Raw genomic sequence first — 41,236 nt, forward strand, 5'->3', positions numbered from 1 at the left:
TACAAACTGTGTGCTTACTTGCGCGCAGTGACCACCGTCGGTGCCATGGCGAGGGCGCGCTTGGCTTCGATGAAGGTCTTGCTCCAGTAGCTGTCGCCCAGGCTGTCGATGCGCACGCCACCGCTGCGGCGGCTGCTGGAATGGATGAACTGATTGTCGCCCAGGTAGATACCGGCATGGCTGACACGACCGCGACGACCGCTGGTGCTGAAGAACAGCAAGTCACCGGGTTCCAGTTGATTGCGCGCCACCAGCGGGGCGTTCACGTTGATCATTTCGCGCGTCGAGCGTGGCAGGCTCATGCCGGCCTCTTCGCGGAACAGATAACCGATGAAACCGCTGCAATCGAAGCCGGCTTCAGAGGTGCCGCCAAAGCGATAGCGGGTACCGATCAACGACATGCCACGTTCCAGGATGCTGTCGGCCAGCACAGGAAGCTGATAAGGCTTGTTGCTGGCGAAGTCTGCCAGCTCTTTGTCGGAGGCCATTTCTTCCTGGAACGAAACGGAGGAAGACTGGGCGGTGACGGAGTTGTGTACCTGTGGTTGTTGTACGGGCTGGGACACTGGGGAGTGGGCAGCGCAACCGAACAACAGGGTGACGAGTGCGAGAGGCACGAGGGGTGCGAAGCGATTTAGCATGGGCACGACCGTGGCTGAGGTAGTAAAGATGGCGAGACTATGCCCTCTATCAACCTCATTTGCAAATTCAATCGATGCAAATGTGACTTCCCGGTTTTACGTTGACATCTAAGCGCTTAAGCCCATTTTGAATGTCACGTGGCCTGCAACCCAGCAGGGCCGCGGGTTTCGCCGCGCCGGGGCCCGGCCAAGAGCCACTACTGATAACGGTTCTACCAGCCCAGGGTTTCTTTCAAAAAAGGAATAGTGAGCTTGCGCTGGGCCTGGAGCGAGGCCTGGTCGAGGCGTTCGAGCAATTCGAACAGCGCGCTCATGCTGCGGGTGCCACGGGTGAGGATGAAATGCCCGACTTCATCGGTCAGGTGCAGGCCGCGGCGAGAAGCTCGCAGTTGCAGGGCGCGGAGCTTGTCTTCGTCGGAGAGCGGACGCATCTGGAAAATCAGCGCCAGGGTGAGACGGGACTTGAGATCCGCCAGCTTCACCGGCAGTTCCCGTGGCGACGTCGAGGCGGCGATCAGCAAGCGCCGACCGCTGTCGCGCAGGCGATTGAACAGATGAAACAGCGCCTCTTCCCAGTCAGCCTTGCCGGCGACGGCCTGGAGATCGTCCAGGCAGACCAGTTCGTACTGTTCAAGGTTGTCGAGGATTTCCACGCCACGATCCAGCAACTCGGCCAGCGGCAGGTACACGGCGGGCTCGCCCAACTGCTCGAACCGCAGGCACGCTGCCTGCAACAGGTGCGTGCGCCCTACCCCGTCCTTGCCCCACAGATAGATCAGACTCTCGGTCCAGCCGGCGTCGGCTTCGCAAAGCCGCTCGACATAGCCGAGTGCAGCGGCATTGGCGCCTGGGTAGTAGTTGATAAAGGTGGCGTCATCACGCAGACGCACACCTAGGGGCAGCTGAATCGGTTTCATGCTGACTGAACGGTTGCGGGGAACCGTTAGTGGCCTCTGTGTAAAGTTGGCAAAGTCTATACCCGTGGCGCGGACCGCACAATGCACCGGACCACGAGCAAAATCAAAGGTTTGCAGCAGCAAGGCCAGGGAGCGACGGTTTTCCTGGCATTCGCCCTACAGCTCCGGGTCTTCGGCGCCACTGTACATGTCCGAATCCTTGTACACATCGTGCACATGCCGCACCAGCACCATGATCACGGCCGCCACCGGCAGCGCCAACAGGATCCCGGTGAAACCGAACAACTCGCCACCCGCCAGGATCGCGAAGATCACCGCCACCGGGTGCAGGCCAATACGATCGCCCACCAGCAAGGGCGTCAGCACCATCCCCTCCAGGGCCTGGCCGACCATGAACACCGCCACGATACCCAGCATCGGGTACAGGTCGCCACCGAACTGGAACAACCCGGCGATCAACGCCGCGCCAATGCCAATCACAAAGCCCATGTAGGGCACGATGGCCGCCAGCCCGGCGATCATGCCGATCAACAGGCCCAGTTCCAGGCCGACCAGCATCAGCCCGGCCGCATAGATGAAGCCCAGCGCGACCATCACCAGCAACTGTCCGCGCACGAATGCGCCGAGCACTTCGTGGCATTCGCTGGTGAGGGTCATGATGCGTTCTTCGCGATGGCGTGGCAGCAGGCTGCGGATCTTCGCCATCATCAGGTCCCAGTCCCGCAGCAGGTAGAACGCCACCACGGGAATCAGTACCAGGTTCGCCAGCCAGCCGATCAGCGCCAGGCTCGAGGCCGTGGCCTGGCTCAGCACCACGCCGACGATGTCGGTGGTCTGGCCCATGTGTTCGCTGATGGCCGCCTTGACCTTGTCGAACTTCCAGAAACCGTCCGACAACCCCAGCTTCGACTGTACCCACGGCACCGCGCTGTGCTGCAACCAGTCGAGCATCTGCGGCGCCAGTTCGTACAGGCGCACCAGCTGCTTGGCGAGCATCGGGATCAGCACCAGCAACAGGGCGCTGACGATCAAGGTGAACAGCGCAAACACCGTCACTACGCCCCAGGTCCGCGACAGGCCGAGTTTTTCCAGGCGATCCACCACCGGATCGAACAGATAGGCCAACAGCAGCGCCACCAGGAACGGCGTCAGGATCGGGTGCAGCAAATAGATAAACGCGAACAGCAGGGCGACCCCACCCAACCAGAACCAACGCCGCGTATCGCCCATGAACCACTCCTAGCTATATAAAGAAAGAACTACCAGCGAAAGCGCAGATTGGCGGTCGGCGCCGGCGCGGGTGCTGCAACCGGAACCGCGCCCTCGGCGACCGGTGGCGTCTGGGGCGCCGGTGCGACAGCCTCCCCGGCCGGAACTTCCTGCAATTTCGCCAGGGCCAATTGCGCCTTCAGTTGCTCGGCGCTGCCGTTGACCCGATAAAGCCCCCGGTCACCGTCAACCCGCTGTAACTGCCCGGCAAACGGTTCGAGCAAGCGCCCAATCGCTGCGTAACGCTCGAGGTTCATGCCCTGCACTTCCAGCAGCTGCTCGCTGGCCAGGCCCGGTTTGGCGACGAAGCGTGGCGCCAGGCGCTGGCTCACCGCCAGCATGACCGCATCGGCCAGGGCCGCCGGATCGGCGCCCTGGGCATTGCCCTGTTCGCGCTGATTACCCAGCCACAGGCGCCAGGTGCCGTGCCATTGCCCCCCCTCCTCCTTGGCGTGGACCGCCAGCAACGCATCCGCCGCGTAGCGCTCCGACGCATCGTGCAATGGCGCCGGGTCGCTGCCTTCGAGGTTCGGCGCGGTGGCAACGATCTGTTCGCTCAGGTCCGCCAGCGGCAAGCGCAGCGCCAGGCCCCGATGCTGGGCGGCGCGACGCAACGGCGTGGCGCTGGCCTGGCCATCGCCGACCAGGCTGGAGCCCTCGACCGAGTCATTCAGCCACCAGCCGAGGATCGACGGCCGGTTTGCGCTCCACAGCGACAACCCTGCCGAGCGCAACGCACGCTCGGTACTTGCCGGGTCGAAGTCGACCTTCAGGCTTTCTGGAGGGCCGGCGTCATAGCCGTATTGCAGGATGATCTGCTGCGGGTCCTTGCGGACTGCGGCCAGGCCGGGATTCTGCGCGGCCTTGGGGTCGCCGGTCAGGCGCAGCACCAGCGTATCGAGGGCGCGTAATGTCGCCTGGTTGCGCTCCTCCGGCGTCTGGTTGCTGACCGGTTCGAGCACTTGATAGAGGCCATTGACGGTTTCGGCATGGCTCGCCAGGCTGATCAGCGACAGGCAGCCCACGGACAAGAATTTGAACAAACGCATGGAAGATTCCCGGACATAACGGCTGGAACAGGCCGTGTGGAGAAGATTGAGCATGGCTGTGACCACGGCACCGGGCAAAACATTCACCCACCCGATGGAAGTTTCGCACTGTCATCACCATAGCCGGTTACCGCTACACCTTATACAGCCGCACCGCGCAGTACCAATATAAGAAATATCGGTTTTTTTCCGTGGATATGTCCCTGCCCGTCGGCGCGAGGATGGCCGCTGCCCCTCAAGCCTGATAAAATCGCGCGCCTTCGCAGACCGGCAATCGCCGGGCACCCGGAATAATCCGTACCACGGTTATTCAATGCCCCCGGCGTCGGTCGTTACCCAGAAATCCCCCCTAAAGGCCTGGATCATGAGCAAGCAACCCTCCCTGAGCTACAAGGACGCCGGTGTAGACATCGACGCCGGTGAAGCATTGGTCGAACGCATCAAGAGCGTCGCCAAGCGCACTGCGCGCCCGGAAGTCATGGGCGGCCTGGGCGGTTTCGGCGCCCTCTGCGAGATCCCGGCCGGCTACAAGCAACCGGTGCTGGTCTCGGGCACCGACGGCGTCGGCACCAAGCTGCGCCTGGCCTTGAACCTGAACAAGCATGACAGCATCGGCATCGACCTGGTCGCCATGTGCGTGAACGACCTGGTGGTGTGCGGCGCCGAGCCGCTGTTCTTCCTCGACTACTACGCCACCGGCAAGTTGAACGTCGATACCGCAGCCCAGGTCGTGACCGGCATCGGTGCCGGTTGCGAGCTGGCTGGCTGCTCCCTGGTCGGCGGCGAAACCGCTGAAATGCCCGGCATGTACGAAGGCGAAGACTACGACCTGGCCGGCTTCTGCGTCGGCGTCGTCGAGAAAGCCGAGATCATCGACGGCTCGAAAGTCGCCGCTGGCGATGCCCTGCTCGCCCTGCCGTCCTCCGGCCCGCACTCCAACGGCTACTCGCTGATCCGCAAGATCATCGAAGTCTCGGGCGCCGACATCGAGAACATCCAGCTCGACGGCAAGCCGCTGACCGACCTGCTGATGGCCCCGACCCGCATCTACGTCAAGCCGCTGCTCAAGCTGATCAAGGACACCGGCGCCGTCAAGGCCATGGCCCACATCACCGGTGGCGGCCTGCTGGACAACATCCCGCGCGTGCTGCCAAAAGGCGCCCAGGCCGTGGTCGACGTGGCGAGCTGGACCCGCCCGGCGGTGTTCGACTGGCTGCAGGAAAAAGGCAACGTCGACGAAACCGAAATGCACCGCGTGCTGAACTGCGGCGTGGGCATGGTGATCTGTGTGGCCCAGGAGCATGTCGAAACTGCCCTGAATGTGCTGCGTGAAGCCGGCGAACAGCCTTGGGTGATCGGTCAGATCGCCACCGCCGCCGAAGGCGCTGCCCAGGTCGAGCTGAAAAACCTTAAGGCGCACTGATGTCCGCAACCTGTGATGTCGTGGTGCTGCTGTCCGGCACCGGCAGTAACTTGCAGGCCCTGATCGACAGCACGCGGACCGGCGACAGCCCGGTCCGTATCCGCGCGGTGATTTCCAACCGCGCCGATGCCTACGGCCTGCAACGTGCCCGGGACGCGGGTATCGATACCCGCGTCCTCGATCACAAGGCCTTCGAAGGCCGCGAAGCCTTCGACGCCGCGCTGATCGAACAGATCGACACCTTCAACCCGCAACTGGTGGTGCTGGCCGGCTTCATGCGCATCCTCAGCGCCGGTTTCGTGCGTCACTACCAGGGCCGCCTGTTCAATATCCACCCGTCGCTGCTGCCCAAATACAAAGGGTTACACACTCACCAGCGCGCGCTGGAGGCCGGAGACACGGAGCATGGCTGCTCCGTGCACTTTGTCACCGAGGAACTCGATGGCGGACCACTGGTCGTACAGGCAGTAATACCGGTAGAGTTGCACGACACGCCGCAAAGCCTGGCGCAACGGGTTCACGCCCGGGAGCACCAGATCTACCCGATGGCCGTGCGTTGGTTTGCCGAAGGACGGCTCACCCTCGACGATCGCGGAGCCTCACTGGACGGCAACCTGTTGCCTGCCAGCGGCCATTTGATTCGACACTAGGAGATTTTATGCGTCGCGCCCTGCTCTTCGCTTGCGCTCTGCTTGCCCTGCCCCTGGCTCAGGCTTCGGACCTTCAACCGTTCTCCGCCAGCTACACCGCCGACTGGAAACAGCTGCCCATGAGCGGCACCGCCGAGCGCAGCCTGACCAAGGAAGCCAACGGCACCTGGAAGCTGAGCTTCAAGGCGTCGATGATGATCGCCAGCCTGACCGAAGAAAGCACCCTGACCCTGGACAAGGACACCCTGCTGCCCCAGTCCTACCACTTCGAACGCGGCGGTCTGGGCAAGGCCAAGAAGGCCGACCTGGACTTCGACTGGAACACCAAGATGGTCACCGGCACCGATCGCGGCGACGCGGTCAAGCTGCCGCTCAACCGCGGCATGGTCGACAAATCCACCTATCAACTGGCCCTGCAACACGACGTGGCGGCCGGCAAGAAAAGCATGAGCTATCAGGTCGTCGATGATGGCGAAGTCGATACCTATGACTTCCGCGTACTGGGCGCAGAGAAGGTCGACACCAAGGCTGGTCAGATCGACGCGATCAAGGTCGAGCGCGTGCGCGATCCGACGCAAAGCAAACGCATCACCGTGCTCTGGTTCGCCAAGGACTGGGACTACCTGCTGGTGCGCCTGCAACAGGTCGAGACCGACGGCAAGGAGTACAACATCATGCTCCAGGACGGTACGGTCAATGGCAAGGCTGTGAAAGGCAGCTGATCAACCCTGATAACACGAAGCCCCGCAGATGCGGGGCTTTTTATATGCAACAGCTCCAACACCCATTTTCGGACGGGCATACTCCCAATAACGGATAATTAGGGCAGCCCAGAGGGCCGAGTACGAACGCAACTTAATTTTCCTTTGATTGGTTCGCTGGTATCGGTTTTTTTCTCTAGCAGTACCACCCCCCTTACTACAACCGATCCTACTGCAGCGCTTGCAAATTCATGCAAATCAATCCATCGAGTCGTAGTTGGATGAACAATAGTTTTAATTCTGAAATACCACCGATCCGTACTCGTATCGCACTTCTCCGAATCGAATCGTATCTCCGTGGCCGAAGGCACATTATCAAGCTGGATATAAGTCATCTGATCATTTTTACATCCATGATATTGCATATTATAGTAAGTATGTACGTCAGTAGGAAGGCTACAGGCATCGCCCCCACCTTCTGGCTTTTCGGAAAATCTAATAACCCCCTTCGGCATATCTTCTTGCATCGAAGAGGGGGTATCGGCACAGCCCGATATAACCATAAATCCAATAAACAGTATCCTTGAAAGATTCATATTATTACCCTCTGATTGCCACCCCGCCATTATTGTCCATACCTGTTTAATCCAGAGAAACATACAAGCTCTATCAGCCGTCGCCTAAACACGTCCCCGTCGCTCCGCACTGATAGAAGTAAACAAGATTTTTGAGAACCAGGTAACTGTCAAAGTTGACAGGTATGCATGATTTTGGAGACTGCGACTCATCACGGCTACCCTGTCCCGCCAGCTTGAGCCTGCCTGCATCGTTGGAAATTGTCATCGGCTGTGACCTCTTCGCGAGCAGGCTCGCTCCACAAAGGGGTGGTCCAGGCCTCGTGTCAGCAACATGAAACCTTCTTCATAAACCCAACCTGCGACCAAACGCCGCGCCCTGCCTGGCTTGCAGCATTGTTGCGATTTTCATGAAAGCTTCTTAACGAAGCGGAGCATTTACTTAGCAGGCTATCCAAATCTATAACAAAGGCCTGCACACGCCTTGCTGCAGATGACAGAAACTGGAGTTTGCAAGATGACTGTGAAAGTGAATGAACGCGACGATGACCACATGTCCCACGAAGCCATCGCGGCCGGTATCCAGATCTGGGACGTTCGGCAACAGGATCTGTTGGTGGGGATGTTCCATTCCGAGACGGAGGCCAACCGCTACAAGGCGGAGCTGGAGCGCGAAGAGCAGCAGCGCGCCCATGAGATGACAGAATCCTGAACGGCTGAAAACGACTTGTGGGAGCGGGCTTGCTCGCAAAGGCGGTATGTCAGGAACATTAATGTCGACTGACCCACCGCATTCGCGAGCAAGCCCGCTCCCACAGGGTTTAGTGGCTCCCAAGGGTTGGGTATTAGCTCACTGGCATTGCGCCAGGCTTACCACATCAAATCATCCGGAATCTGATACGCCGCGTACGGATCGTCGGCATCCACTTCTTCGGTCTGGGTGTTGAGCTGGACGATGCGCTTGGGGTCGCGCTCCTGGATCTTCAGGGCCGCCTCGCGGGGGATCACTTCGTAGCCGCCGGCGTGGTGGACGATCGCCAGCGAGCCGCTGCTCAGCTTGTTGCGCATCAGGGTATTGACCGAGATGCGCTTGACCTTCTTGTCGTCGACGAAGTTGTAGTAGTCCTCGGTGGTCAGCTTCGGCAGGCGCGAGACTTCAATCAATTGCTTGATCTGCGCGGCCCGGGCCTTCTGCTCGACCTTCTCCTGCTGCTGACGATTGAGTTCCTGGTCGCGCTTGACCTTCTCGGCCATGGCTTCCTGGGCGGCACGCTGCTGGGAGTCATCCAGTTCAACCTGGCCTTTGTGGGCCAGGCGCTGCTGCTTCTGTTTCTCTTTGCCGACCTGCTTGGCCTGCTTTTGGTTGACCAGCCCTGCTTTGAGCAACTGGTCGCGAAGGGAAAGGCTCATGGTGCTTACTCACTTAGGCAACGGCCTCAGCCACAGCTGGGCAAATTCTTTTCCTGACGTTTGGCTTCGCCCCACAAGGCGTCCAACTCTTCGAGGGTGCAATCTTCCATGGGACGGTGGGTGTCGCGCAATGCCTGTTCGATAAATCGCAAGCGTCGCTCGAACTTGGCGTTGGCGCCGCGCAATGCGGTTTCCGGATCGATTTTGAGATGGCGAGCCAGATTGACGACCGAAAACAACAGATCGCCGATTTCATCGGCCACCGCCACCTGATCGTTTTCCGACATGGCTTCGAGCACTTCGCCCAGCTCTTCCCGAACCTTGTCGAGCACCGGCAAGGCGTCCGGCCAGTCGAAACCGACCTGAGCGGCACGCTTTTGCAACTTGGCCGAGCGCGACAAGGCGGGCAGGGCTGCGGGTACATCGTCGAGCAACGACAGTTGCTCCGGCGCCGAGGCTTTCTCGGCCCGTTCCTCGGCCTTGATTTCTTCCCAGCGCTGTTTGACCTGCTCTTCGCTCAGACGCGGCGTGTCCATGGGCGCATACAGGTCACCGCTGGGGAACACGTGGGGGTGGCGACGGATCAGCTTGCGGGTGATGCTGTCGACCACGCCGGCGAATTCGAAGCGGTTTTCTTCCCGGGCCAGTTGGCTGTAATACACCACCTGGAACAACAGGTCACCCAACTCGCCCTGCACATGATCGAAATCGCCGCGCTCGATCGCATCGGCCACTTCGTAGGCTTCTTCCAGGGTATGGGGGACGATGGTCTGCCAGGTTTGCTTGATGTCCCACGGGCAACCGTACTGCGGGTCGCGCAGGCGGTTCATCAGGTGGAGCAGGTCTTCAAGGCTGTACATCGGACAATCTCATGACGTGAATCCCTGTGGGAGCGAGCCTGCTCGCGATAGCGACAGTGGCCTCAACCTCTTTAAAACTGACCTACCGCTATCGCGAGCAGGCTCGCTCCCACATTGGACTGTGTTTAACAGTGCCCGCTTACCCCGGCGTCCGGTTACGCCGGGTCTCGATGATGTTCGGCAACTGGGAAATCCGTCCCAGCAACCGGCCCAGCGCATCCAGGCCCGGAATCTCGATGGTCAGGGACATCAGCGCAGTGTTGTCTTCCTTGTTCGAGCGGGTGTTGACCGCCAGCACGTTGATCCGCTCGTTCAACAACACCTGGGACACATCACGCAGCAGCCCGGAGCGGTCGTAGGCGCGGATGACGATGTCCACCGGGTAGGTGAGCACCGGCACCGGGCCCCAACTGACCTGGATGATCCGCTCCGGTTCACGGCCGCCCAGTTGCAGCACCGAGGCACAGTCCTGGCGGTGAATGCTGACGCCGCGGCCCTGGGTGATGTAGCCGACGATCGCATCCCCCGGCAATGGCTGGCAGCAGCCGGCCATCTGGGTCATCAGGTTGCCCACGCCCTGAATCTGGATATCGCCGCGCTTGCCGGGCTTGTAGCCAGTGGCCTTGCGCGGGATCAGCTCCAGTTGCTCGTTGCCGCGCTCCGGCTCCACCAGTTGCTGGGCCAGGTTGACCAGTTGCGCCAGGCGCAGGTCGCCGGCACCGAGGGCGGCGAACATGTCTTCGGCGGTTTTCATGTTGGCCTTTTCGGCCAGCTTGTCGAAATCCACCTGCGGCAAGCCCAGGCGACTGAGTTCGCGCTCGATCAGGGTCTTGCCGGCGGCGACGTTCTGGTCGCGGGCCTGCAACTTGAACCAATGGACGATTTTCGCCCGCGCCCGCGAAGTGGTGATGTAGCCCAGGTTCGGGTTCAGCCAGTCGCGGCTCGGCGTGCCGTGCTTGCTGGTGATGATCTCGACCTGCTCACCGGTCTGCAGGCTGTAGTTGAGCGGCACGATCCGCCCGTTGATCTTGGCGCCACGGCAGTTGTGGCCGATCTCGGTGTGGACCCGATAGGCGAAGTCCAGCGGCGTCGCGCCCTTGGGCAGGTCGATGGCGTGGCCGTCGGGGGTGAAGATGTAGACCCGGTCCGGCTCGATGTCCACCCGCAGCTGTTCCGCCAGGCCACCGATGTCGCCCAGCTCCTCGTGCCATTCGAGGACCTGGCGCAGCCAGGAGATTTTCTCTTCGTAGTGATTGGACCCCGACTTGACGTCGGTGCCCTTGTATTTCCAGTGGGCGCAGACGCCCAGCTCGGCTTCCTCGTGCATGGCGTGGGTGCGGATCTGCACTTCCAGCACCTTGCCTTCGGGGCCGATCACCGCGGTGTGCAGCGAGCGATAGCCGTTTTCCTTGGGGTTGGCGATGTAGTCGTCGAACTCCTTCGGAATGTGCCGCCACAGGGTGTGGACGATGCCCAGCGCGGTGTAGCAGTCGCGCATTTCCGGGACCAGCACGCGAACGGCGCGAACGTCGTAGATCTGGCTGAACTCCAGGCCCTTGCGCTGCATTTTGCGCCAGATCGAATAGATGTGCTTGGCCCGGCCACTGATGTCGGCTTCCACGCCGGTGGCCTGCAACTCTTCGCGCAACTGGGTCATCACGTCGGTAATGAAGCGCTCGCGATCCAGGCGCCGCTCATGCAACAGCTTGGCGATCTGCTTGTATTGGTCCGGCTCCAGGTAGCGGAAAGACAGGTCTTCCAGCTCCCACTTGATATGACCGATGCCGAGGCGGTGGGCCAGGGGCGCGTAGATGTCGAACACCTCGCGGGCGACACGGTTGCGCTTTTCGTCATCGGCGGCCTTGACGGCGCGGATCGCGCACGTGCGTTCGGCCAGCTTGATCAGCGCGACGCGCACGTCGTCGACCATTGCCACGAGCATCTTGCGCAGGTTTTCCACCTGGCCCTGGGTGCCGAGGACCATCGACTGGCGCGGGCTGAGGCTGGCGCTGATGGCGGCCATGCGCAGCACGCCGTCGATCAGCTTGGCGACCACGGTGCCAAAGCGCTGGCTGACCGCCGGGAGCTGGATCTGGCCTTCGCGCACGCCACGGTAAAGCACCGCTGCCACCAGTGAATCCTGGTCGAGCTTGAGGTCGACGAGGATCTCCGCGATCTCCAGGCCCGTCTGGAAACTCGAGGTGCCTTCGGACCAGAGGTTCTTCGCCGCGTTATGTTGCTGCTCCGCCTCACGGGCGAACTCGCAGGCTTCCTTCAAGGCTTCACGATCCAGCACCATGTCGATGCTGACCGCGTGATCGAGCCAAGCCTCGAGATTGATACTGCCGTCGGTGTTGATCGGCTGGTGTGCTCTCACCTGTACCATCGTTGCTTACCTTCCCTACGACGCAGATTCAATGCGTCAATATCGCTGACCTTCATTGCCCGTGTGTCCGCCCAAGGCCTTGGCGGGTTGGCACGAACGGGTCAGTCGGACAAGCCATCCTGGCTCGCTTCAAATAACGCCATGGCCTCGACATGTGCCGTCTGAGGAAACATATCGAGAATCCCGGCACGTTTTAACCGGTAGCCCTGCTTGATCAATTCGACCGTGTCCCGGGCCAAAGTTGCCGGGTTGCACGATACATACACCAACCGTCTGGCGCCCAGGGACGCCAGCGTGCGCACCACCTCGAAAGCACCGTCACGGGGTGGGTCCAAGAGTACCGCAGAAAAGCCTTCGCCGATCCATTCGGCACCCGCCAGGGGCTGGGATAAATCGGCCTGAAAAAAGGCAGTGTTATTCAAATTGTTGCTGACAGCGTTGGCCGCCGCGCGGTCCACCATGGTCTGCACGCCTTCCACGGCCACCACCTCGCGCACCTTCCTTGCCAGCGGCAAGGCAAAGTTGCCCAGGCCGCAGAACAGATCCAGTACCCGCTCCTCGGGTCGAGGCGCCAGCCATTGCAAGGCCTGGGCAATCATCGCCTCGTTGACCCCGGCGTTCACTTGGATGAAATCCCCCGGTCGGTAAGCCAGCTCCAGGTCCCAGGTGTCCAGGCGATACCCCAGGGCCAGGCCCGGTTCGACCGGTTGTGGCTCGCCTTCGCCGTGCAGCCACAGCTGGGCTCCATGGGATGCGCAGAAATCCTTGAGGACCGTCAGGTCGACTTCCGACAGCGGCGCCATATGCCGCAGCAACAGCGCCAGGGACGAGCCGGCGAACAACTCCACATGCCCCAGCGCCTGGGGTTTGCCCAGGCGTCGGAGCATGTCCGGCAAACCGCTCATGATCGGCTGCAAGGGCTGTACCAGCACCGGACAATCACCGATGGCCACAATGTCCTGGCTGCCGACGGCGCGGAAACCGACCTCGAGTTTTTTCGCCTTCTGGTCCCAGCGCACCGCCACGCGGGCACGGCGCCGGTAGCCGAGTTCGGGGCCACTCAATGGCGCCGCCCATTCCTGCGGCTGCACGCCGGCCACCCGCGACAACTGCTCGGCGAGCATGCGCTGTTTCAGGGCAAGTTGTTCGCCATGGGGCAAATGCTGGACGCTGCAACCGCCACACCGGCCGGCATGGATGCACGGCGCCGGACGCCGCAATTCGCTGGGCAGGAACACGCGCTCGGTACGGGCCTCGACCACTTTGCCGTGGGCACCCAGCACCCGCGCTTCGACCTCTTCACCCGCCAGGGCACCGATGACAAACCAAGTGCGCCCCTCGACAAAGGCGATGCCCCGGCCGTCATTGGCCAGGCGCTCGATGGTCAGGCGCTGCTTTTTACCGGTGGGCACTTGCGGGGCCCGGCTTCCGCCGCTGGGCTGGAAGCGCAGGCCTCGTTCTTGCCTGGCCATCAGTTGGGCGCGTCGAAAATGCCGGTCGACAGGTAGCGGTCGCCGCGGTCGCAGATGATCGCGACGATCACTGCATTTTCAACCTCCTTCGACAGGCGCAGCATTCCCGCCACGGCACCGCCTGAAGACACGCCGCAAAAAATGCCCTCCTCGCGCGCCAGGCGCCGGGTCACGTCCTCGGCTTCGGCCTGGGCCATGTCGATGATGCGGTCGACGCGATCGGCCTGGTAGATCTTCGGCAGGTATTCTTCAGGCCAGCGACGAATACCGGGGATGGCCGCGCCTTCCATCGGTTGCAGGCCGATGATCTGCACGTTCGGGTTCTGTTCCTTCAGGTAGCGCGAGGTGCCCATGATGGTACCGGTGGTGCCCATCGAACTGACGAAATGGGTGATGGTGCCGCCGGTCTGGCGCCATATCTCGGGCCCGGTGGTGGTGTAGTGGGCCTCGGGATTGTCGCCGTTGGCGAACTGATCGAGCACCTTGCCACGCCCCTCGGCCTGCATGCGCTCGGCCAGGTCACGGGCGCCTTCCATGCCTTGCTCCTGGGTCACCAGGATCAACTCGGCGCCGTAGGCGGTCATGGCTGCCTTGCGTTCGGCGCTGGAGTTGTCGGGCATGATCAGGATCATCTTGTAGCCCTTGATCGCCGCCGCCATCGCCAGGGCGATACCGGTGTTGCCGGAGGTCGCCTCGATCAGCGTATCACCCGGCTGGATCTGCCCGCGCAACTCGGCACGGGTGATCATCGACAACGCCGGCCGGTCCTTGACCGAACCCGCCGGGTTATTCCCTTCGAGCTTGAGCAAAAGCGTGTTGCTGGTGGCGCCGGGCAAGCGCTGCAAACGAACCAGCGGCGTGTTACCGATGCAATCGGCGATGGTGGAGTACTGCAAAGTCATGGCGTATTCGCAATCCGGGCTGCGGGGGCGCCTATCATACCGGCAAACCCGGCGAGGCCATATCACGCAAAGTGAGGTGGTTATGGCTTATGGGAATAAGCGCGCAAGCTGCAAGCTGCAAGCGACAATTTCATATTCCCCCTGTGCAAGGCTCATTGGCGGTTAGACGCAGGTTAAGGCGCAGGCCCTTCCCTGCATTCTCCGCCCACATCCGCCCGCCCTGGCGCCGCACCGCATTGCACGCGATGCTCAAGCCCAGTCCGAAACCACCATCACCCGGGCGGGAGCCGTCGAGGCGGATGAAGGGATCGAAGATACGCTGCAAATCCTGCTCGGCCACCCCGCCGCCTTCGTCCTCCAGCCACAGGTGCCAGAACGGCCCCTCGCGCCGGCCCTCCAGCCGCACGACGCCGCCGGGCGGTGAATGGCGGATGGCATTGCGCAGGACATTTTCCAGCGCCTGGGCCAGGGTGTTGAGATTGCCCTGGACCCAGCAGTCGGCGCCCACCGCGCAATGCAGCTGGGCAGCCGGCCAACCGCTTTCATAGCAGGCATTTTCGGTGAGCATTTCCCACAGCGCCTGGACCTGGATCGCCTCGCCTGGCAGCGGCGCGCGTTCGGTGTCGAGCCAGGCCAGTTGCAAGGTGTCGTCCACCAGTCGCTGCATGCCCCCCACTTCTCGAGCGACGCGTTCGCGCAGTCGAGTCAGGTCCTGCTCGCTTTCACTCGCCACCTGCAAGCGACTGAGCGGCGTGCGCAGTTCATGGGACAGGTCGCGCAGCAGTTGTTGTTGCAAGGCGACCGTGGTTTGCAGACACTCGGACATGTGATCGAAGGCGCGACCCAACTCACCGAGTTCATCGGTCCGGTTGGTGGTGCGGCTGGACAGGCGCACGTTCAATTGATCGGCGCGCCAGGCGTTGGCCTGTTCGCGCAACTGATTGAGTGGCACCACCAGCAAGCGATACAGGCCCACACACAACAGCAGCGTGAAGAGTCCGGGAATCACGCCGTTGGTGATCACCCGCCAGAACACCCGGTACCGCCCCGGCAGGAAGCGCTCGGGCAGTTCGATCACCAGGCTGCCGGCAGACGGATCCTCGGGAAATGGCACCCGCAGCCATGGTCGGCCTTTCTTGTGGATGGGCCAATCGAGGCCGCGCAGGAAGGTCAGGCGCTGGATCTCGTGGTCGGTCAACGGACGTTCGCCCAGGGATTGCAGGTCACCGCCAATCACGCCGACCCAACTCGCTTCACGCTGCTGCATGCCTTGTAACCAATGCTCGACGCCCGCCTGCTGTCCGGCATACCAGGCTTGCTCGGCTTCGGCGGCATAACGGCTGAGCGTGCCCCGGGCTTCGTCCGAGAGGAACTGGTTGCGCACTTCCATGTAGCGCCCCCAGGACCAACTCAACCCGATCATCAGCAGACAGAACGCCACCAGCAGGCACGCGAGTTTCCAGAACAGCGAATGCCGGCCCGGCAGGTCAGAGCGTTTCATCGTCGGCACTCAACACATAACCCTTGCCCCACACCGTGCGTACCTGCCGCGCGCTGTAGTCGATGGCCTTGAGCTTGCGGCGGATCTGGCTGACGTGCATGTCCAGGCTGCGGTCGTGGGGGGCATAACCGCGTTGCAGCACCTGCTGATAAAGGAAGGCCTTGCTCAGCACTTCATTACCGCTGCGCTGCAAGACGTCCAGCAGGCGGTATTCGCTGCGGGTCAGGCCAGCCCATTGGCCGCCAACATGGACATCGCCGCGTTCCTCATCGAAGGTCAGGTCCTTGGCCTGGCACCCGACCGCCACCGGTGCCGGCCGTCGGTCCAGGGCCACCCGGCGCAGAATGGCCTCGATGCGCACGTGCAGCTCCGCCATGCTGAACGGCTTGGGCAAATAGTCGTCTGCACCCAGGCGAAAGCCACTGATGCGGTCCGCCTCGGCGCCCAGGGCTGACATCAGCAGCACAGGGGTCGAATGGCTCTGACGCAAACGGGTCAACACCGCGAGGCCGTCCAGGCCCGGCAGCAGGATGTCCATCAGCACCACGTCGAAAGCCTGCCGGCAGGCGATGTCCAGGCCCTCCTGGCCGTTCTGGCACCAAGTCACGTCGAAGCCGCTGCGGCCCAGGTGCTCATGGACATAAGCGCCCAGCACGGGATCGTCTTCGATGGAGAGGATGCGCGGGTGAGCGGTGGAAGTGGGAGTCATGAGTATCTGCAAATAATTCTCAGTTGAGCGATTATTCAAGATCGATCCGCCCGAGGCAACCGCCGCGTACCTGCATGGGTCATGTGGGTCGCCACAGCGATGCGCGAATTTACGAAGATTGCCCGCCTGCAAATCGCTACACTGCGCAGGTATTGCGTGCCGGATGCGCGCAAAGCTCAATCAGACCGCTGGATGCAGGAGACAAGTGTGCTCAAGAAACTGGGAATCAAAGGCCGCGTGCTGTTGCTGACCCTGTTGCCGACCAGCCTGATGGCGCTGGTCCTGGGCGGCTATTTCACCTGGATGCAGCAATCGGACCTGCATGCCCAGTTGCTGCAACGCGGGGAGATGATCGCCGAACAGCTGGCCCCGTTGGTCGCCCCAGCCATGAGCCGACAGGACACCGAACTGCTGGAACGCATCGCCACCCAGTCCCTCGAACAAACCGACGTGCGTGCCGTGACCTTCCTCGCGCCTGATCGCTCGCCGCTGGCCCACGCCGGCCCGACCATGCTCAACCGCGCGCCGGAAGGCAACAGCACCCAATTGCTGCAACGCACCGGCAACGATGCCACCCGCTACCTGCTGCCGGTCTTCGGCAAGCACCGCAACCTGGCCGGCGAACTGATTCCCGAGGAAGCCGACCGCTTGCTGGGCTGGGTCGAACTGGAGCTGTCCCACAGCGGCATGCTGCTGCGCGGTTATCGCAGCCTGTTCGCCAGCCTGTTGCTGATCGCCGCCGGCCTGGGCCTCACCGCGCTGCTGGCCCTGCGCATGGGCCGCACGATCAACCGCCCGCTGAGCCAGATCAAGCAGGCCGTGGCGCAACTCAAGGACGGCCACCTGGAAACCCGCCTGCCACCGTTGGGCAGCCAGGAACTGGATGAGCTGGCATCGGGCATCAATCGCATGGCCAGCACCTTGCAGAATGCCCAGGAAGAATTGCAGCACAGCATCGACCAGGCCACCGAGGACGTGCGCCAGAACCTGGAAACCATCGAGATCCAGAACATCGAGCTGGACCTGGCCCGCAAGGAAGCCCTGGAAGCGAGCCGGATCAAATCCGAATTCCTGGCGAACATGAGCCATGAGATCCGCACGCCGCTCAACGGCATCCTTGGCTTCACTCATCTCTTGCAGAAAAGCGAACTGACCCCGCGCCAGCTCGACTACCTGGGCACCATTGAAAAATCCGCCGACAGCCTGCTGGGGATCATCAACGAGATCCTCGATTTTTCGAAGATCGAAGCCGGCAAGCTGGTGCTCGACAGCATCCCGTTCAACCTGCGGGACCTGTTGCAGGACACCCTGACCATCCTCGCTCCCGCCGCCCACGCCAAACAGCTGGAACTGGTGAGCCTGGTCTACCGTGACACGCCGCTGTCGCTGGTGGGCGATCCACTGCGCCTCAAGCAGATCCTCACCAATCTGGTGAGCAACGCCATCAAGTTCACCCGCGAGGGCACCATCGTTGCCCGCGCCATGCTCGAAGACGAACACGAAGACAGCGTGCAGTTGCGCATCAGCATCCAGGACACCGGCATCGGCCTGTCCGCCCAGGACGTGCGGGCGCTGTTCCAGGCATTCAGCCAGGCCGACAACTCGCTGTCGCGGCAACCCGGCGGCACCGGCCTGGGCCTGGTGATTTCCAAGCGCCTGGTGGAGCAGATGGGCGGCGAGATCGGCGTCGACAGCACACCGGGCGAAGGCTCGGAGTTCTGGATCAGCCTGCGCCTGCCCAAGACCCGCGACGATGCCGAGGACCTGCCCGGCCCGCCGCTGCTGGGCCGGCGCGTGGCGGTGCTGGAGAACCATGAACTGGCCCGCCAGGCCTTGCAGCACCAACTCGAAGACTGTGGTCTTCAAGTGACCCCGTTCAACACCCTGGAAAGCCTGACCAACGGCGTCACCGTCGCCCACCCGACCGACCAGGCGATTGACCTGGCCGTGCTGGGCATCACCAGCAACGACATGCCGCCGGAGCGCCTCAACCAGCACATCTGGGACCTCGAACACCTGGGCTGCAAGGTGCTGGTGCTGTGCCCCACCACCGAGCAGACGCTGTATCACCTCTCGGTGCCCAACCCCCACAGCCAGTTGCAGGCCAAGCCGGCCTGCACCCGCAAGCTGCGCCGCTCGCTGTCGGACCTGGTCAACCCGCGTCCGACCCGCAGCGAGCCCAACGAACCGATCGCCAGTCGTGCGCCGAAAGTGCTCTGCGTGGACGACAACCCGGCCAACCTGCTACTGGTGCAGACGCTGCTCGAAGACATGGGCGCCAAGGTGCTGGCGGTGGACAGTGGGTATGCCGCAGTCAAGGCCGTGCAGAAGGAAACCTTCGACCTGGTGCTGATGGACGTGCAGATGCCCGGCATGGACGGCCGCCAGAGCACCGAGGCGATCCGCCAGTGGGAAAGCGAGCGGCATTGTACGCCGCTGCCGATCGTCGCCCTCACCGCCCACGCCATGGCCAACGAAAAACGCGCCCTGCTGCAAAGCGGCATGGACGACTACCTGACCAAACCCATCAGTGAACGGCAACTGGCCCAGGTGGTGCTCAAATGGACTGGCCTGGCGCTGCGCAATCAGTCGCCGGAACGCAACGGCGATGCCCAGGCCGGCGGCGAACTGCTGGTGCTCGATCACGAAGAAGGCCTGCGCCTGGCCGCGGGCAAGGCTGACCTGGCGGCAGACATGCTGGCAATGCTGCTGGCCTCCCTGGAAGCCGACCGCGAAGCGATTCGCCAGGCCAGCGAGGCCAATGATCACAACGCCCTGATCGAACGGGTCCACCGCCTGCATGGCGCCACGCGCTACTGCGGCGTGCCGCAATTGCGCGCCGCCTGCCAGCGCAGCGAAACCCTGCTCAAGCAACAGGACCCAAAAGCCGCTGCCGCCCTGGAGGACCTGGAGCGCGCCATCAACCGGCTGGCGAGCGAGGCGCGTATCAGCGCCTGACCCAGCGCAATAACCGCCGGGGCAATCGCGGCTAAGCTGAGGCCATTCCAGCATCAGGAGGCCGCCATGCGCGTGATTCTTTTCAGCAGCCAGCCCTACGACCGCGACAGTTTCAGCAACGCACCGGGTGCCGCCGGCCATGAGTGGCAGTTCCAACCGGCCCGGTTGAACCTGGACACCGTGGCCCTGGCCGCACGCCATGAAGTGGTGTGTGCGTTTATCAACGATGACCTGAGCGCCCCGGTGCTGGAGCGGCTGGCCCACGGCGGCACCCGGCTGATCGCCCTGCGCTCGGCCGGCTATAACCACGTCGACCTGCCGGCCGCCAAGCGCCTGGGGCTGGACATCGTGCGGGTGCCGGCCTACTCGCCCCACGCGGTTGCCGAGCATGCCGTGGCGCTGATCATGGCACTCAATCGTTGCCTGCACCGCGCCTACAACCGGACCCGCGACGGCAACTTCAGCCTGCAAGGGCTCACCGGCTTCGATCTGGTAGACAAGATCGTCGGCGTGATTGGCACCGGGCAGATTGGCGCGACGTTTGCGCGGATCATGGCCGGCTTCGGTTGCCGGTTGCTGGCTTACGACCCCTACCCCACCCCCCAGCTTGAAGCGCTGGGAGCCCGTTACTTGCCATTGCCGGAGCTGCTGGCGCAGGCACAGATCATCAGCCTGCACTGCCCGCTCAACGAACAGAGCCACCACTTGATCAATGCCCAAACCCTGGCGGCGATGCGACGCGGCGCCATGCTGATCAACACCGGGCGCGGCGGGCTGGTGGACACACCGGCGTTGATCGAGGCGCTGAAAAGCGGCCAGTTGGGCTACCTGGGGTTGGACGTCTACGAGGAAGAGGCCCAGTTGTTTTTCAAGGACCGCTCCGACCAGCCGCTGCAGGACGACGTGCTGGCACGGCTGCTGACTTTCCCCAACGTGATCGTCACCGCGCACCAGGCGTTCCTGACCCATGAAGCACTGGCCGCGATCGCCACCACCACCCTGGACAACATCACAGCCTGGGCGAACGGCACGCCGCAAAACCGGGTGGATGACTAAAACCAAATCCACACCGAATCCCCTGTGGGAGCGAGCCTGCTCGCGATAGCGGTCTGCCAGTCGACATTCATGCTGGCTGATGCGCCGCCATCGCGAGCAGGCTCGCTCCCACAGGGGGATAAGCGGGAGTTCGTCGCATACGGACCATGCCTACCCAGATCGCGTGCTAGCATGTCGCGCCTATTTGGAGGACCCATGGCCGAACACGATTTCCGCTACACCCTGATGAACCCCCAGCACACCTTGACCGAAGTCCGCGCCCTGGCGCCGGGCCGCTATCAGGTCACTGGCAACGGCGGGTCGATCCAGGCCAACGATGTACTGCTGGTGACCCTCAAGGGCAGCAAGGATTTGTCCATGCGCCTGACCGTGGACACCGTTCGGCACCTGCTCAAGCCCATGGGCCAATGGACCGCCATGACCACAGGGCCAGTGTTCGGCGAACTGGCGATCCACACCTGGCAGGTCAACTGCGACCGCTGCGCCAAGGAACTGAGCTTCGAATTCGCCGTCGATGCCAAGCTCGGCACCAAGGCCCAGAAGCCGGCCGCCAGCGCGCGCATCGCCGAGCTGGGTTGGACCACGGTCGGTGAAAAACACCTGTGCCCGACCTGCCAGGAAGCTGTCTGATGAAACGTATGGCCCTGTGCGCGTTGATTGGCATGAGCCTGATGGGCTGTGCCGCTGAACCTGTGCAACTGCAACACAACCGCAGCTATATCCTGGAATGGATTGGCGAACGGCCGTTGATGGACTACAGCCACCTGACCATCACCCTTGGGGATGACGGTCGCGCCTATGGCAACGGCGGCTGCAACCACTGGTTCGCCCCCTACACCCTGGAAGGCCACCGTTTGAGCTTCGGCAAGGTCGGCAGCACCCGCAAACTCTGCGCCCCCGCCGTGATGGAGCAGGAAGCGCGCTTTTTGCAGGCACTGGAAAAGATCGAGCGCTGGGACATCGCGCCCAACGAGCAGATGCGCTTCTGGCCGGCCGAGGGCAAGCCGCTGCGCTGGTGGTTGGAAGAGGGCTGAGCTCCGGCCCCCCTGATCGTTCCCACGCGGAGCGTGGGAACGATCGTCACTTCAGCGCCTGCAACGCCTCAAGCTTGGCCATCACCCCCGCCGCTGTCTGCTCCCCGAGCAACTGCTCGCGCACCTTGCCCTGGTTGTCGATGATGTAGGTCACCGGCAGCCCTTCGCTGCGCGGCAGGTCGAAGATCTCGGCGGGGTCCCGGGCCAGCACGGTGAAGCGGATGCCCATCTTGTCGCTGGCGGCCTTCAGTTCCTCGCCTTGTACCTGATCGAAATTGACCCCGAACACGCCGACGTGGCGGCCCTTGAGCTGCTCGGCCAAGGCGTTGAACTCGGGGATTTCCGTGCGGCACGGCGCGCACCATTCCGCCCAGTAGTTGAGCACCAGCCATTGCTTGTCCAGCCGCTGCGAGGCGATAGCCTGGCCGTTCTGGTCCACCCCGTAGTCGTTGCCGCAGCCGGCGAGCAACAAAATGCCCATGAATGTCAGTGCCGCCATCAATCGCCTTGCCATGTGCCAATCCTTGTCTGAAGGTGAGCTGCCGCGACCCATTGCCCCTGTCTGTGCCTGGGACCTCGCGGCACAGTAGAATAGCCGCCACCTTACGCAAGATGCGACCCGCTCATGACCGATCTGACGCTTTATCACAATCCGCGCTGCTCGAAATCCCGCGGTGCGCTGGAACTGTTGGAGGCCCGAGGCCTGGCACCCACCGTGGTCCGCTACCTCGAAACGCCGCTCGACGCCGCGCAACTCGAGCGCTTGCTGGGCAAGCTGGGCATTACCGCCCGGCAACTGCTGCGTACCGGCGAAGAAGAATACAAAAGCCTCAACCTGGCTGACGAAAGCCTGAGCCAGGCACAGTTGATCGCCGCCCTCGCTGCCCACCCGAAACTCATGGAGCGGCCAATCCTGGAAACCGCTGACAAAGCCGTGATCGGCCGTCCGCCGGAGAAGATCCTGGAGATCCTGCCGTGAGCACGCCGTATATCCTGGTGTTGTATTACAGCCGCAGCGGCTCCACCCACGAAATGGCCCGGCAGATTGCCCGCGGCATCGAGCAGGCCGGGCTGGAGGCCAGGTTGCGCACGGTGCCGGCAATTTCCACCGAGTGCGAAGCGGTGTCGCCGGACATCCCCGAGCAGGGCCCGCTGTACGCCACCCTCGATGACCTGAAAAACTGCGCCGGCCTGGCCCTGGGCAGCCCGACCCGGTTCGGCAACATGGCTGCGCCGTTGAAGTATTTTCTCGACGGCACCAGCAACCTGTGGCTGACCGGCGCCCTGGTGGGCAAGCCGGCCGGGGTGTTCACCTCCACGGCCAGCCTGCATGGCGGCCAGGAAACCACCCTGCTGTCGATGATGTTGCCGCTGTTGCACCACGGCATGTTGATCACCGGCCTGCCCTACAGCGAATCGGCGCTGATCGACACCGAGGGCGGCGGTACACCGTACGGCCCGAGCCATCACGCCGGAAGTGACGGCAAGAGTGGCTTGAACGAACACGAAGTCGCGCTGTGCCGGGCCCTGGGCTCGCGCCTGGCGAAGACTGCCCGGTTGCTGGAGAACGGCCGTGGCTAAGAAGCCGAAGATCCTGCCGTCCACCCACTGGCTGGAACCGCGCGTCCGTATCGCCCGCGTCCTCAGCCTGCTGTGCTTTTTCGGCCTGGTGGCTTTGCTCAGCGGCTACTACCTGCTGATCGCCGACCTGCATGGCGCCCGGCCCTGGGTCATCCTGCTGATCGAGCTGGTGCCGCTGCTGATCCTCGCACCCGGCATGCTCACCGGCAGCGCCCGCGGGCACTCGTGGATGTGTTTCGTGGTGAACCTGTATTTCATCAAGGGCGCGCTGGCGGCGTATGACCCGAACCGGCAACTGTTCGGCGTGCTGGAAATGCTGGCGAGCCTGGCGGTGTTCTGCTCGGCGCTGTTGTATGTGCGCTGGCGGTTTCAGTTGAATCGGCGGTTGGCGGGTGAAGGTGATATCTCCGTCGCCTGACAGACCGCCTTCGCGAGCAAGCCCGCTCCCACAAGGGGATTTGTGAACGCCACAGATCCAGTGTGGGAGCGAGCCTGCTCGCGATGAATGCGACTCGGTGTCAGTGATTCACGGTATACGCCAGCATCATCGAGATCTGGCTCATTGGCCGCCCACCACTCTCTTCATGCCAGCGGTTGAAAGCATTCTGCACCGTCGCCAGGCCCCGCAGGCTGGTGGGGACTTTGTCGACGATCTTCTGGGCAACGAGCGCTGCCACCACGTCATAGCTGGGCACGAAGGTGTCCTTGCCCATCATTCGTAAGAAGCGCGGCGCCGAAAGGCCGCCCAGTTGATGGCCGTGCTTTTTCAGGTAAGTCCACAGGCCGACGATGTCGGTCACCGGCCAATCGGCGATCAGCGCGCCGAAACTGCCCTTCTCATGGGCCACGTCCAGAATCAGTTGGGCGTTGCGCGGCACGCTCCTGAGCTTGCCCAGGTGCCGGATGATCCGCGCATCCTGCATCAGCCGCTCCAAGTGTTCGGCACTCATCAGCACGACTTTTTCCGGGTCGAACTTGAAGAACACTTCTTCGAACGCGGGCCACTTGGCGTCCACCAGGCTGTGCTTGAGACCGGCGCGAAAAACCCGCAACGCCAGGGTCGAGAGGTAGCGGTCATCGCTGATCTTGCGCAGTTGCGCCGGGGTCTTGGGCACCGGCAGGTGGGCTTCCAGTTTCGCCGCCGAACCGAAGCGGTTCAGACAATACTCGTGCAGCCACTTGTAATCGCGCATGCCCTCTCCTGGGGTCCGAATGAAAACGGCGCTCGCGAGCGCCGTCGATATGAGGTCTTGGCGTCGTCAGAGGTTCACTACATTGACGAAGCGCGAAGCGGCGCTTTCGTCGATGCGCAGGTTGGTGAAGTCGAACAGATTGCGGTCCGCCAGTTGCGATGGGATGACGTTCTGCAAGCCACGGAAAATGCTTTCGGTACGCCCTGGATTCTTGCGCTCCCACTCCTGGAGCATCTCCTTGACCACCTGGCGCTGCAGATTTTCCTGGGAGCCGCAGAGGTTGCAGGGAATGATCGGGAATTGCTTGAAATCCGAATAAGCCTGGATGTCTTTCTCAGTGCAGTAGGCCAACGGCCGGATTACCACGTTGCGCCCGTCATCGGCGCGCAGCTTGGGCGGCATGGCCTTGAGCGAACCGTTGTAGAACATGTTCAGGAAGAATGTTTCGACGATGTCGTCGCGGTGGTGCCCCAGGGCCATCTTGGTCGCACCGATCTCGTCGGCGAAGGTATACAGCGTTCCGCGGCGCAGGCGTGAGCACAGCGAGCAGGTGGTCTTGCCCTCGGGAATCAATTCCTTGACCACCGAGTAGGTGTCCTTCTCGATAATGTGATATTCCACGCCCAGCGATTCGAGGTAAGCCGGCAACACATGCTCGGGAAAACCGGGCTGCTTCTGGTCCATGTTCACGGCGACGATCTCGAACTTGATCGGGGCAACCTTCTGCAGGTGCATCAGCACGTCGAGCATCGTGTAGCTGTCCTTGCCGCCGGACAGGCAGACCATGACCTTGTCACCGTCCTCGATCATGTTGAAATCGGCGACCGCCTCACCGGCCAGGCGGCGCAGGCGCTTTTGCAGTTTGTTCTGGTTGACCGTAAGAGTGCCCATGACGCGAAATCCGTGAGGTGTGACGAAAGGCCGGCATTATTGCAAAGCGGCAAGCAGCAAGCTACAAGCGGCAAGCTCAAGCCGAACCCCTGCCGCTGTTTCTTGCGGCTGACAGCTTGCAGCTTGTAGCTATCCGCAATTACCCCTTAGCCCAACAGTGCAATTTGCTCTAAGCCCTCGGCACAACTCCTTTCTATACTGCGTCATAAGGTCGCACACACATTCAGACCTTTACTTACTTGGCCACTTGGCCCGTAGGCGCTCCGTTGGGGGGCGATGGCAATAACAAAGGAGTGACTGACTATGATCCATCATGTCGTGGGGCTCTTTACCCACCCTGATCAAGAATGGAAGGAAATCCGTGGCGATCAGGAGGAAAGCATCAGCCACATGTACCTGACCCACACGCTGATCCTGGCGGCCATTCCGGCGGTGTCGGCGTTTATCGGCACAACGCAGGTGGGCTGGGTCATCGGCAGTCGCCCCCCCGTGATGCTGACCCAGGAAAGCGCGCTGTGGATGACCGTCATGTCGTACCTGGCGATGCTTGGCGGCGTGGCAGTGATGGGGGCTTTCATCCACTGGATGGCCCGCACCTACGATGCCAACCCAAGCCTGGCCCGTTGCGTCGCGTTTGCCACCTACACCGCCACACCCCTGTTCATCGGCGGCCTGGCGGCGCTCTACCCGCACATGTGGCTGGGGATGATCGTCGGCACGGCAGCGATCTGCTACACGGTCTACCTGCTGTATGTGGGCTTGCCGACCTTCATGAACATTCCCCAGGACGAAGGCTTCCTGTTTTCCAGCTCGGTGCTGGCCGTCGGCCTGGTGGTGCTGGTCGCCATCATGGCGTTCACCGTGATTGTCTGGGGGCTGGGCGTCGGCCCGGTGTATACCAACTGAATGATTGAAGCGCTCCTGTAACACATGAACCTGCCAACACAGGCCGCCGCAAGGCGGCCTGTGTTGGCCACGGTCGAAACGACCACTGGGCGCCCAAGCGATTCGCAACGGTCGACGCTTGCGGCATACTCGGGTCTCTGGAGACCCGTAAAGCATGCTCGATCTACTCAATACCCGCGTCGAAGAGTGTTATCAACAAGCCGAAGCCTTTTTCAAACGTCCTTTCAAACGCCCGGTGGTCAGCTTCAAATTGCGCGGCCAGAAGGCCGGTGTCGCCCACCTGCATGAGAACCTGCTGCGCTTCAACCCACAGTTGTACCGGGAAAACGCCGAAGACTTTCTCAAGCAGACCGTCGCCCATGAGGTCGCGCACTTGATCGCTCATCAATTGTTCGGCGAGCGTATCCAACCCCATGGCGAAGAGTGGCAATTGATCATGCGCGGGGTGTACGAACTGCCGCCCAACCGTTGCCACACCTATGAAGTCAAACGCCGCAGCGTGACCCGCTACATCTACAAATGCCCCTGCGCGGCCAACGATTTCCCGTTCTCGGCCCAGCGCCACAGCCTGGTGCGCCAGGGGCGACGGTACTTGTGCCGCAGTTGCCGTGGGACGTTGGTGTTCAGTGGGGAGACGCGGGTGGAGTAGCCTGCTTTTGGGGTGTCTGGACTGGCCTCATCGCGAGCAGGCTCGCTCCCACACTGGATTTGTGACACTGCAAAAAACCTGTGGGAGCGAGCCTGCTCGCGATGAGGCCCTGAAGCCCCCTACAAAACCACCCCGGCAGCACGCAACTGAGCAATCCGCTCATCACTGAACCCCAGCTCCCCCAGCACCTGGTCCGTATGCGCGCCCAACCCTGCGCCGACATGTCGAGGCTCCGGCAGCCCGTCCGAAAATTTCAGTGGACAGGCGATCTGCGCCTGGCTCGAACCATCACCACGGGGCACGTGCGTGACCACTTGCCGGGCCTGCAATTGCGGATGCCGCAGCGCTTCTTCAAGGCTCAGCACCGGCTCGACGCAGGCATCGATCCCGGCGAACAGCCGGCATAGCTCAGCGAAGTCGTGTTTTTCGAACTCGGCTTGCAGCGCCTGCTTGAGCGCTTGCTGTTGCTCGGGGTCAGGGGACAATCCCCAGGTCGCCAGTTCCGGTCGCCCCAAGGCCTCGCACAGCGCCTGCATGAAGGCCGGTTCCAGGCTGCCCACCGACATCCAGCGACCCTCCCGAGTGCGGTAATAGTCGTAGAAGCTGCCGCCGTTGAGCACATGGCTTTCCCAACCCGGTTCCACCCCGCAGGCCAGGTAACCGGCGCCGGCCAGGGCGTTCAGGCTGAATGCACAGTCGGTCATGCTGACGTCCAGGTGCTGACCCTGCCCGGTCTGCTGACGGGCGATCACCGCCGCCAACAACCCGATCACCCCGTGCAGCGAACCACCCGCGATGTCTGCCGCCTGGATCCCCAAGGGCAATGGCCCGCTGTCGGCGCGGCCGGTATGGCTGGCCAGCCCCGCCAGGGCCAGGTAGTTGATGTCGTGGCCGGCGCGGTCCTTGTAGGGCCCGGTCTGGCCGTAGCCGGTGATCGACACGTAGATCAGCCGCGGATTGATCGCCTTCAACGCCTCGTACCCCAGGCCCAGTCGCTCCATCACGCCGGGACGAAACTGCTCCAGCAGGATGTCGTGGTCGGCCAGCAACTGTTCGATCACCGCCAACCCTTGCGGCTGCTTGAGGTCCAGGGCCAGGCTGCGCTTGTTGCGATTGAGGTAAGCGTGGCTGGCGGCCCCCCCCTGGTCATGGGGCGGCAATATCCGCAACAGGTCCGGACGGGTCGGCGACTCGATGCGCAGCACCTCGGCGCCCATGTCCGCCAGCAACAACGAGGCGAACGGGCCGGGCAGCAGGGTCGAGAAGTCGAGAACCTTGAGCGATGCCAGTGGGCCTTGCATGGGCGATCTCCGATGGGTAATGGCTGAAGACTAGGCAGGGACCGGCGGTGGGGCAATTACCGTACTCGTCACTTTGACTGACGATTGTGCTCAGGCCTTCATGGCGAGGGGGCACGTTTGCCTTCAGAAATCCGAGGCATGAAAAAACCCGCCGAAGCGGGTTTTTCATGGCAGCTTGAAGATTACTTCACAGTGCTCGGCGTCGAGGCTTGCGCCGCGACAGTCTGCTCGTCCTCTTCACGAACGTCGGAGATACCGCGACCACCGGAAGCCAGCTCGGTGTGCAGTTGATCTTCGTCCAGTTCCTTGACCCACTTGGCAACCACGATGGTGGCGACAGCGTTGCCCACCAGGTTGGTCAGGGCGCGGGCTTCGGACATGAAGCGGTCGATACCCAGGATCAGCGCCAGGCCGGCCACCGGCAAGGTGCCCACGGCGGACAGGGTAGCCGCCAGCACGATGAAGCCGCTACCGGTCACGCCAGCAGCCCCTTTGGACGACAGCAGCAGCACCAGCAGCAGGGTGATCTGATGGGAAATGTCCATGTGGGTGTCGGTGGCCTGGGCGATGAACACCGCAGCCATGGTCAGGTAGATCGACGTACCGTCGAGGTTGAACGAGTAGCCGGTCGGGATCACCAGGCCTACTACAGACTTCTTGGCGCCCAAACGTTCCATCTTGATCAACATGCGCGGCAGGGCCGATTCCGACGAGGAAGTACCCAGCACGATCAGCAGTTCTTCACGGATATAGCGGACCAGCTTGATCACGCTGAAGCCGTGGGCACGGCAGATGGCGCCCAGCACGACCAGCACGAACACCACGCAGGTGATGTAGAAGCAGATCATCAGTTGGCCCAACTGCACCAGCGAACCGACACCGTAGGCGCCGATGGTGAATGCCATGGCACCGAACGCACCCAGGGGGGCCAGTTTCATGATCATGTTGATGATGATGAACATCACATGGGCGAAGCGATCGATGAAGTCCAGCACCGGCTTGCCGTACGAGCCCAGGCGATGCAGGGCAAAACCGAAGAGCACCGAGAACATCAGCACTTGCAGGATGTCGCCGTTGGCGAACGCGCCGACGATGGTGTTCGGGATCACGTTGAGGATAAACGCGATGATGCTCTGGTCTTTACCGGCGGAGATGAAACCGGCGATCTTGCTGGTGTCCAGGGTGTTCACGTCGATGTGCATGCCGGCGCCCGGCTGCACGACGTTGACCACGACCAGGCCGATCAGCAGGGCGAGGGTGGAAACGATTTCGAAGTACAACAGTGCGTAGCCGCCGGTCTTGCCGACCGATTTCATGTTCTGCATGCCGGCAATACCGCTGACGACGGTGCAGAAGATGATCGGGGCGATGACCATTTTGATCAGTTTGATGAACCCGTCACCGAACGGCTTGAGGGCAACACCGGTCTGCGGGTAGAAGTGGCCGAGCAAAATACCGATGGCAATGGCTACGATCACCTGGAAATACAGGGATTTGTACAGGGGCTGACGAGTCGTCATGGCAAACTTCCTCAAGCGTCCCGTGTGACAACATCCACCTGTCGTCCACGAAACCTCAATTGCGAACCCTCCTGCACTGGAGGGATTTGTTTTGGCGGCTGCACGGGGCAGACCTACTTAACGTATTGCAAAGCACGCGCCACTTTTTCGAAAAGCCCTACATCCTGTATAGCAGAAGGGTTTGCGGATTTCACATGGGGTTAAACAGCGCGCCCAAGGTGGCGGATTTCCGCCTGCACGCCGCTTCCAGTTCCGGGATTTGGCGGATATCCGCCTTGTCCAACCGACCTCCCCTGCTACCATCGCCCGCTTAACGGACGGACTTGCCTGCCATGCGCCAACGCACAATCGCCAGCCACTACGCCCGCGCAGCCCTGGGCGGCGCGCGTCGGCAAGGGTTTGACTATTTCCCCTTGTTGCACCAGCTGGGCATCAGCCCCGAACTGCTGGATGAGCCACGGGCTCGCCTCGCGCCGGAACAGTTTGCGCGCCTGTTGCAAACGCTGTGGCAACAGCTGGGCGATGAATACCTGGGGTTCGGTCGCGCCCCGAGTAAACCCGGGACGTTTGCGATGATGTGTCACGCGGTGATCCACTGCCGCACCCTGGGCAAGGCCCTTCAACGTGGTTTGTTGTTCTATAGCCTGTTCCCCGACGCTCCGAGCCTGACACTGGAGGCCGAAGGCGAGCGGGTGCGGCTGGTGCTGGACGGCTCGACGCTGTGGGATCCGGACCATTTCCTCAGCGAAAGCCTGCTGGTGATCTGGCATCGCCTCGGCAGTTGGCTGATTGGTCAGCGGATCGGCCTGGAACAGGCGACCTTTGGCTATGCCAGGCCCGCCCACGCGGCCGAGTACGACTTGCTGTTCCCCTGCCCCCTGGTATTCGAGGCCCACGGCAGCAGCCTGTTGTTCCACAGCCGCTACCTGGAGATGCCATTGCTGCAGGACGAACGCACCCTCAAGCATTTTCTGGAACGCTCCCCCGCCGACCTGCTATCGCGCCCGGACGATGGCCACAGCCTGAGCAGCCAGCTGCGCCGCCTGCTCAGTCGCGACACGGCACGCTGGCCTGACCTGGACACCGTCGCGGCTCACTTGCACATCAGCCCCCAGACGTTGCGCCGGCATCTGCGCGAGGAAGGCACCAGCTTCCAGGAGCTCAAGGACCAACTGCGGCGGGATATCGCCATCTATCATCTGGGGCGAGCGGATTTGTCATTGCAGCAGATCGCCGAGCAGTTGGGGTTCTCGGAACCGTCGGCGTTTCATCGGGCGTTCAAGAAGTGGACGGGGGTGACGCCGGGGGCTTATCGGGCGCTGGAGAACTGAGCAGTGACATACAAGTATTTACAGACCTGGGAGGGCGGCGCTCACCGTTCTCGTGTGGGAGCGAGCTTGCTCGCGATGGCGCCAGTGGCAACACACCCTGCTCCAGTCAAACCACCGGAAAATGAATCCGAAACGCCGCCCCACCCAACGCTGAATCGTCCAGAGTCAACGTGGCGCCGTAGCTTTCGATGATGTCCTTGACCACCGCCAGGCCAATCCCCTGCCCAGGGTGCTGGCGATCCAGTCGTTCGCCCCGTTGGAGAATCCGCGCCCGCTGATCCGGTGGCACGCCGGGTCCATCGTCCTCGACGCACAGTTCCATGCCACCGAGGGCCTGGTGCACGCTGACACGTACCTCGCCCACACACAGTCGATAAGCGTTTTCCAGCAGGTTGCCGAGCATTTCCAACAGGGCGCCTTGTTCGATCGGCATCTGGCAGTGTTCCGTCAGGTCGAAACCGACATTGACCCGTTTATCCCGGTAGACCTTGTCCAGGGTGTCACACAGGCTTTGCAGCACCGGGCGCAAGCGCACCTGATGGCGCACCAGCCCGCTCCTGCGCAGGCTGGCGCGCTGCAACTGGTAGCCGATCTGCTGGCTCATGCGCTCGATCTGCGATTGCAGCACCCAGGCCTGGCCACGGTCCTCGGGGCGCCGGGCCATGTCTTCGCTGACACCCTGCAACACCGCCAGCGGGGTTTTCAGGCTGTGGGCCAGGTCATCGAGGGAATCCCGGTAGCGGCTGCGTTGCTCGCGTTCGCTGTACAGCAAGCGGTTGAGGGAGCCGGTCAGGCGCAACAGTTCCCGGGGGTGCTCGGTACTGAGGCTGTCCCGGGCGCCGCTTTCGATTTCGTCCAGCTCCTGGCTCAGGCGCCGCAGTGCCCGCAGGCCCCAGGTCAGGCCGATCCACAGCAGCGCCAGCAACACCAGCAGAGCCGCGCCAAAGCCCAGGTAGAGGTTGTCCCGCAGACCTTGCAGGGTCACCTCGTAATCACGAACCGGTTGCAGGGTGACGATGCTGAACGCTGCGTTCTGGCCGCCGAGTAGCTGGATCTCGACGTCGTAGACAAAGAACTCCTGGCCGTCGTTCTCGCGGATACGGGCGAACTGGTTGCCCTGGCCGTCGTAGCGCGGCGTGTAATTGATGTTTTCTTCGCGGGTGGCCTTCGAGCGCCAGACCAGACGCCCGTCGCGGTCATAGATGTAGCCCAGTAAACGGGCATCGGCGAGGTTGAAGCGCTCGTCGGGCAACTGCGTCGGCATCTTCAAGTGGTTGTTTTCCACCCGGGCGGCGGAAATCAGCGTGGTCACGTCCGAGGCCAGGCGTTGCTCGATGGAATCCTGCAACGCCAGGCTGAACGCACCTTGCATGGCCGGCAGCAGCGCCAGCATGAACAACGCCGCCAGGGTCATGGCGGCGAGCATCAAGCGCAGTCGCAGCGAACGAATCACTGGCAGCGCTCGTTGAACAGGTAGCCCAGGCCCCGCACGGTGTCGATCGGCTTGAAGCCGGCCGGGGCCTCCAGCTTGCGGCGCAGGCGCCCGACCAGTACTTCAATGACATTCGGATCACGCTCGTCGTCATCGGGGTAAAGCTGCTCCATCAGGCGGTCCTTGGCGACCACCTGCTGGTGATGACGCATCAGGTATTCGAGGATGCGGTATTCGTAGGCGGTCAACGCCAGCGGCTCATCGCCCAAGGACGCCTGCTTGCGATTGAGGTCCAGCAATAAAGGACCAGCGACGATGGTCGACTGGGTGAAGCCGCTGGAGCGGCGCAACAGCGCATTCAAGCGCGCCTCCAGCTCTTCGAACTGGAACGGCTTGACCACGTAGTCGTCGGCCCCGGCGGCCAGGCCTTCAACCTTGTCCTGCCAGTTGCCGCGGGCGGTCAGGATCAGGATCGGAAAGGTCTTGTCCTGAGCGCGCAGCCGGCGGATCAATTCCAGCCCGCTGATGCCCGGCAGGCCGAGATCGATGATCGCCAGGTCATGGTTGAATTCCGCGACCTGGTACAAGGCCTCTTCAGCGTTGCCCACGGCCTGCACCACGTGACCACTGTCGGTGAGGCGGGTGTGCAGGTGATGACGCAACAGCGCTTCGTCTTCGACGACCAGTAACTTCATGAAAGCCTCTCCAGGCAAAAAAGACATCAATCCGGCGCGGCGCACCGCAACGACAGGCGCCGGATCGGCCTTGTGGAACCGCTTAGAACGTGTAGTTGGCGGACAGGTAGGTCTGGGCGCTGCTGGTCAGGTCCAGGGAACCGACCTTGCCGCCGCCGTGGGGGCTCATCTCGGTGCTGGCGTTGCTGCGAAGGTAACGGTAACCCAGTTCCACCGAGGTGTTCTGCGAAATTTGCTGCAGCACGCCGCCCTGCAGGCCCACGGCATAGCCGATGTCACTGTCGCGGCTATAGCCGGGGGAATCCTGGGTCAGCTTGGTCAGGCCCGCCGTGCCGCCGCCGAACAACCTGGTGCTGCTGGTGACCGGATAGAACAGGTCGTAGCTGCCCAACAGGTTTTCCTGGCGCAGCTTGATGCCGTTGTGAGTCCCCGAGACATTGTCATAGGTGGCGTAGTAGCGACCCTGGTCGTTTTGCCTGCCGAGTCGGACGCCATAGGTAGTGTCCTTGCCGACGATGCCGTCGGCATTCGGATGGTTCAGGTTGTCGTTCAGGGCATCGGATTTCTTGACCTTGTCGCTGGTCTGGCCGAGGGTCAGGCTGGCGAAGTTGTCATCGGCGTGGGCGACGGCGCTGGCACCCAGCACCGTGAAAGCCAGCAGCAGTCTTTTCATAGCAGTCATGATCAGTTTCCTTTCAAACGTGGGTGGTGTGTGAAGTCCCGGTCACGTTAACCAGCGATCCCTGAACCCCCCTTGAACGTTCTCTGAACCTGCGCTGAATGAATCGGCTAGAGCGTCCTGTCTGGTGCAAACCCTTTTTTCAAGGAGATCCATCATGCGCAGGTTGCTTGCCGTTGTACTTCTGACCTTGAGCGGTGCAAGCCACGCCGCCATCCAGACCCAGGAGATTCCCGGCAGCGTCAAGGCCAAGCTCCTGGTCGAGCACGGAGCGCTGGACAGCATGGTCACCGAAGACAACGTCACCGCATTCAAGAGCGAGATGGACAAGGCCGGTGCCAACTATAAGTTCGCCAGCCTTGAAGGCGCCAAGCACAGTGGACGCGGTTCACGGTAGACCGAGGCGCTTTCATCGCGAGCAAGCTTTGCTGCCAAAATTTCACCGCTTGCTTGCCATCCAGGGTTTGCCCTCTACCCAGCGTCCAGCCAACCCGGCAAAATGCCGCCATGAATGCACTCCCCGCCTTGCCCGCCTGCTGCTCGCCTCTGGATGAACATTGGTGCTTGCCCGATGCGCTGCCCGATACGGTGCTGCTGAGCACCCGCTTCGACCCATTGCTGCTGGCGGCCGATGATTTCCTGAACTGCGCCATCGAGCCACCGCCGAGCATCCAGCGTTCGGTGGCCAAGCGTCAGGCGGAATTCCTCGCCGGGCGGATCTGTGCCCGGGCGGCTTTACAGCGGCTTGACGGCCGGCCCTGCGTGCCAGCCATCGGCGAAGACCGGGCCCCGGTGTGGCCGGCGCATATCAGCGGCTCGATCACCCACAGCAACGGCCGCGCCGCCGCCATCGTCGCTGGAAAAGCACACTGGCGCGGGCTGGGCATGGACCTGGAGAGCCTGCTCGAACCCGAGCGCGCCGAGCGCCTGTGCGGTGAAATCCTCACCCCGCCCGAATTGCTGCGCATGGCCGCCCTCCCCCGCGATGATCGGGCGCTGCTGGTGACCCTGACCTTTTCCGTGAAGGAAAGCCTGTTCAAGGCGCTGTACCCGATCGTCGGGCAGCGTTTCTATTTCGAGCACGCCGAAGTGCTGGAATGGGCATCCGGCGGACAGGTGCGATTGCGGTTGCTGACCGACCTCTCGGCCGAATGGCGCCATGGCAGTGAACTGCAGGCGCAGTTTGCGGTGCGGGATGGGCAGTTGTTGAGTCTGGTGGGGATCAAGACCTGAAATTCAGGGTTGCCTGGAACGGCCTCATCGCGAGCAGGCTCGCTCCCACATTTGGAATGCGTACACCTGTGGGAGCGAGCCTGCTCGCGATGAGGCCCTTGCAGGCGCCATACCTCTCAAGACCGGTCCTGATGCCTCGGCCAACTCAAGCTGAAACACGCTCCGCCCAGGCTCTTGCTCTTGCCGATCAATGCCCGGCCGTCGTGCCAGTGGATGATCCGCCGCACGATTGAGAGCCCCAGCCCATGCCCGCCCGAGGCGCGGGCGCGGCTGTCGTCCAGGCGCAGGAACGGCTTGAAGATCCGCTCCCAGGCCGCTTCCGGCACACCGGGGCCGTCGTCCTCCACGTCCACCCGGCAACGCAACTGGCCCACCTGGTAGCTGACGGTGACCTGCGAGCTGGCATGGCGCATGGCGTTGCCCACCAGGTTCTGCAAGGCCCGGTGCAGGAAACGCGGCTCGGCCTCGACCCAGGCGCCGTCGCAGTCGGCCGCCGACAGGCACAGGCCGCGCTCGACCGTGATACCGGCCCGCAGCGGGCCCAGTTCATCGATCACTTGATTGACCAGCGCATCCAGGTCCACCCGCTGGAAATTCAGCGCCGGTGAGCCCTGCTCCAGCCGCGCGTAGGTGAGCATCTCGTCCACCAGCCGATCCAGGTCCTCGATGTCGTGGTCCATGCCCGCCAGGTACTTGTCCCGGGCCTGGGGCGTGGTGGCGCTGCCGAGCATTTCCAGGCCGAAACGCAGCCGCGCCACCGGGGTGCGCAACTCATGGGACACCGCCCGCACCAGCTCACGCTGGATCGCCAGCAACTGCTGCAAGTGCTCGGCCATGCCGTTGAACGCAGCGGCCAGCCGTCCTATCGAGTCGGCGCCACGGGCCGGCACCCGGGTTTCCAGGCTGCCCTGGGCGATTTGCGTGGCGGCCGATTCGAGGCCACGCAAGCGCCGCTCCAACTGGCGCACCAACAGATAAACGATCAGGCCAATCAGGCTCAACCCCAGCGCCGCAATCAGCACCAGCCACTCCGGCGGATAGGGATTCATCTGGTACAGCGGGCCGATTTCCAGTACCCACGGCGTACCGACCATACCGGCGAACACCCGGATCGAGTCGCCGCCCTTGCCCAACGCCATCACCGTATCGCCCTCGGACACCCGGCGGCGCTGGTCGTCGTCCATGTCCGCCTGCTCGGCGGTCATGAGCCGCAAATCAAAACCGAAACCTTTTTCTTCCTTGAGCTGCGCGAGCCGCCGGGGTTGCTCGCCCACCGGGTAGCGCACCAGTTCATCGGCCAGCAGGTAGATGGTCGCCCGAGCCAATTGCTCGCTGATCTGCTGGACTTCCCCCACCAGCATCAGTTGCTCGCCATCACTGACCAGCCGATAGACCTTCGCCGCATGGGGCCCAGTCTGCTCGACCAAGGCCTGGCCGCGCAGCACGCGCGTGCGCTGCCCCAGGTCCAGATGGGTCTGGGTGAACGTTTGCAACTTCAGGGGGATGCCCAGCAGGCGCTCCCACACCAGCAGCGCCCGACGCCGTTCGGTGTCGTTCATCGGCCGCAGATTGTCGGCCATCAACGAAAACGTGCCGTGGGCCAGGCGCTCGCGGTATTGCTCGCTGCGGGTCTGGTTCAGCAGGTGCAGGGCCAGCACGCCGAGCACCGCTACCAGCACCAGCGCCGCACACATGCCGCCGTAGATACGCAGGAAGATCGAGTTCACGATGCCGGGTCTACGCAGGCTTCAGGCACGAACAGGTAGCCTTTGCTGCGCACGGTCTTGATCAGCCGCGGATGGTCCGGGTCGTCGCCGATCTTGGGGCGGATGCGCGAGATGCGCACGTCGATGGAGCGGTCCTGGCCGTCGTAACCGATGCCGCGCAGGGCGGTGAAGATTTCTTCCCGGGACAGGATGCGCCCGGCGTTCGACACCAGCAGCCAGAGCAGATCGAATTCGGCGCTGGTCAGCTCGATGCCGTTGCCCTGCAACCAGGCCTCGCGCAGCGCGTTGTCCACCACCAGCGGGCCGAATTGCAGGCGCCGCGGCTTTTGTGGGGAGGACGGCTCCGGCTCGCTGCGGCGTAGCAGGGCCTGGATACGCGCCAGCAACAGGCGCGGCCGGACCGGCTTGCAGACGTAATCGTCGGCGCCCAGGTCCAGGCCCTGGATCTGATCGGTATCGTCGGTGCGGGCGGTGAGCATCAGGATCGGCCCGTCGTACTGCGTGCGCACCTTGCGGCAGATGCTCAGGCCGTCTTCGCCGGGCAGCATCAGGTCGAGGACCACCAGGTCCGGTTGTTCGGCAATGATCCGCGCCGCCGCCACCGCGCCATCGCCCTCGATGGCGACGCGCAACCCGTTGCTTTCAAGGTACTCACGGGTCAGCTCGGCCAGACGCTGGTCATCCTCGACGATCAATACCTGCCAGGCTTCTTGTTCCACTGGGGGGCCTCTTATGGTGAATACCTGATGAAGGAGAAGCACACCGCCAGATCCACTGACAGGACACAGCCCCTGTGGGAGCGAGCCTGCTCGCGATAGCGGTGGGTCATCTGGGATGAGGGGGACTGCGCCGCCGTCTTCGCGAGCAGGCTCGCTCCCACAGGGAATCCCATTTTTCTGTCACGTTTAAGATGAATACTCACTCCCACACACCGGCCGATTGTATAAACGCCGCCCCCGAAGAAAACAAGCCGGTAAATGCGTTCGGTCAGGTGGGTTTTGTGTGGTAACGTCCGCGCCCGCAAAAACCATCGGGCTGTTTTTCAGGCGCTGAAAACGATGAAAAAACCCTCGCTCCAGCTAGGTCGCGGCCTACAGAGGAGTTCCACGTTTCGCACACAAATTACGCACAGGCTTATCCACAGGTAGTACGTTGCATTCATCCCCTAAAACGCATTATCTTGTAGCCCGCCGCGAAAAAAACCCTACATGTAGGGTTTCAGGCCAAAAACCACACACTAGTTGGACAGAGAATTCAAGCGCTTTTCTTGCTTCTGTCCAACTGAAATAGCGCTTTTCCCCAAGCCCAGACCGCCCTTGCGGATGGCGACTGTTTCGAGGTCGAAAACGACCGAAACGGTACGGGTGTTGCAGTCCAATGCTGCTACTCGGCAATCCGGTTTCGAGCCTCGGCTCGCAGCCTAGAAACTTCGGATGGAAGCGGCGCCAGGCGCCTGTTTCCTACTGTCCCGAAGTTGTTATACCCGGCGACAGCCGGTTGTAGTGCTTCAGGACGGAACGGTGGGCACCGTAATGGCGCCCAAACAAACATAGAGAATGTGGAGACACCCATGCACACCGACACAACTCGCGAGAACCCGCAGGGCACCGCGCCGCTGGCCGCCGATTCGAGCCCGGATCTGGCCGCCACCGCGCCGGGCCAACTGCGTGTGATCAAGCGTAACGGCACTGTCGTTGCCTACACCGACGACAAGATCACCGTCGCCATCACCAAGGCGTTCCTTGCAGTTGAAGGTGGCACTGCTGCCGCTTCGTCACGAATCCACGACACCGTGGCGCGCCTGACCGAACAGGTCACCGCGACCTTCAAGCGTCGCATGCCGTCGGGCGGCACCATCCACATCGAAGAAATCCAGGACCAGGTCGAACTGGCCCTGATGCGTGCCGGCGAGCAAAAAGTCGCCCGCGACTACGTGATCTACCGAGACTCCCGCGCCAAGGAACGCGCTATCCGCACCCCTGCCGACGCACCGGTCCAGGCTCACCCTTCCATCCGCGTCGCTCGCGCCGACGGCAGCCTGGCGCCGCTGGACATGGGCCGCCTGAACACCATCGTCACCGAAGCGTGCGAAGGCCTGGAAGAAGTCGACGGCGACCTGATCCAGCGCGAAACCCTGAAGAACCTCTACGACGGCGTCGCCCTCAAGGACGTCAACACCGCCCTGGTCATGACCGCGCGGACCCTGGTAGAGCGCGAGCCGAACTACTCCTTCGTGACCGCCCGCCTGCTGATGGACACCCTGCGTGCCGAAGGCCTGAGCTTCCTGGAAGTTGCCGAGAGCGCGACCCACCACGAAATGGTCGACCTGTACGCCAAGGCGTTGCCGGCCTACGTTGCCAAGGGCATCGAATTCGAATTGCTGAACCCGGTCCTGGCCACGTTCGACCTGGAAAAACTCGGCAAGGCGATCAACCACGAGCGTGACCAGCAGTTCACCTACCTGGGCCTGCAAACCCTGTACGACCGTTACTTCATCCACAAGGACGGTATCCGCTTCGAACTGCCGCAGATCTTCTTCATGCGCGTGGCCATGGGCCTGGCGATCGAAGAGAAGCACAAAGAAGACCGTGCCATCGAGTTCTACAACCTGTTGTCGTCCTTCGACTACATGGCCTCGACCCCGACCCTGTTCAACGCCGGCACCCTGCGTCCGCAGCTGTCCAGTTGCTACCTGACCACCGTTCCGGATGACCTGTCGGGCATCTACGGCGCCATCCACGACAACGCCATGCTGTCGAAATTTGCCGGCGGCCTGGGCAACGACTGGACCCCGGTTCGCGCATTGGGCTCGTACATCAAGGGCACCAACGGCAAATCCCAGGGCGTCGTGCCGTTCCTCAAAGTGGTCAACGACACCGCCGTGGCGGTCAACCAGGGCGGCAAGCGCAAGGGCGCGGTCTGTGCCTACCTGGAAACCTGGCACATGGACATCGAAGAGTTCATCGAGCTGCGCAAGAACACCGGTGATGACCGTCGTCGTACCCACGACATGAACACCGCCAACTGGATCCCTGACCTGTTCATGAAGCGCGTCTTCGATGACGGCAAGTGGACCCTGTTCTCGCCATCCGAAGTCCCGGACCTGCACGACCTGACCGGCAAGGCCTTCGAAGAGCGCTACGAGTACTACGAAGCCCTGACCGAGTACAACAAGATCAAGCTGTTCAAAGTCGTCCAGGCCAAAGACCTGTGGCGCAAGATGCTCTCGATGCTGTTCGAGACCGGCCACCCATGGCTGACCTTCAAGGACCCGTGCAACCTGCGCAGCCCGCAGCAGCACGTGGGCGTGGTCCACAGCTCGAACCTGTGCACCGAGATCACCCTGAACACCAACAAGGACGAGATCGCCGTCTGCAACCTGGGCTCGATCAACCTGCCGAACCACATCGTCGATGGCAAGCTGGACACCACCAAGCTGCAACGCACCGTGAACACCGCCGTGCGCATGCTCGACAACGTGATCGACATCAACTACTACTCGGTGCCGCAGGCGAAGAACTCCAACTTCAAGCACCGTCCGGTCGGCCTGGGCATCATGGGCTTCCAGGACGCGCTGTACCTGCAGCACATCCCGTACGGTTCGGACGCTGCGGTCGAATTCGCCGACAAGTCCATGGAAGCGGTCAGCTACTACGCGATCCAGGCTTCCTGCGACCTGGCCGACGAGCGCGGCGCCTACGAGACGTTCCAGGGTTCGCTGTGGTCCAAGGGCGTCCTGCCACTGGATTCGCAACAGATCCTGATCGCCCAACGCGGCCAGAAGTACATCGATGTCGACCTGAACGAATCCCTGGACTGGGCACCGGTTCGCGCCCGTGTGCAGAAAGGCATCCGTAACTCGAACATCATGGCCATCGCACCGACCGCCACCATCGCCAACATCACCGGCGTGTCGCAGTCGATCGAACCGACCTACCAGAACCTCTACGTGAAATCGAACCTGTCCGGCGAATTCACCGTGATCAACCCGTACCTGGTTCGCGACCTCAAGGCCCGCGGCCTGTGGGACTCGGTCATGATCAACGACCTGAAGTACTACGACGGTTCGGTGCAGCAGATCGAGCGCATTCCGCAAGAACTCAAGGCGCTCTACGCCACCGCGTTCGAAGTGGACACCAAGTGGATCGTCGACGCGGCCAGCCGTCGCCAGAAGTGGATCGACCAGGCTCAGTCGCTGAACCTGTACATCGCCGGCGCCTCGGGCAAGAAACTCGACGTGACCTACCGCATGGCTTGGTACCGTGGCCTGAAAACCACCTACTACCTCCGCGCCCTGGCCGCCACCAGCACCGAGAAGTCGACCATCAACACCGGCAAGCTGAACGCTGTTTCCAGCGGCGGCAACCACGGTGACGACTCGGTCCTGGCTGCTCCAGCCGGACCTGCGCCAGTGCCAAAGGCCTGCGCGATCGACGAGCCGGATTGCGAAGCTTGCCAATAAGCTGAGCGGGCGAGCGCTGAGAAGCGCCTGCTGAAAGAACCCCCCGATAGACCGCTGGTTTATCGGGGGTTTTCTTTTGCCTGGAAAAAAGTCGACGCCTGGACTGGCCCCATCGCGAGCAGG

At 62.4% G+C, this 41,236-nt stretch carries 38 protein-coding genes and 1 pseudogene; 17 read left to right on the top strand and 22 right to left on the bottom strand.

Features of this window, described 5'->3' with window-relative positions:
- Positions 1-14: 14 nt before the first annotated feature.
- The 4 genes from J7E36_RS22050 to J7E36_RS22065 all read right to left on the bottom strand — a co-directional run bounded on the left by J7E36_RS22050 (position 15) and on the right by J7E36_RS22065 (position 3,876).
- Positions 15-641 carry a C40 family peptidase gene (locus J7E36_RS22050; RefSeq protein WP_215007828.1) on the bottom strand — a complete coding sequence of 209 codons (627 nt, stop codon included), beginning with the start codon at positions 639-641 and terminating at the stop codon, positions 15-17.
- Positions 642-853: 212 nt separating this feature from the next.
- The gene (gene hda / locus J7E36_RS22055) at positions 854-1,558 is read right to left on the bottom strand and encodes a DnaA regulatory inactivator Hda (RefSeq protein WP_003178999.1); all 705 of its coding nucleotides are present in this window, start codon (positions 1,556-1,558) and stop codon (positions 854-856) included.
- A 156-nt stretch (positions 1,559-1,714) separates the two neighbouring features.
- Complete coding sequence (locus J7E36_RS22060; RefSeq protein ID WP_215007831.1) at positions 1,715-2,788, bottom strand: AI-2E family transporter; 1,074 nt, start codon at positions 2,786-2,788, stop codon at positions 1,715-1,717.
- 29 nt (positions 2,789-2,817) lie between these two features.
- Positions 2,818-3,876 (bottom strand): DUF2066 domain-containing protein, encoded by a 1,059-nt coding sequence (locus J7E36_RS22065; protein ID WP_215007834.1) that lies wholly within the window; start codon positions 3,874-3,876, stop codon positions 2,818-2,820.
- A 364-nt stretch (positions 3,877-4,240) separates the two neighbouring features.
- Here J7E36_RS22065 and purM point away from each other — a divergent pair, with 364 nt between their 5' ends.
- Genes purM through J7E36_RS22080 form a run of 3 tightly spaced genes read left to right on the top strand, consistent with a single transcriptional unit; the run spans position 4,241 to position 6,671 of the window.
- The gene (gene purM, locus J7E36_RS22070) at positions 4,241-5,299 is read left to right on the top strand and encodes a phosphoribosylformylglycinamidine cyclo-ligase (protein ID WP_215007838.1); all 1,059 of its coding nucleotides are present in this window, start codon (positions 4,241-4,243) and stop codon (positions 5,297-5,299) included.
- On the top strand, positions 5,299-5,949 hold the full coding sequence (purN, locus tag J7E36_RS22075) for a phosphoribosylglycinamide formyltransferase (RefSeq protein ID WP_215007841.1): 651 nt from the start codon (positions 5,299-5,301) through the stop codon (positions 5,947-5,949). The genes purM and purN overlap by 1 nt, the downstream gene beginning before the upstream one ends.
- Before the next feature lie 8 nt (positions 5,950-5,957).
- Positions 5,958-6,671, top strand: coding sequence for a DUF3108 domain-containing protein (locus tag J7E36_RS22080; RefSeq protein WP_215007843.1), 714 nt, complete (start codon positions 5,958-5,960; stop codon positions 6,669-6,671).
- A 98-nt stretch (positions 6,672-6,769) separates the two neighbouring features.
- On the opposite strand, the gene J7E36_RS22085 is transcribed toward J7E36_RS22080, so the two are convergent.
- The gene (locus J7E36_RS22085; RefSeq protein WP_215007846.1) at positions 6,770-7,309 is read right to left on the bottom strand and encodes a hypothetical protein; all 540 of its coding nucleotides are present in this window, start codon (positions 7,307-7,309) and stop codon (positions 6,770-6,772) included.
- A gap of 433 nt (positions 7,310-7,742) precedes the next feature.
- Here J7E36_RS22085 and J7E36_RS22090 point away from each other — a divergent pair, with 433 nt between their 5' ends.
- Positions 7,743-7,937 (top strand): hypothetical protein, encoded by a 195-nt coding sequence (locus tag J7E36_RS22090; protein ID WP_215007849.1) that lies wholly within the window; start codon positions 7,743-7,745, stop codon positions 7,935-7,937.
- 158 nt (positions 7,938-8,095) lie between these two features.
- Here the strand turns inward: J7E36_RS22090 and J7E36_RS22095 are convergent, their stop codons facing one another.
- The 7 genes from J7E36_RS22095 to J7E36_RS22125 all read right to left on the bottom strand — a co-directional run bounded on the left by J7E36_RS22095 (position 8,096) and on the right by J7E36_RS22125 (position 16,465).
- Entirely contained in the window at positions 8,096-8,635 is a 540-nt protein-coding gene (locus tag J7E36_RS22095) for a DUF2058 domain-containing protein (protein WP_215007852.1), read from the bottom strand.
- A gap of 26 nt (positions 8,636-8,661) precedes the next feature.
- Complete coding sequence (gene mazG, locus J7E36_RS22100; protein WP_215007856.1) at positions 8,662-9,495, bottom strand: nucleoside triphosphate pyrophosphohydrolase; 834 nt, start codon at positions 9,493-9,495, stop codon at positions 8,662-8,664.
- A gap of 139 nt (positions 9,496-9,634) precedes the next feature.
- Positions 9,635-11,881, bottom strand: a complete 2,247-nt coding sequence (relA, locus tag J7E36_RS22105) for a GTP diphosphokinase (protein WP_215007860.1) — start codon at positions 11,879-11,881, stop codon at positions 9,635-9,637.
- A gap of 101 nt (positions 11,882-11,982) precedes the next feature.
- Positions 11,983-13,353: a 23S rRNA (uracil(1939)-C(5))-methyltransferase RlmD gene (gene rlmD, locus J7E36_RS22110; RefSeq protein WP_215007875.1), complete on the bottom strand. Its 1,371-nt coding sequence runs from the start codon at positions 13,351-13,353 to the stop codon at positions 11,983-11,985.
- The gene (gene cysM / locus J7E36_RS22115; RefSeq protein ID WP_215007878.1) at positions 13,353-14,255 is read right to left on the bottom strand and encodes a cysteine synthase CysM; all 903 of its coding nucleotides are present in this window, start codon (positions 14,253-14,255) and stop codon (positions 13,353-13,355) included. The genes rlmD and cysM overlap by 1 nt, the downstream gene beginning before the upstream one ends.
- Positions 14,256-14,385: 130 nt before the next feature.
- The gene (locus tag J7E36_RS22120) at positions 14,386-15,756 is read right to left on the bottom strand and encodes a sensor histidine kinase (protein WP_215007881.1); all 1,371 of its coding nucleotides are present in this window, start codon (positions 15,754-15,756) and stop codon (positions 14,386-14,388) included.
- Entirely contained in the window at positions 15,743-16,465 is a 723-nt protein-coding gene (locus J7E36_RS22125; RefSeq protein WP_215007884.1) for a response regulator transcription factor, read from the bottom strand. The genes J7E36_RS22120 and J7E36_RS22125 overlap by 14 nt, the downstream gene beginning before the upstream one ends.
- 207 nt (positions 16,466-16,672) lie before the next feature.
- On the opposite strand from J7E36_RS22125, the gene J7E36_RS22130 reads away from it, so the two are divergent.
- The 4 genes from J7E36_RS22130 to J7E36_RS22145 all read left to right on the top strand — a co-directional run bounded on the left by J7E36_RS22130 (position 16,673) and on the right by J7E36_RS22145 (position 21,513).
- The gene (locus tag J7E36_RS22130; RefSeq protein WP_215007887.1) at positions 16,673-19,423 is read left to right on the top strand and encodes a response regulator; all 2,751 of its coding nucleotides are present in this window, start codon (positions 16,673-16,675) and stop codon (positions 19,421-19,423) included.
- 66 nt (positions 19,424-19,489) lie between these two features.
- A complete protein-coding gene (locus tag J7E36_RS22135) occupies positions 19,490-20,479 on the top strand; it encodes a 2-hydroxyacid dehydrogenase (protein ID WP_215007891.1) in 990 nt (329 codons plus the stop codon).
- A gap of 195 nt (positions 20,480-20,674) precedes the next feature.
- Positions 20,675-21,109, top strand: coding sequence for a hypothetical protein (locus J7E36_RS22140; RefSeq protein WP_215007894.1), 435 nt, complete (start codon positions 20,675-20,677; stop codon positions 21,107-21,109).
- Entirely contained in the window at positions 21,109-21,513 is a 405-nt protein-coding gene (locus J7E36_RS22145) for an META domain-containing protein (protein ID WP_215007896.1), read from the top strand. The genes J7E36_RS22140 and J7E36_RS22145 overlap by 1 nt, the downstream gene beginning before the upstream one ends.
- A gap of 46 nt (positions 21,514-21,559) precedes the next feature.
- Here the strand turns inward: J7E36_RS22145 and J7E36_RS22150 are convergent, their stop codons facing one another.
- Positions 21,560-22,027, bottom strand: coding sequence for a TlpA family protein disulfide reductase (locus J7E36_RS22150; RefSeq protein ID WP_215007899.1), 468 nt, complete (start codon positions 22,025-22,027; stop codon positions 21,560-21,562).
- 111 nt (positions 22,028-22,138) lie between these two features.
- Between J7E36_RS22150 and arsC the strand changes: the two genes are divergently transcribed.
- Genes arsC through J7E36_RS22165 form a run of 3 tightly spaced genes read left to right on the top strand, consistent with a single transcriptional unit; the run spans position 22,139 to position 23,512 of the window.
- Positions 22,139-22,492, top strand: a complete 354-nt coding sequence (arsC, locus tag J7E36_RS22155) for an arsenate reductase (glutaredoxin) (protein ID WP_215007902.1) — start codon at positions 22,139-22,141, stop codon at positions 22,490-22,492.
- A complete protein-coding gene (gene wrbA / locus J7E36_RS22160; protein WP_215007905.1) occupies positions 22,489-23,094 on the top strand; it encodes an NAD(P)H:quinone oxidoreductase in 606 nt (201 codons plus the stop codon). Before arsC ends, wrbA begins: the two co-directional genes overlap by 4 nt.
- On the top strand, positions 23,087-23,512 hold the full coding sequence (locus J7E36_RS22165; RefSeq protein WP_215007908.1) for a DUF2069 domain-containing protein: 426 nt from the start codon (positions 23,087-23,089) through the stop codon (positions 23,510-23,512). The genes wrbA and J7E36_RS22165 overlap by 8 nt, the downstream gene beginning before the upstream one ends.
- Before the next feature lie 100 nt (positions 23,513-23,612).
- Here the strand turns inward: J7E36_RS22165 and J7E36_RS22170 are convergent, their stop codons facing one another.
- Positions 23,613-24,287 carry a DNA-3-methyladenine glycosylase I gene (locus tag J7E36_RS22170; RefSeq protein ID WP_215007911.1) on the bottom strand — a complete coding sequence of 225 codons (675 nt, stop codon included), beginning with the start codon at positions 24,285-24,287 and terminating at the stop codon, positions 23,613-23,615.
- 66 nt (positions 24,288-24,353) lie between these two features.
- On the bottom strand, positions 24,354-25,178 hold the full coding sequence (gene ttcA, locus J7E36_RS22175; RefSeq protein ID WP_215007913.1) for a tRNA 2-thiocytidine(32) synthetase TtcA: 825 nt from the start codon (positions 25,176-25,178) through the stop codon (positions 24,354-24,356).
- Between the two features lie 303 nt (positions 25,179-25,481).
- On the opposite strand from ttcA, the gene J7E36_RS22180 reads away from it, so the two are divergent.
- The gene (locus tag J7E36_RS22180; protein WP_215007915.1) at positions 25,482-26,084 is read left to right on the top strand and encodes a Yip1 family protein; all 603 of its coding nucleotides are present in this window, start codon (positions 25,482-25,484) and stop codon (positions 26,082-26,084) included.
- 154 nt (positions 26,085-26,238) lie between these two features.
- Positions 26,239-26,733, top strand: a complete 495-nt coding sequence (locus J7E36_RS22185) for a SprT family zinc-dependent metalloprotease (RefSeq protein ID WP_215007917.1) — start codon at positions 26,239-26,241, stop codon at positions 26,731-26,733.
- 119 nt (positions 26,734-26,852) lie between these two features.
- On the opposite strand, the gene J7E36_RS22190 is transcribed toward J7E36_RS22185, so the two are convergent.
- A complete protein-coding gene (locus tag J7E36_RS22190; protein ID WP_215007919.1) occupies positions 26,853-28,034 on the bottom strand; it encodes a CaiB/BaiF CoA transferase family protein in 1,182 nt (393 codons plus the stop codon).
- Positions 28,035-28,216: 182 nt separating this feature from the next.
- Positions 28,217-29,554: a dicarboxylate/amino acid:cation symporter gene (locus tag J7E36_RS22195; RefSeq protein ID WP_215007922.1), complete on the bottom strand. Its 1,338-nt coding sequence runs from the start codon at positions 29,552-29,554 to the stop codon at positions 28,217-28,219.
- Between the two features lie 332 nt (positions 29,555-29,886).
- Between J7E36_RS22195 and J7E36_RS22200 the strand changes: the two genes are divergently transcribed.
- Positions 29,887-30,885 carry an AraC family transcriptional regulator gene (locus J7E36_RS22200; protein ID WP_215007936.1) on the top strand — a complete coding sequence of 333 codons (999 nt, stop codon included), beginning with the start codon at positions 29,887-29,889 and terminating at the stop codon, positions 30,883-30,885.
- A 106-nt stretch (positions 30,886-30,991) separates the two neighbouring features.
- Here the strand turns inward: J7E36_RS22200 and J7E36_RS22205 are convergent, their stop codons facing one another.
- The 3 genes from J7E36_RS22205 to J7E36_RS22215 form a co-directional block, all read right to left on the bottom strand.
- On the bottom strand, positions 30,992-32,338 hold the full coding sequence (locus J7E36_RS22205) for an ATP-binding protein (protein WP_215007939.1): 1,347 nt from the start codon (positions 32,336-32,338) through the stop codon (positions 30,992-30,994).
- Positions 32,335-33,012, bottom strand: a complete 678-nt coding sequence (locus tag J7E36_RS22210; RefSeq protein ID WP_215007942.1) for a response regulator — start codon at positions 33,010-33,012, stop codon at positions 32,335-32,337. The genes J7E36_RS22205 and J7E36_RS22210 overlap by 4 nt, the downstream gene beginning before the upstream one ends.
- Before the next feature lie 82 nt (positions 33,013-33,094).
- Complete coding sequence (locus tag J7E36_RS22215; protein WP_215007945.1) at positions 33,095-33,694, bottom strand: porin family protein; 600 nt, start codon at positions 33,692-33,694, stop codon at positions 33,095-33,097.
- A 223-nt stretch (positions 33,695-33,917) separates the two neighbouring features.
- Here J7E36_RS22215 and J7E36_RS22220 point away from each other — a divergent pair.
- Both J7E36_RS22220 and J7E36_RS22225 read left to right on the top strand, forming a co-directional pair.
- Positions 33,918-34,067 (top strand): annotated as a pseudogene (locus J7E36_RS22220) (dienelactone hydrolase family protein); the annotation flags it as partial.
- A 131-nt stretch (positions 34,068-34,198) separates the two neighbouring features.
- Positions 34,199-34,924 (top strand): 4'-phosphopantetheinyl transferase family protein, encoded by a 726-nt coding sequence (locus tag J7E36_RS22225; protein WP_215007948.1) that lies wholly within the window; start codon positions 34,199-34,201, stop codon positions 34,922-34,924.
- Between the two features lie 116 nt (positions 34,925-35,040).
- Here J7E36_RS22225 and J7E36_RS22230 read toward each other — a convergent pair whose 3' ends face one another.
- Both J7E36_RS22230 and J7E36_RS22235 read right to left on the bottom strand, forming a co-directional pair.
- Positions 35,041-36,651: an ATP-binding protein gene (locus J7E36_RS22230; RefSeq protein ID WP_215007951.1), complete on the bottom strand. Its 1,611-nt coding sequence runs from the start codon at positions 36,649-36,651 to the stop codon at positions 35,041-35,043.
- Positions 36,648-37,370: a response regulator transcription factor gene (locus tag J7E36_RS22235; protein ID WP_215007953.1), complete on the bottom strand. Its 723-nt coding sequence runs from the start codon at positions 37,368-37,370 to the stop codon at positions 36,648-36,650. Before J7E36_RS22235 ends, J7E36_RS22230 begins: the two co-directional genes overlap by 4 nt.
- Positions 37,371-38,221: 851 nt before the next feature.
- On the opposite strand from J7E36_RS22235, the gene J7E36_RS22240 reads away from it, so the two are divergent.
- A complete protein-coding gene (locus J7E36_RS22240) occupies positions 38,222-41,113 on the top strand; it encodes a ribonucleoside-diphosphate reductase subunit alpha (protein ID WP_215007956.1) in 2,892 nt (963 codons plus the stop codon).
- The last annotated feature ends 123 nt before the right edge of the window (positions 41,114-41,236 follow it).

The organism is Pseudomonas fluorescens, from assembly GCF_018614775.1.
Taxonomy (GTDB): Bacteria; Pseudomonadota; Gammaproteobacteria; order Pseudomonadales; family Pseudomonadaceae; genus Aquipseudomonas; species Aquipseudomonas fluorescens_BY.

Coding starts and splice junctions, on each gene's coding strand:
- J7E36_RS22050 (WP_215007828.1), bottom strand. CDS start 641: ATGCTAAATCGCTTCGCACCCCTCGTGCCTCTCGCACTCGTCACCCTG.
- hda (WP_003178999.1), bottom strand. CDS start 1,558: ATGAAACCGATTCAGCTGCCCCTAGGTGTGCGTCTGCGTGATGACGCC.
- J7E36_RS22060 (WP_215007831.1), bottom strand. CDS start 2,788: ATGGGCGATACGCGGCGTTGGTTCTGGTTGGGTGGGGTCGCCCTGCTG.
- J7E36_RS22065 (WP_215007834.1), bottom strand. CDS start 3,876: ATGCGTTTGTTCAAATTCTTGTCCGTGGGCTGCCTGTCGCTGATCAGC.
- purM (WP_215007838.1), top strand. CDS start 4,241: ATGAGCAAGCAACCCTCCCTGAGCTACAAGGACGCCGGTGTAGACATC.
- purN (WP_215007841.1), top strand. CDS start 5,299: ATGTCCGCAACCTGTGATGTCGTGGTGCTGCTGTCCGGCACCGGCAGT.
- J7E36_RS22080 (WP_215007843.1), top strand. CDS start 5,958: ATGCGTCGCGCCCTGCTCTTCGCTTGCGCTCTGCTTGCCCTGCCCCTG.
- J7E36_RS22085 (WP_215007846.1), bottom strand. CDS start 7,309: ATGTTTCTCTGGATTAAACAGGTATGGACAATAATGGCGGGGTGGCAA.
- J7E36_RS22090 (WP_215007849.1), top strand. CDS start 7,743: ATGACTGTGAAAGTGAATGAACGCGACGATGACCACATGTCCCACGAA.
- J7E36_RS22095 (WP_215007852.1), bottom strand. CDS start 8,635: ATGAGCCTTTCCCTTCGCGACCAGTTGCTCAAAGCAGGGCTGGTCAAC.
- mazG (WP_215007856.1), bottom strand. CDS start 9,495: ATGTACAGCCTTGAAGACCTGCTCCACCTGATGAACCGCCTGCGCGAC.
- relA (WP_215007860.1), bottom strand. CDS start 11,881: ATGGTACAGGTGAGAGCACACCAGCCGATCAACACCGACGGCAGTATC.
- rlmD (WP_215007875.1), bottom strand. CDS start 13,353: ATGGCCAGGCAAGAACGAGGCCTGCGCTTCCAGCCCAGCGGCGGAAGC.
- cysM (WP_215007878.1), bottom strand. CDS start 14,255: ATGACTTTGCAGTACTCCACCATCGCCGATTGCATCGGTAACACGCCG.
- J7E36_RS22120 (WP_215007881.1), bottom strand. CDS start 15,756: ATGAAACGCTCTGACCTGCCGGGCCGGCATTCGCTGTTCTGGAAACTC.
- J7E36_RS22125 (WP_215007884.1), bottom strand. CDS start 16,465: ATGACTCCCACTTCCACCGCTCACCCGCGCATCCTCTCCATCGAAGAC.
- J7E36_RS22135 (WP_215007891.1), top strand. CDS start 19,490: ATGCGCGTGATTCTTTTCAGCAGCCAGCCCTACGACCGCGACAGTTTC.
- J7E36_RS22140 (WP_215007894.1), top strand. CDS start 20,675: ATGGCCGAACACGATTTCCGCTACACCCTGATGAACCCCCAGCACACC.
- J7E36_RS22145 (WP_215007896.1), top strand. CDS start 21,109: ATGAAACGTATGGCCCTGTGCGCGTTGATTGGCATGAGCCTGATGGGC.
- J7E36_RS22150 (WP_215007899.1), bottom strand. CDS start 22,027: ATGGCAAGGCGATTGATGGCGGCACTGACATTCATGGGCATTTTGTTG.
- arsC (WP_215007902.1), top strand. CDS start 22,139: ATGACCGATCTGACGCTTTATCACAATCCGCGCTGCTCGAAATCCCGC.
- J7E36_RS22170 (WP_215007911.1), bottom strand. CDS start 24,287: ATGCGCGATTACAAGTGGCTGCACGAGTATTGTCTGAACCGCTTCGGT.
- ttcA (WP_215007913.1), bottom strand. CDS start 25,178: ATGGGCACTCTTACGGTCAACCAGAACAAACTGCAAAAGCGCCTGCGC.
- J7E36_RS22180 (WP_215007915.1), top strand. CDS start 25,482: ATGATCCATCATGTCGTGGGGCTCTTTACCCACCCTGATCAAGAATGG.
- J7E36_RS22185 (WP_215007917.1), top strand. CDS start 26,239: ATGCTCGATCTACTCAATACCCGCGTCGAAGAGTGTTATCAACAAGCC.
- J7E36_RS22190 (WP_215007919.1), bottom strand. CDS start 28,034: ATGCAAGGCCCACTGGCATCGCTCAAGGTTCTCGACTTCTCGACCCTG.
- J7E36_RS22195 (WP_215007922.1), bottom strand. CDS start 29,554: ATGACGACTCGTCAGCCCCTGTACAAATCCCTGTATTTCCAGGTGATC.
- J7E36_RS22200 (WP_215007936.1), top strand. CDS start 29,887: ATGCGCCAACGCACAATCGCCAGCCACTACGCCCGCGCAGCCCTGGGC.
- J7E36_RS22210 (WP_215007942.1), bottom strand. CDS start 33,012: ATGAAGTTACTGGTCGTCGAAGACGAAGCGCTGTTGCGTCATCACCTG.
- J7E36_RS22215 (WP_215007945.1), bottom strand. CDS start 33,694: ATGACTGCTATGAAAAGACTGCTGCTGGCTTTCACGGTGCTGGGTGCC.
- J7E36_RS22225 (WP_215007948.1), top strand. CDS start 34,199: ATGAATGCACTCCCCGCCTTGCCCGCCTGCTGCTCGCCTCTGGATGAA.
- J7E36_RS22240 (WP_215007956.1), top strand. CDS start 38,222: ATGCACACCGACACAACTCGCGAGAACCCGCAGGGCACCGCGCCGCTG.